At 43.5% G+C, this 57,671-nt stretch carries 53 protein-coding genes (2 of these 53 only partly in view); 1 reads left to right on the top strand and 52 read right to left on the bottom strand.

What is annotated here, in order from left to right; all coding sequences use genetic code 11:
• The 22 genes from rnr to FGL80_RS04580 all read right to left on the bottom strand — a co-directional run.
• A protein-coding gene (gene rnr / locus FGL80_RS04685) for a ribonuclease R (RefSeq protein ID WP_055308277.1) crosses the window boundary here: on the bottom strand, positions 1 to 687 show its 5' portion. 1,638 nt of this gene lie to the left of the window's left edge; the window shows 687 of its 2,325 coding nt (coding positions 1–687); it begins with the start codon at positions 685 to 687; its stop codon lies off the left edge, out of view.
• An 87-nt stretch (positions 688 to 774) separates the two neighbouring features.
• Complete coding sequence (gene secG / locus FGL80_RS04680) at positions 775 to 1,011, bottom strand: preprotein translocase subunit SecG (protein ID WP_278399340.1); 237 nt, start codon at positions 1,009 to 1,011, stop codon at positions 775 to 777.
• A gap of 100 nt (positions 1,012 to 1,111) precedes the next feature.
• The gene (locus tag FGL80_RS04675; RefSeq protein WP_010001170.1) at positions 1,112 to 1,885 is read right to left on the bottom strand and encodes a TrmH family RNA methyltransferase; all 774 of its coding nucleotides are present in this window, start codon (positions 1,883 to 1,885) and stop codon (positions 1,112 to 1,114) included.
• Between the two features lie 65 nt (positions 1,886 to 1,950).
• Entirely contained in the window at positions 1,951 to 2,865 is a 915-nt protein-coding gene (gene yidC / locus FGL80_RS04670) for a membrane protein insertase YidC (protein WP_010001172.1), read from the bottom strand.
• Between the two features lie 52 nt (positions 2,866 to 2,917).
• Positions 2,918 to 3,187 carry an acylphosphatase gene (locus FGL80_RS04665; protein ID WP_010001173.1) on the bottom strand — a complete coding sequence of 90 codons (270 nt, stop codon included), beginning with the start codon at positions 3,185 to 3,187 and terminating at the stop codon, positions 2,918 to 2,920.
• Positions 3,168 to 4,271, bottom strand: a complete 1,104-nt coding sequence (locus FGL80_RS04660; RefSeq protein WP_010001174.1) for a sensor histidine kinase — start codon at positions 4,269 to 4,271, stop codon at positions 3,168 to 3,170. Before FGL80_RS04660 ends, FGL80_RS04665 begins: the two co-directional genes overlap by 20 nt.
• An 8-nt stretch (positions 4,272 to 4,279) precedes the next feature.
• Entirely contained in the window at positions 4,280 to 4,969 is a 690-nt protein-coding gene (locus FGL80_RS04655) for a response regulator transcription factor (protein ID WP_055308279.1), read from the bottom strand.
• Positions 4,970 to 5,063: 94 nt separating this feature from the next.
• The gene (locus FGL80_RS04650; protein WP_055308280.1) at positions 5,064 to 5,609 is read right to left on the bottom strand and encodes a YceD family protein; all 546 of its coding nucleotides are present in this window, start codon (positions 5,607 to 5,609) and stop codon (positions 5,064 to 5,066) included.
• Positions 5,596 to 6,807, bottom strand: coding sequence for a nucleotidyltransferase (locus FGL80_RS04645; RefSeq protein WP_055308281.1), 1,212 nt, complete (start codon positions 6,805 to 6,807; stop codon positions 5,596 to 5,598). The genes FGL80_RS04650 and FGL80_RS04645 overlap by 14 nt, the downstream gene beginning before the upstream one ends.
• Positions 6,804 to 7,562: a class I SAM-dependent methyltransferase gene (locus tag FGL80_RS04640; protein WP_055308282.1), complete on the bottom strand. Its 759-nt coding sequence runs from the start codon at positions 7,560 to 7,562 to the stop codon at positions 6,804 to 6,806. Before FGL80_RS04640 ends, FGL80_RS04645 begins: the two co-directional genes overlap by 4 nt.
• 45 nt (positions 7,563 to 7,607) lie before the next feature.
• Positions 7,608 to 7,979: a ribosome silencing factor gene (gene rsfS, locus FGL80_RS04635; protein ID WP_010001179.1), complete on the bottom strand. Its 372-nt coding sequence runs from the start codon at positions 7,977 to 7,979 to the stop codon at positions 7,608 to 7,610.
• 34 nt (positions 7,980 to 8,013) lie between these two features.
• On the bottom strand, positions 8,014 to 8,595 hold the full coding sequence (gene yqeK, locus FGL80_RS04630; RefSeq protein WP_055308283.1) for a bis(5'-nucleosyl)-tetraphosphatase (symmetrical) YqeK: 582 nt from the start codon (positions 8,593 to 8,595) through the stop codon (positions 8,014 to 8,016).
• A complete protein-coding gene (locus tag FGL80_RS04625) occupies positions 8,588 to 9,226 on the bottom strand; it encodes a nicotinate-nucleotide adenylyltransferase (RefSeq protein WP_147001983.1) in 639 nt (212 codons plus the stop codon). The genes yqeK and FGL80_RS04625 overlap by 8 nt, the downstream gene beginning before the upstream one ends.
• Before the next feature lie 18 nt (positions 9,227 to 9,244).
• Entirely contained in the window at positions 9,245 to 9,559 is a 315-nt protein-coding gene (yhbY, locus tag FGL80_RS04620; protein WP_010001183.1) for a ribosome assembly RNA-binding protein YhbY, read from the bottom strand.
• Entirely contained in the window at positions 9,559 to 10,698 is a 1,140-nt protein-coding gene (gene yqeH, locus FGL80_RS04615; RefSeq protein ID WP_147001824.1) for a ribosome biogenesis GTPase YqeH, read from the bottom strand. Before yqeH ends, yhbY begins: the two co-directional genes overlap by 1 nt.
• On the bottom strand, positions 10,688 to 11,224 hold the full coding sequence (locus FGL80_RS04610) for a YqeG family HAD IIIA-type phosphatase (RefSeq protein WP_010002663.1): 537 nt from the start codon (positions 11,222 to 11,224) through the stop codon (positions 10,688 to 10,690). Before FGL80_RS04610 ends, yqeH begins: the two co-directional genes overlap by 11 nt.
• Before the next feature lie 158 nt (positions 11,225 to 11,382).
• Positions 11,383 to 12,003 carry an aggregation-promoting factor C-terminal-like domain-containing protein gene (locus tag FGL80_RS04605; RefSeq protein ID WP_186737172.1) on the bottom strand — a complete coding sequence of 207 codons (621 nt, stop codon included), beginning with the start codon at positions 12,001 to 12,003 and terminating at the stop codon, positions 11,383 to 11,385.
• A 336-nt stretch (positions 12,004 to 12,339) separates the two neighbouring features.
• Positions 12,340 to 13,578, bottom strand: coding sequence for a PTS sugar transporter subunit IIC (locus tag FGL80_RS04600; RefSeq protein WP_055308287.1), 1,239 nt, complete (start codon positions 13,576 to 13,578; stop codon positions 12,340 to 12,342).
• A gap of 132 nt (positions 13,579 to 13,710) precedes the next feature.
• Positions 13,711 to 14,709 (bottom strand): D-2-hydroxyacid dehydrogenase, encoded by a 999-nt coding sequence (locus FGL80_RS04595; RefSeq protein ID WP_055308288.1) that lies wholly within the window; start codon positions 14,707 to 14,709, stop codon positions 13,711 to 13,713.
• A gap of 210 nt (positions 14,710 to 14,919) precedes the next feature.
• Complete coding sequence (locus tag FGL80_RS04590; RefSeq protein ID WP_010001192.1) at positions 14,920 to 15,522, bottom strand: ATP-dependent Clp protease proteolytic subunit; 603 nt, start codon at positions 15,520 to 15,522, stop codon at positions 14,920 to 14,922.
• 147 nt (positions 15,523 to 15,669) lie between these two features.
• Complete coding sequence (gene whiA, locus FGL80_RS04585; RefSeq protein WP_055308289.1) at positions 15,670 to 16,614, bottom strand: DNA-binding protein WhiA; 945 nt, start codon at positions 16,612 to 16,614, stop codon at positions 15,670 to 15,672.
• 4 nt (positions 16,615 to 16,618) lie between these two features.
• Positions 16,619 to 17,587, bottom strand: a complete 969-nt coding sequence (locus FGL80_RS04580; RefSeq protein ID WP_010001195.1) for a gluconeogenesis factor YvcK family protein — start codon at positions 17,585 to 17,587, stop codon at positions 16,619 to 16,621.
• A 237-nt stretch (positions 17,588 to 17,824) separates the two neighbouring features.
• On the opposite strand from FGL80_RS04580, the gene FGL80_RS09040 reads away from it, so the two are divergent.
• Positions 17,825 to 17,947: a putative metal homeostasis protein gene (locus tag FGL80_RS09040; protein WP_010001196.1), complete on the top strand. Its 123-nt coding sequence runs from the start codon at positions 17,825 to 17,827 to the stop codon at positions 17,945 to 17,947.
• Between the two features lie 47 nt (positions 17,948 to 17,994).
• Here FGL80_RS09040 and uvrA read toward each other — a convergent pair whose 3' ends face one another.
• From uvrA to FGL80_RS04430, 30 genes are all read right to left on the bottom strand, one after another.
• Positions 17,995 to 20,862, bottom strand: coding sequence for an excinuclease ABC subunit UvrA (gene uvrA / locus FGL80_RS04575; protein ID WP_147001822.1), 2,868 nt, complete (start codon positions 20,860 to 20,862; stop codon positions 17,995 to 17,997).
• Positions 20,863 to 20,975: 113 nt separating this feature from the next.
• Positions 20,976 to 22,979 carry an excinuclease ABC subunit UvrB gene (uvrB, locus tag FGL80_RS04570; RefSeq protein ID WP_055308291.1) on the bottom strand — a complete coding sequence of 668 codons (2,004 nt, stop codon included), beginning with the start codon at positions 22,977 to 22,979 and terminating at the stop codon, positions 20,976 to 20,978.
• 70 nt (positions 22,980 to 23,049) lie between these two features.
• Positions 23,050 to 25,206, bottom strand: a complete 2,157-nt coding sequence (locus FGL80_RS04565; RefSeq protein ID WP_055308292.1) for an LTA synthase family protein — start codon at positions 25,204 to 25,206, stop codon at positions 23,050 to 23,052.
• 60 nt (positions 25,207 to 25,266) lie between these two features.
• Positions 25,267 to 25,533, bottom strand: coding sequence for a YkuJ family protein (locus tag FGL80_RS04560; protein ID WP_010001201.1), 267 nt, complete (start codon positions 25,531 to 25,533; stop codon positions 25,267 to 25,269).
• A complete protein-coding gene (locus FGL80_RS04555) occupies positions 25,530 to 26,567 on the bottom strand; it encodes a lysylphosphatidylglycerol synthase transmembrane domain-containing protein (RefSeq protein ID WP_055308293.1) in 1,038 nt (345 codons plus the stop codon). Before FGL80_RS04555 ends, FGL80_RS04560 begins: the two co-directional genes overlap by 4 nt.
• A gap of 20 nt (positions 26,568 to 26,587) precedes the next feature.
• A complete protein-coding gene (locus FGL80_RS04550) occupies positions 26,588 to 27,595 on the bottom strand; it encodes an LTA glycolipid anchor biosynthesis glycosyltransferase, IagA/BgsA family (protein WP_055308294.1) in 1,008 nt (335 codons plus the stop codon).
• Complete coding sequence (locus FGL80_RS04545) at positions 27,596 to 28,822, bottom strand: glycosyltransferase family 4 protein (protein WP_055308295.1); 1,227 nt, start codon at positions 28,820 to 28,822, stop codon at positions 27,596 to 27,598.
• 151 nt (positions 28,823 to 28,973) lie between these two features.
• Positions 28,974 to 30,755 carry an ABC transporter ATP-binding protein gene (locus tag FGL80_RS04540; RefSeq protein WP_055308296.1) on the bottom strand — a complete coding sequence of 594 codons (1,782 nt, stop codon included), beginning with the start codon at positions 30,753 to 30,755 and terminating at the stop codon, positions 28,974 to 28,976.
• 2 nt (positions 30,756 to 30,757) lie between these two features.
• Entirely contained in the window at positions 30,758 to 32,476 is a 1,719-nt protein-coding gene (locus FGL80_RS04535) for an ABC transporter ATP-binding protein (RefSeq protein WP_147001821.1), read from the bottom strand.
• Between the two features lie 104 nt (positions 32,477 to 32,580).
• Positions 32,581 to 34,563 carry an ABC transporter ATP-binding protein/permease gene (locus FGL80_RS04530; RefSeq protein WP_055308298.1) on the bottom strand — a complete coding sequence of 661 codons (1,983 nt, stop codon included), beginning with the start codon at positions 34,561 to 34,563 and terminating at the stop codon, positions 32,581 to 32,583.
• Between the two features lie 13 nt (positions 34,564 to 34,576).
• The gene (locus FGL80_RS04525) at positions 34,577 to 35,233 is read right to left on the bottom strand and encodes a YfbR-like 5'-deoxynucleotidase (RefSeq protein ID WP_055308299.1); all 657 of its coding nucleotides are present in this window, start codon (positions 35,231 to 35,233) and stop codon (positions 34,577 to 34,579) included.
• Between the two features lie 57 nt (positions 35,234 to 35,290).
• Positions 35,291 to 37,846, bottom strand: coding sequence for a bifunctional lysylphosphatidylglycerol flippase/synthetase MprF (gene mprF, locus FGL80_RS04520; protein ID WP_147001820.1), 2,556 nt, complete (start codon positions 37,844 to 37,846; stop codon positions 35,291 to 35,293).
• On the bottom strand, positions 37,833 to 38,570 hold the full coding sequence (locus FGL80_RS04515; protein WP_010001213.1) for an alpha/beta fold hydrolase: 738 nt from the start codon (positions 38,568 to 38,570) through the stop codon (positions 37,833 to 37,835). Before FGL80_RS04515 ends, mprF begins: the two co-directional genes overlap by 14 nt.
• A 54-nt stretch (positions 38,571 to 38,624) precedes the next feature.
• The gene (yajC, locus tag FGL80_RS04510) at positions 38,625 to 38,981 is read right to left on the bottom strand and encodes a preprotein translocase subunit YajC (RefSeq protein WP_010003891.1); all 357 of its coding nucleotides are present in this window, start codon (positions 38,979 to 38,981) and stop codon (positions 38,625 to 38,627) included.
• An 86-nt stretch (positions 38,982 to 39,067) separates the two neighbouring features.
• The gene (gene tgt / locus FGL80_RS04505) at positions 39,068 to 40,285 is read right to left on the bottom strand and encodes a tRNA guanosine(34) transglycosylase Tgt (RefSeq protein WP_029509896.1); all 1,218 of its coding nucleotides are present in this window, start codon (positions 40,283 to 40,285) and stop codon (positions 39,068 to 39,070) included.
• Positions 40,286 to 40,470: 185 nt separating this feature from the next.
• Positions 40,471 to 41,103, bottom strand: a complete 633-nt coding sequence (locus FGL80_RS04500) for a JAB domain-containing protein (protein ID WP_055308402.1) — start codon at positions 41,101 to 41,103, stop codon at positions 40,471 to 40,473.
• A 30-nt stretch (positions 41,104 to 41,133) separates the two neighbouring features.
• On the bottom strand, positions 41,134 to 42,540 hold the full coding sequence (locus FGL80_RS04495; RefSeq protein WP_055308301.1) for an MFS transporter: 1,407 nt from the start codon (positions 42,538 to 42,540) through the stop codon (positions 41,134 to 41,136).
• On the bottom strand, positions 42,537 to 43,718 hold the full coding sequence (locus FGL80_RS04490) for a bifunctional folylpolyglutamate synthase/dihydrofolate synthase (protein ID WP_147001819.1): 1,182 nt from the start codon (positions 43,716 to 43,718) through the stop codon (positions 42,537 to 42,539). The genes FGL80_RS04495 and FGL80_RS04490 overlap by 4 nt, the downstream gene beginning before the upstream one ends.
• Before the next feature lie 140 nt (positions 43,719 to 43,858).
• Positions 43,859 to 45,415, bottom strand: coding sequence for a degradosome RNA helicase CshA (gene cshA / locus FGL80_RS04485; RefSeq protein WP_010001220.1), 1,557 nt, complete (start codon positions 45,413 to 45,415; stop codon positions 43,859 to 43,861).
• 43 nt (positions 45,416 to 45,458) lie between these two features.
• The gene (locus FGL80_RS04480; RefSeq protein WP_055308303.1) at positions 45,459 to 46,619 is read right to left on the bottom strand and encodes a serine hydrolase domain-containing protein; all 1,161 of its coding nucleotides are present in this window, start codon (positions 46,617 to 46,619) and stop codon (positions 45,459 to 45,461) included.
• 26 nt (positions 46,620 to 46,645) lie between these two features.
• A complete protein-coding gene (locus tag FGL80_RS04475; protein WP_055308304.1) occupies positions 46,646 to 47,971 on the bottom strand; it encodes a UDP-N-acetylmuramoyl-tripeptide--D-alanyl-D-alanine ligase in 1,326 nt (441 codons plus the stop codon).
• Between the two features lie 54 nt (positions 47,972 to 48,025).
• A complete protein-coding gene (gene rlmD, locus FGL80_RS04470) occupies positions 48,026 to 49,402 on the bottom strand; it encodes a 23S rRNA (uracil(1939)-C(5))-methyltransferase RlmD (RefSeq protein WP_055308305.1) in 1,377 nt (458 codons plus the stop codon).
• A gap of 124 nt (positions 49,403 to 49,526) precedes the next feature.
• Positions 49,527 to 49,793, bottom strand: coding sequence for a type B 50S ribosomal protein L31 (locus tag FGL80_RS04465; protein ID WP_010001225.1), 267 nt, complete (start codon positions 49,791 to 49,793; stop codon positions 49,527 to 49,529).
• An 89-nt stretch (positions 49,794 to 49,882) separates the two neighbouring features.
• Positions 49,883 to 51,169, bottom strand: a complete 1,287-nt coding sequence (locus FGL80_RS04460) for a UDP-N-acetylglucosamine 1-carboxyvinyltransferase (RefSeq protein WP_055308306.1) — start codon at positions 51,167 to 51,169, stop codon at positions 49,883 to 49,885.
• Between the two features lie 81 nt (positions 51,170 to 51,250).
• Positions 51,251 to 53,707 (bottom strand): phenylalanine--tRNA ligase subunit beta, encoded by a 2,457-nt coding sequence (pheT, locus tag FGL80_RS04455; RefSeq protein WP_055308307.1) that lies wholly within the window; start codon positions 53,705 to 53,707, stop codon positions 51,251 to 51,253.
• Positions 53,708 to 53,709: 2 nt separating this feature from the next.
• Positions 53,710 to 54,759: a phenylalanine--tRNA ligase subunit alpha gene (gene pheS / locus FGL80_RS04450; RefSeq protein ID WP_055308308.1), complete on the bottom strand. Its 1,050-nt coding sequence runs from the start codon at positions 54,757 to 54,759 to the stop codon at positions 53,710 to 53,712.
• A gap of 362 nt (positions 54,760 to 55,121) precedes the next feature.
• A complete protein-coding gene (locus FGL80_RS04445) occupies positions 55,122 to 55,490 on the bottom strand; it encodes a winged helix-turn-helix transcriptional regulator (protein WP_010001231.1) in 369 nt (122 codons plus the stop codon).
• 84 nt (positions 55,491 to 55,574) lie between these two features.
• Positions 55,575 to 56,441 carry an ROK family protein gene (locus tag FGL80_RS04440; RefSeq protein WP_055308309.1) on the bottom strand — a complete coding sequence of 289 codons (867 nt, stop codon included), beginning with the start codon at positions 56,439 to 56,441 and terminating at the stop codon, positions 55,575 to 55,577.
• A gap of 455 nt (positions 56,442 to 56,896) precedes the next feature.
• Positions 56,897 to 57,280 (bottom strand): VOC family protein, encoded by a 384-nt coding sequence (locus tag FGL80_RS04435; protein WP_055308310.1) that lies wholly within the window; start codon positions 57,278 to 57,280, stop codon positions 56,897 to 56,899.
• A 56-nt stretch (positions 57,281 to 57,336) separates the two neighbouring features.
• Positions 57,337 to 57,671 carry the final stretch of a zinc-dependent alcohol dehydrogenase family protein gene (locus FGL80_RS04430; protein ID WP_055308311.1) on the bottom strand. Its footprint extends 682 nt past the window's final position, so the window shows 335 of its 1,017 coding nt (coding positions 683–1,017); the start codon falls outside the window, past its right edge — the gene reads right to left on this strand; its stop codon occupies positions 57,337 to 57,339.

The following is a 57,671-nucleotide window of genomic DNA, read 5'->3' as shown; positions in this document are numbered from 1 at the left end:
ACTTGGTACTTTCTTAGCATAGACAATTTGCAAAATGTCCATTCCAGGCTCGTCTTTGTAGCCTAATGTTTCCGTCACCGTTGCTACTAGTTCACGTGGGTGAACCTTATCAGGGAAACGGGTCACGTCAGCGACCACAACTTGCCCATCGTTTGGGGTAATGCCATCAGCACTCACCAAAACTTTATAACCCATAGCCTTTTTGTCACTGAGTTTGATTTCGCCAATCATCCCCTTTGCTTCTGAGCCAAGTGAAAAAGTCCCTACAACCCGTTCAAAGGCATGGCTGATAATTTCTTCTACTTTACCTTCTGGGCCACGGTCTGCAGATTCGGATGGTTTCACTGTTGAAACCCGAACCGTATCACCGTGCATGGCCTGTAACGTATTTTCAGGATTGATAAAAAAGTCAGGTAATTCACTGTCATATTTAACAAAGCCAAATCCTTTGTCATTGGCATGATATTCACCAATCACATAGCCGGCATTGACATTATATGAGAATTGGCCATCTTTTTCGATGGCTTCTCCGTCACGCACAAGCGCGTTCATCGCGTTGACCACATCTTGGTAGCCCGCAGCCGAATTCATGCGCAGACCGTCCGCCATATTTTGTGCGCTAAAGGATTGTTCACGGTTTGCTTTTAAAAAACCGCCAATTTGAGATTTTAATTGTTCTACTGCCATAGTCTCCTCTTTCTATATTTCTACAAAATAAAAATTGCCAAAATAAAAAGTCAGTCTACAAAAAGAGCAAACTGACCTTAATCATTCTTAATGCGCTGACAAGTACATTAAGGCAAAACCGATAATGAACCACAACCCGCCTAAAATAGCTGTTGCGCGTCGCATCACCGCTTCAAACCCGCGTGACTTTCGTTCAGCGAATAAATCGCCAGCGCCACCTGATAAAGCAGATAACGCATCTTGTTGTTTACTTGGTTGCATCATGACTGTCACAATGAGCAATAGACCCACAACAATCAGAGCAACGGTGAGTATTTTTGCCACAGTCATAACTCCTCATTAAATCATTAACACCTATTATAACAAAAAATAACGTCTTGTGCACAAAATTTTTACCACAAGACGTTAGCTATTATCGAACTGCTTAATTACCAGCAGCCAAACTAAACATTAAAATACCACCAGCAATGGCCACGTTCAAACTTTCAGCTTGACCTTGGATTGGAATGTACAGGTTAGCCGTCGTTTTCGCTGCCAATTCTTCTGACATACCTTGACCTTCGTTACCCACAATCAGTGCAAATTGCGTACTTGGTTCGATCTGACGGTAAGATTGCGCCGCTTCATCCAATTGTGATCCATAAACTGGCAACCCATTAGCAGTCAACGCATCAGTCCATTCATTCAAGTCACCGTTTAGAACTTCCAAATGGAATTGTGAGCCTTGCATCGCACGGACAACCTTTGGTGAATAAGCGTCAGCTGTTCCTTCGCCCAAGACCACGCCTTTGAAGCCAGCAGCATCGGCTGTACGAACCAATGTACCAACATTGCCTGGGTCTTGAATTTTGTCGAGCAACAACCACGCCCCATCATGCACATAACTTGGGTCAAACGTCTTGTCTGGCAATGAGATTTCGGCAAAAATGCCTTGTGGTGTATTCGTCCCAGCAATATGCTTAGCGACTTCTTCACTAATTTCAAAAGCTGGTACACCATGTGGCACATCTGGCAAGTGTTCAGCCATTTGGGCTTCAGTTGCCATGACTGCATGGAACTTCGCCTTCGCTTTGATAGCTTCTTCAACTAAATGCCAACCATCTAATAAATAAGTCTTGTTTTCAAGACGGCCTTTCTTAGTAGCGAGCTTTGCCCACGCTTTCACACGACTGTTTTGATTTGATAAAATACGATCCATAATAAATTCCTTCTGTTCTCTTCAGAACTGACAAAAGTACGCCAAATTTTTGGCGTACTTAAACATTAACGCTGCTGTTTACCAGCATTACGATTGCGCTTTGATTTTGGGGGTAATACTGATGTTTGTTCGGCTGCAGGCGCTGCTTGTGTGCCTGGTGTCGTTTGCGCACGGTCTGCTAACAAATCATCTGCTGTTTTCTTAATTTTAAATTCACGCGCCACACGCTTTTCCAAACCAGGACGTTGGAAGTGCAGAATCAAAGACTGCAAGAGGGCGAACAAACCACCCACGATAAAGTACAAGCCAATAGCGCCACTGGCAATCATGGCAAACACAAAAATCATGATTGGACTGATCAACATCATGGTTGCTGACGCCTTCTTTTGTTCTTCTGGCATTCGTAACACGGCAATCCAAGCTTGCACCAAGTAAACCACACCGGCTGCAATCGCAAAGATCAATTGGGGTTGCCCTAAGCTAAGTCCAAAGAAAGTTGCGCCTTTCAACGCAGGGGCGTGCAAAATAGCGGCGTACAAACCAGAAAAAACTGGTAATTGCATAGCTAAAGTTAAAAATGAAATACCACCAATGACACTGACATCATTTTCACGATACAGTGACATCATTGCCATGCTGGCTTGTTGTTGTTCAGCAGATGTCCCTGCCTTACGTGAGATAGCCTGTAACTTATCAATTTCAGGCTTTAATTTTTGCATTTTAATTTGGTTAATTGTTGTGTTGACTTGTTGATTCAAGAAGAACGGTAACAAAATCAAACGCAAAATCGCTGTAATAATGATAATCGCCCAACCGATACCATTGACACCACCAATAACGTGCGCAATATTGGCCATGATATCTGCTAATGGTTGCCCAATCCAGCGGTACATACGACTATGTTGGCTATAGCCACCGGTAATTAAGATAATGTCTAAAATCACAAAAGCTACTGTTAGAACGCGCTTTACTTGTTTCATGAGGTTATTTTTTTCTCCTGGTTATTACAGATAACCATTATACCAATAATTCCTACCTAATGGTAAAGTTTTTCCCTTCAAACGGCGCAATTGGTGTTTTAACGAGCTGTGTGACGTGGCTATAGGCCCCAGGGCCGGCAGCAATGATGGCTAAAAAGCGGTCAACAGCAACCGTTTCACCCTGAATCGCCATTTCGACCGAACCATCTGCTTTGTTCCGTACCCAGCCACTGATGTGATGCCGTTCTGCCGCCTGCTGGGTAAACCAACGAAAGCCAACGCCTTGGACGCGACCATAAACATTAATTTGATAACTGACCATGCTGTGCCTCCCGATAAAGTGGTAAGCGAATGGTAAAGATTGACCCAGATCCCAGGGCACTTTCAATGGCAATTTCACCACCGTAAGCGTTAACTAGGCGTTGGGCAATACTCAAACCAAGCCCATTTCCCCCTTTGGCACGGGAACGTGCTTTATCAACACGATAAAAACGGTCAAACACACGTCCAGCATCTTCCGTAGATAACCCTTCACCAAAGTCTTGAACGCCAATTTCAACACGATTAGCCGTCTGCGACAAGGCAAAATGAATTTCCTTACGATCTGTTGAATACTTTACCGCATTATCCGCTAAGATAATTAAAATTTGTTCCATGTGATCCTGACGGACTTTCACATTCGCTTCATGCGTTAAGTCATCATCCAATGTAAAAATAAAGTCAGGATGAATCAACTTAAAGTTGTCATAAACACGATGCACTAAACCACCAACTTCCGTGACTTCTTGGACATTTTCAATTGGAATTTGTTCCGCACGGGTCAGGTTTAACATTTCATTAATCAGCGTTTCCATCCGTTGCATCTCGGCAAGAGATGATTTAATCGAATCATCTAACACTTCCGGTTCATCTTTTCCCCAGCGATTAAGCAAATCCATATGCCCTTTCACAATGGTGACAGGGGTTCTCAGCTCATGTGAGACGTCAGAAACGAATTGTTGCTGTGCGGCAATCAAATTTTGTAACCGATCAATCATCCGATTTAACACACTGACCAAATCCGAAAATTCGTCATTGGGGCCGGTCTGTTTCGCCCGCACTTCAGTCATTGGATCATCACGTAACGCTTCAATGGTTGTCTCAATTGACTTGACGGGGCGTAGAATCAGACGCGTTAATAGAAAAGCAAAAATAAAAATCGCCACGCCGCCTAAAAAGACGGTCCCCCATAACCAGTGGTATAAATGGGCAGGTAAAGTGCCATAATATTGCTTAATTCGCGCGATGACAATCAGCGTAAAGAAAATGAAGACAACAAAAAAACCAGACGCCATCCCCAGTGACAGTTGCCAACCTAAAGAGAAACGACGTGCGGCTTTTTGAGTTGTATTTTTTTTGTCAACCATAGTATTTATTAGCTGCGCATCACATAGCCAGTACCACGAACAGTCTGGATATAAGATGCTTTACTTTCTGGATCGTCAATTTTGTTACGTAAGTAACGAATGTACACATCAACTACGTTGGTTTCAACTTCAGAGTCAAAGCCCCAAACTTCCTTCAACAATTGTTCACGTGATTGCACAACGTTAATGTTTTCAACCAACGTCAATAGCAAGTCATATTCACGCTTTGTCAAATTGATAATTTGGTCATCACGACGTGCGATACGATTTTCTTTTTCAATCCGCAAGTCTTTGAAGTTAATAATTGACCGGTGCTTATCACTTGATTCCGTTTCGATTGCAATACGACGAAGGAGTGACCGAATACGCGCCAACAATTCTTCAATGGCAAACGGCTTCACCAAGTAATCATCTGCACCGTAATCCAAACCTGAAACACGATCAATCACTGAATCACGTGCTGTCATCATAATGATTGGTGTCTTCTTTGTTTCACGTAAACGACGGGCAACTTCCAAGCCGTTTAATTCCGGCAACATCAAGTCAAGCAAAATAACATCATAGTTATTTTCCATTGCGGCGTCTAGTCCTGAACGACCATCTAAAACTGTTTCGACTTCATAGCCTTCATGCTTTAGTTCAAGGCCGACAAACTTTGCCAAGTTTTCTTCATCTTCAACAATCAATACTTTGCTCATTTTTTGTCCTCAATAGTTAAATCGGCAATGCCGAATCCAATTCTTTTACTTCCCTATATTTTAGAGTAGTTTCTAAAAATTTGCAAGTTTTTTCTCATTCTTTGAAAAAATCGTCTAATTTTGCTAGTCTTGGGTCTAACTGCTCGGTTTCTGCTGCTTTTTTCTCATTTTCATAAGTTGATTCACTGATAACATGCCAATCTTGTCCAGATGGTAACACATCATTTTCCAGCTCTTCCGCCGTCAAAATTTGCAACGGTAATTCAGCCACAATGTTGTCAAGGACGGCCTCGTCGACGTTAAGTGTATCATTTTCTAATACAAACACAGGATCTGTCTCTTCAAAGTCAGCCAACCGCTTCTCATCTTCAACATAGCGTTCTTCAATCATCAAATCCACTGGCCGTACAACTGGTGCTAATGATCGTGATGATGGCACCGTCACTTCACCTGTCACGTGGGCATTGAGTAGCAAATCATCTTGATCTGTATACTTAATGTCGCCTGTGATGTGGAGTGGTGACAAAGCTAGAATGGTGTCTGGAAAACGTGTCTTGGCAAATGTCTCAAGATTCAACTCTTCGTCGAAAGTTAAGGCATTTTGGCGAAATTTTTGTAGTTGATTTTTATGATATTTCATTTGTTTCTCCCCTGTCTGCTCGTTTTTGGCCGGTCACATGAATCGGCTGACGTGTCACGTCTTGTTGTTGGCCAGGCTCATTGGCTAATAACTGCCAGATTTTACCCGCTTTATAATCTAACCGCAAGTTCGCCTTGGCAAGATTCTGGTCAACTTTACTAATCAACGGTAACGTCACCGTTTTTTTAATCTGATTGAGGAAATGTTGTCCAGCATCAGTAAACCCAAGAATGCGTAAATACGGATCTTGCATCGCCGCCTGCATTTGATCAACCTTAATATTAAGTAACGTATACAACAACGTGCGCTGCATCCGCGCAAAAGTATAGCGCTTTGATTTCACCGACTTAATAAAGCTCTGATAGTTTTTGGGACCAGGTTCACCCAGCGCTACTGCCGCTAAGCGATGTTCTAAGCCTTCAGCCATCTGATAAACTTGCCCCAGCTGCCCAATTGTATCCGTCATTAAGCGGTATTGCAATAATTGCCAAAACGGCTTTTCAAAGGCAATTGTATGTGGTGCTTCCGCAATCGCCTTTAAAGTTGCTTCCGGCACAACGCCCTGGACTTTTTCAAGCTTCTCTTTATGCAAGGCCAAACGGATTGATGAGGCCGACGCAATAGTTTGATCATCAGCAAAACTCTGATCGTGATACCCAGCAGCCACCCGTTGAATAGGATGTAACGTCATGTCAACACCCAATTTAATGACCGCTTTGGCATAGCCAAATGCCAAAATGTCATTTGGATCTTCTAACACGAACCCCGTCTCTTCGGCCAATTGTGTCGCATAGGCATGCGCAAAAGTCTGATTTTTTTCTTGGAAAGCATGACCACTTTCGACACTCGGTGCTTGTTCGGCCAGCTTTAAGAAATCAACATCTGCGTGTTCGCTCCCAAAAACCATGTCTTTAATGCCCATTGCTGACAATAAGCGCACCGCGCCTTCCGCAAAAATATGACTGGGTTGCACCGCATAAAAAGTTGGCAACTCAATCACAAGGTCGACCCCGTTTTCCAGTGCTGTTTGCGCCCGTGTCCATTTATCAAATAAAGCGGGTTCCCCACGCTGGACAAAATTACCCGACATCACGGCCACAACAACATCTGCCCCAGTCACCGCTTTGGCTTGCTGTATGTGATAACGATGCCCATTATGGAACGGATTGTATTCAGTTACTAAACCAACAACTTTCATGCTTTCACCGCCTTAAAGAACCAGCGATCTGTGGCATCATCAATGGCACTTTCACCAAAGTCAGCCGACACCGCTATTTGCTCAAATCCTGCTAAACGTAATTCGCGTTGGTAGGTCGCCAAATCATACGTTTGTTCATGATGAATTTCACGTAAAATTTTAAACCCATCAATCTGCTCGTCATACACGAAAAACTTTAAATCATGATCAACACTATTTACCGCTTCCCCTGGATAACTTGTCCACATGAAGATATTGTCGGCATCATCATCGTTATTATAGTAATAGTCAGCATAACCAACATTAACCTGATGCGGTGTAATGACGTCAAATAAAAACTGACCGCCCTTTTCCAGATGGGCCACAACTTCACGAATGGTTGCCTGAAAATCAGCCAATGTCGGCAAATAGTTTAACGCATCTGCAAAACTCACAATCGTTGGATAGGTTTTCTGCCAATCCGACCAATCGCGCATATCAGCTTGTAACAAATTTACATCCACTGCAGCTGCGGCGGCGTGCTGTTGGGCCAATGTTAACATCTCGGCCGACATATCAAGCACATCAACTTGGTAACCGCGTTGCGCCAATAAAACAGCCAATCGCCCTGCACCACCACCAAGATCTAAGATGTCGCCTGGTTGCGTTTGATTGGTCACAAAGTCTGCCCAAGCATGATACATTTCTTGATCAAATAACTGATCGTATTTCGCCGCAAAGGTTGAATAATTATTTTGTAAGTTTTCGTTTGTCATAAGTTCTATTTTAACAGAAAAAAGACGAGCTGCCGCTCATCTCAATTAATCAGTTACCAATAATTCTGTGATATCAACATATGGCGCATCATGCCAGAGGCGTTCCAAGTTGTAGAAATCACGTTGTTCTGTTGAAAAGACATGGACGATAACGTCGCCTAAGTCAATTAATACCCAATCAGCTGCTTGGAAGCCTTCAATTAACTTGACTTCGCCACCAGCTTCTTGAATTTTGTCTTTTACTTCCGTCACAATTGCCTGTACTTGCCGGTTTGAAGCGGCATCGGCAATGACAAAGTAATCAGCCATCAAGCTAACTTGTTGCATATCAAGGGCCACAATATTGTTGGCCTTTTTGTCATCTACAGCCTTAATAGCTGTTTCTAATACTGTTTTTACATCTAATGCTGTTGTCAAAATATTTGCCTTTACTTTCGTTTATACGTTGCCCTTAAGCGCGGGGCAACCAATAATTATAGGTTGTAATACTCTTTGGATAAATCGGTGTTTCTTTTTCGACCAAACGCAAAACGGTGTGGACAATTTGGTATTTTATACCGGCAGCCAGTGATTGATCCGTCAAGGTACGTGCTGTTTCAACCCCTGGGAAAGTCCGCCCTAGCTCCAAGTAATCTGCCATAAAAATAATCTGTGATAACAAGGACATATCCGTCCCTGATCCCGTTGTATGTTGCCGAACCGCTGTTAAGATGTCTGGGTCATCAATCCCCAACTCATCACGAATCATTTCTGCCCCAACGACACCATGCCAAATGTAATTACCCCAATTCACTAAATCAGGATCCAAATCCTTGGCCTGAATCACAGCGAGAAAATCTTCATCAGCGCGTTCTTTTGCATAGTCATGCACGAGTGCGGCAATTTCAGCCTTTTCTGGTGACACACCATACTGTTTAGCTAATTTAAGCGCGTAATCTCTGACACGTAAGACATGTTGGAAACGATAGTCCGACAGTTGTGCGGCAACGCGCGTTTCGAGTTCTGCAATACTGCCATCAAAATACTTAGTCATATAGCCCCCGATATAAATGATATTCTTCAATAAAATAACTCACCCGTTCTGGTACCAGATAACGAATACTTTGGTTTAACCGTAGTTTTGTCCGAATGTCTGAAGCAGAAATTTGAATTTTGGGTACGTCACACCAAATAATGGGATAGTCCGATTGGCCTGCCTGTTGCGTCGTTTTACCGGCTGCTAGTTGTACCAACTGTACCAGGTCATCAATATGTGCCCAAGTTGGCAGTTTTTCAACGAGATCACCACCCATGATGAAGGTGTAAGCATTTTCCGGATGTGCTTGCGTCAGAGCCAACATCGTTTGGTAGGTCAAAGATGGCCCACCCTGATAGATTTCAATCAATTCAAGGTCAAAGAAAGGATTGCCCATAATCGCTTGGCGAACCATTTGAACACGATCCGCGGGCGCAATCGCACTGGCATGACGTCCGTCTACTGGTTGCGCATTTGGCATCCAGTAAACCTTTTCCAAACCCAATTGCCGGCCGATACTTTCCGCTAACACCAGCTGCCCAATATGTGGTGGATCAAAAGTGCCACCAAAAATACCGACACGATGTTGCGGTTGCACGGGGGCTTCCTGCAATTGCCTTTGTGTGATCGTTGTTGCTATCCCTTGCATTGACATGACTACCTTTGATTAAATCTTTGCTAATGCCACAGAAATTTTCTTATATTTATCTTCTTGCGCTGGCAAGTACAACACCAGCGTCCGGCCGATCACTTGTGCGACCGTAATATCTGAGTGTGATTGAATAAAATCAGCCACAGCTTGTGCTGAATCATCCGCACTTTGTTGGATGCTAATTTTAATTAATTCACGCTTGGCAATTGCCAAGACAATTTCATCAACCCAAGCTTGGGTCAACCCGTTTTTACCAACAGAAAAAATAGGTGAGAGTGTATTTGCTTGTGCGCGTAAGAAACGCTTTTGCTTTCCAGTGAGTTGTAACATTAAATCATTGCCTTTCGAATAAGGACAGAAACGCCCTGTGGTGCCCAACCGCTGACTTGTACGCCAGCTGGCACAGAAATCCAACCCAAACCTGCAAACACAATATCACTCTTTTCAGTGGTTTTAAATGTGTGCTTCACAAGTGGGGTTGCTGTTTTTGGTGCCGGTGTCAATAACGTCCCAACATGCTTCTCATAAAAAGCATCCGCACCGGCCAGCTTTGTCCGGTGTAAATTGAGATTATTTTCAAAATATGCTGTGAAGGATGCACGTTCCCCTGATTCAAAATCAAAGCGGGCAAGTCCACCAATAAATAGGGTTTGTTCCGGATTCAATTGGTAAGTGCGTGGCTTAATTTCATTTTTAGGCAACGCATACTTCAAATCTTTGTCCGACAACACGTGCGCAATTTGATCGCGCTTAATAATCCCTGGTGTGTCAATCAAATGCTTCCCATCAGATAGTGGGATTTCGATTCGATCTAACGTTGTCCCTGGGAAACGTGAGGTGGTAATTAAATCCTTCACCCCAGTGCTTGTCTTAATAATTTGGTTAATCAACGTTGACTTCCCAACATTGGTTACCCCAACAACAAAGACATCACGGCCAGCACGTAATTCATCAATTTCAGCCAACAACGCATCAAGATTTTGTGGGTGCGTCGCTGACGTCAAGAGAATATCGACTGGCTTAATGCCTTGCGCCTTCAATTCGGCCTGCAACCAATTTTTCAACCGGTTCTTGTTCAACAACTTTGGCAATAAGTCTACCTTGTTGGCCACTACCAAAATTGGGTTGTCTTGTCCCACGAAGCGTGGCAAGCCAGAAATTTCTGACCCCGTCACATCAAAGACATCAATCACGTAAACGATCAAAGCGCGTGTGTCTGAAATTTGGTGTAACAAGCTTGCAAAATCATCATCAGTCAATTCTACAGGTTGAATTTCATTATAATGCCGCAAACGGAAGCACCGTTGGCAAAGTAATTCATCCCGATCAATCGCCTTCTTTAAGGCACTCATTGGCAGATAACCCGACTTATTTGGATCATCAACCTGGATTAAAGCGCCACAGCCAATGCAGCGCAAACCATCATTTAATTCTTCTCGGACATATGCGTCCGTTACTTCAGTTGTCACGAAGTGATTTCTCCCATTTTAAGTTTGGATGTGCACGAAAAACAATTTTTTTCACTTGCTTTTCGATACTACGATTAAGCCACGTTTGCCACATGTCCGAGTCAATTAAACGTTTAACAAGGACACTACGTACGCCGGCTGCATGTGCTGCCCAAATGTCTGTCAACATTTGATCCCCCACCATAATAACTGATTGCCGATCAAGATGATGTGTTCGCAAGACATGCAAAATACCTCTTGGTAATGGTTTAAGCGACCAGGAAACGAATTGTACCCCTAACGGTTCAACGGCCTTCGCTACCCGTTTGGTGGTATTGTTTGAAACCACAATCAATTCAATCCCACCCTCACGTAAATCAGCTAACCACTGACGCAATTCGGGTGTACCATTTGGATTGTTCCAAGCGAGTAAAGTATTATCCAAGTCAGCTAGGACCGTTTTGACGCCATGAGCTTTCAGGTCGTCAACTGTCAAATCATATATTCTTTCAACCATATAGGTTGGCGTAAATTGTTCTAAGCGCATGCAAATCATCATCCAGTTTATTTATTCTATTCTATTATACACTAATCTGCCGCTAAATTTGACACCACTCTTGTCGTAGACAAATTAGGACCAAAATAGAAAAAGTACACCGGAGTGTACTTTTACATTTAAACCGTATGATTCACACCAAACGAAGCTTAATACCAGTTGTTAGCTTGCCAATGTGCAATGGCTTGCGCAACTGTACCATAACGATCAGCAATATATTTTTGCATGGCTTCAAGTTGCACCGCGTAGTTGCCGCGATAGTTTTGGCCTGGGACGTATTTGGCATAATAATTTTCGCTTAATTGGCCAATCCCATAGTAAGGCCCGTTTTGTGCGTTAACGTTACCGCTACTTTCACGTGCAATCAACCATTGCAAGTCACCAGAAGCCGGTGCTGGTGTTGCTGCAGCTGGCTTGGCTGGTGTTGCAACTGGTGTCACAACAGCAGGCGCGGCTGCCGGCGCTGTTGGTGCCGGTGTCGCAACTGGTTCTGCAACGGCAACAGCTGGTGCTGCTGCAGCCGGCGCAGTTGCCGCTGGTGTTGTGTCTTGTTCAGCAGTGGCGTGTGCTGCCACCGCTTGACTGACTGACAATTGGACTGACTTCACGTCAGCTAATGAAGCAACAGCTCGGTCTACCGCTTTTACACTAACTTGTTCGTTTAATGAAGCGGCATCCGTTGGATGACTTTCAGCTTTAAGTTGCGCGCCGAGAACCCCCAACGTCATACCAGTTACTGTTGCACTTGTGATTAAAATTTTCTTTAACATCATGTGACTTATTTTGACGTATCAATATTACATATATGTAACATAGCCAATCAAAAAACGGTACAAAAACCTTTTAATATACAAATAACCAATAATATATATATTTAAAAAGTCGTATATGACCTAAAACCCGGCTGAACACGCAGTATCATCGCGCTTTCAAAATCAATCAAAAAACGTTAATTAACGAAAAATACCCCATAAGTCCGGAAAAAGGCATACTTCATTTAATACTTTTGTAACATTGATGCGAAATTTTGTTACATTGCTCAACGATTTTGTCAAACAAAAAGCGCCACCTCATTAATTCGAGGTGACGCTCATACGTACTACATTTTATAGTTCTTGTTCAAAATCAGCTGGTGTGTACAACTTCAACCAGTTACTGAAGATGAATTGTGCAATAAATCCGGCAATGATTGGAATAATAATCCAAGCAAGCAAAGCTGTAAATGGATTAATGAAGTGGTTCATCACATTTGCTGGAATTGATGGATCTTTCACCATTGATTGGATTGGTGATACTAATCCAATGTAACCGAATCCAGCAGTTGTTGGTGTTCCTTGAATGTTGAACAAAGCAACCGGAATAGCAGAAATTGCCGCTGCCAGCATGAATGGTAGCATGGTTACCGGCTTAGCAAAGACAGATGGCATCATACCCTTCATGGCACCCAATGCAATCGCTACTGTCACACCTGGCTTGTTAACACGCCATGAGTTAATCAACAAAACAATTGTTGTGGCTACAACACCCATTGCGGCAGCACCAGAACCGATACCTGACAATGAAATAGCCAAGGCAATACCAACTGTTGAAACAGGTGTAATGATAATAATTGAGAACGCCATGGCAATCAACATAACCATTGGAATTGGTGCCAAACGTGTAAACGTTTCAATCATGTTACCAATCCAAGTTGTGACAGCCCCAACGTAAGGCGCAATCACCTTACCAAACAAACCAACACCGCCACCAATGATAATTGGGCTCAAAATGATAGCAACAGAACCGAAGCCCTTCAAGTAACGTGCAACTAACCATGTCACAAAGACCGCCACAGCAGCCACAATCATGGCATTAATCACATCACCAGCGCCACTAGCAATGTAGATATTACTTGGGGCAATTGTCTTAGCCCCTGTAATTGGGTTCACAAAGCCAGTTGGTACTTGTGCCCACTTGATTGAACCAGATGCTGCAGCTGTTGCAATTGCCACAACACCAACATCCAAGCTCTTCATCTTAAATTGCAAGGCAACCGCCAAACCAATCAAAACGGGGATGAATGATGTGAACAACGTCAAAATCGCGCTTAGATGTCCACCAAATGTAGTTGTCCCCAAACCAGAATATTGAATGATGTACTTCATTACCGCAGATGGTAACACACCAATCAAAATACCTTGCGCTGAACCAGACAAAACTTTAAAGAAGAAATCCTTCAACTTAAGTTCTGTATCACCACTAAATGTTACTGGGGCATTTTCCACAGCCTTACGCGCGTATTCTTCATTACGTAAGGCTTGTGAATCTTTTGAAGCCCACTTTTGGCCTTCTGCTTTAATCGTCATAATTTCCCTCACCTAAAATTACAGCAATCCCTAACTGTATTGCTAAGTTTTTTCCATCAAAATTTTACTACGTGCCATACCGTGACACAAAATGACATAAGAACACCCGCGCTACTGCGGGTGTTCCTGTGTTTAGTACTTCACAGCATTTGCAGGTGTTTCACCCTTGGCAAATGCTACGGCAGCATCAAATGATTGATATACCATTTCTCGCACAGCGTGCGTTGTGTAGAATGCTGTATGTGGTGTCACATAAACATTTTCACGTGAAATCAAATCGTCCAAACGCTTGTCTTCCAAACCGTTTTCTGACCAGTCCTTGTTGAAGACACCAACTTCACCTTCATAAGTATCCATTACGAAGCCAAACAACTTCTTTGAATCCAATGCGGCAACAACGGCATCTGTATCAACCAACAAACCACGAGAAACGTTAACCAAGACTGCGTCATCCTTCATCTTAGCAATTGTTTCTGCATTGATCATTTGATCATTAACACCTGGAATGTGTGGCACGTGCAATGAAACGACGTCTGATTGTTCAAGCAATTCATCCAAAGTATCAACATAAACACCAGTTGCTTCAAGTTCTGGGTTGCGGTAAACATCATAAGCGATAACCTTTGCCCCGAAACCTTGCATGATTTCCAAGAAGACACGACCGATGTGACCTGTACCAACAACACCAACAACTTGGTCGCGAACTTCACGACGGATTGTTGGTTCCCAACGCAAATCGCGCTTTTGTACTTTGTTTTCCATCACCTTTGCTTGTGACAACAAAGCAGCAACTTGAATAGCTGCATGTTCAGCAATCGCATTTGGTGAGTAAACTGGGACGTTTGAAATGTTGAAGTCCAAAGCCTTTGCTGTTTCAAAGTCAATGTTATCTGTTCCAACATTACGCAAAGACATGTTTGTCACACCAGCTTCTGCCAATGCCTTCAATGTTTCAGGCGTGTAGTCTAATTGTTGATAAACAACCACTGAATCTGACCCCTTAGCCAAAGCGGCTGTTTCGGGTGTCAAAAGTTCTTGGGTATAATCAACTTCAACTTCTGGATGAGCTGATTTCCAATCTTCTAAAGCTGGCTTTTCGTCATTACGAATACCGTAAGCAAAAATCTTCATAATATCCTCCAAAAATTTTATTACTATCTTATTCTACCCTATATTGTGCATATTTGCACGTGAAAGTATTAATTTAATGAGATTATTATATTGCACGTATTACCGTGAAATCCTGATGATACCGCATCTCATTTTACCCGATCAGGTTCATTTATAGCTAATAAAAAAGCTAACCGTAACTCACAAAGTTATCGATCAGTTTTCTCATCATCACTTGACAACTGGCTTTTCTCCAGACTTCGTCAAAATACCGTCAATAAAGCCGTACTCCAACGTTTCTTCAGCGCTCATCCAATAATCACGTTCTGTATCATGTGCAATTGTTTCCAAGTCTTTGCCAGACGCATCGGCCAAAATACGGTTCAACTTTGCCCGTGTTTTTGTCAATTGTTCAGCAATAATGGCCATATCTGTTTGCTGCGTACCACCAGCAGCACCGCCCATTGGTTGGTGAATCAAGTATTCAGCATTAGGCAACATGAAACGGTGCCCTTTTTCACCAGAACTGGCAATAATTGTTCCCATTGAGGCTGCCAAGCCCATCACAATAGTCGTCACTGGCGCCTTAATAAAGTTCATGGTATCGGTAATCGATAGCCCAGCAGTTACTGAGCCACCAGGTGAATTGATATACATTGAAATTTCTTTCGTTGGATCTTGGGCTTCCAAAAATAACAATTGGGCAACAATTGAAGTTGCCATGCTATCTTCGATTTCGCCTTGTACCAAAACAATACGATCTTTTAACAAACGTGAAGGCAAGTCATAGCTTTCACGGCCGTTTGCTGTTTGTTCAATAACTCCTGGCCACATAGTTGTTAAGCTCCTTTTCATGGTCCCAGTTTATCATACCCACCAACAGGTGGCATGACAAACTAGTCAATTATGTGTCACTCGATGTCAGTATCGAGTCACTAAGACTATTTTAGCACAAACACAGTTAGAGTGCTAAAATTTATTTTACAACTTTGCTAGGTCAAATGGCACCTCATCTTTAATCATTTGTTCCAGCTCTTTTAACTTCCGCATGCGATGATTCGCCCCAGATTTACTAATTTCTAGATAGTCTCCCAGTTCAGCTAACGAGGCATCTGGATGCTCTAAACGGGCTTTAGCGATATCGCGTAACTTTTTAGGTAGCAAATCTAAATCCCCAATGGCATTGGCAATAAATAGAATCTGCTGCACTTGTTTGTTGGCCGCATCCGCTGTTTTTTGCATATTTGCCATTTCGGCATTCATCATGCGATTGACCGAATTGCGCATATCACGCATCATACGGATATCTTCAAATCGCAACATGGTCTGAGAAGCCCCAATCAGCGACAAAAAATCCACAATTTTTTCCGCCCGCTTAAGATAAACAATAAAACCGCCCGCACGATCAGTAATTTTAGCAGGCAAGTTAAATTCTTGCATCATTTGCAACATTTTTTCAGCGAGTTCTTCATGGGTGGTAAAAATTTCTAAATGATAATTGGCTTTTTCTGGTGAGTTCACTGAACCAGCTGCCAAAAAGGCTCCCCGTAAAAAGGAGCGTCGCTTATCCTTTTGATTTAACAGACGGGCTGGGATTTCTGGATGTAGCCCAAAGGGATCAACCCCTAAATCAGCTAACACTTCCTCAACCTGTGTCTTCAGCAACACAGCATAAGACTTATGCTGTGATAAATAACTGTGATCAGCCATCGTCACTTCAACCACCACGCCAGCATAATTTTGCGTTAACAACGTGTAAATGCGTCGCGCAATCGCGGCGTTTTCGGTTTTGACAGACACGGTTTGGTCAAAACCAAGCGTACTGACACCATTCATACGCATCAGTGCGGATAATTCTGCTTTAGCGTTACCATCATGAACCAGTAACCCTGTTAATTCTTTTTTGACATCAGCCGCGTAGGACATATTTTCACTCCAAAATTTGCATCAGTTCCGCCATGATTTTATCGCCATCATGGAAAGCCCCGGCATCTCGCAACTGTAGGAAATCCCCAGCAATTTCTTGCGCGCCCTGCACAGCAACTGCAGCAGGATCTAATTTCACTTGATTGGAAATTTCATGCCATTTTTGAAAATCAACGAAATCATCAGGGACAATCGCATTATTGGCAATCACGTAATCAATCACCGGTGCCCCAATATGCGCATTTAAGGCTAACAAATGCTGCGCATCTGTGTAAGCGTCTGTTTCACCTTTTTGCGTCATAATATTTGAGATATAAACCTGCTTGGCAGTCGTTAATCGCAATGCTGTCCGCACTTCTGGTACCACCACATTGGGTAAGATTGAGGTAAACAAACTCCCTGGCCCATACACAATCATATCCGCGTCCAAAATGGCCTCTACCACTTCCGGTGCCGCTCTAGGGATATCTTGCGAGGCATCACGTGTGACCCAGACATGGTCAATTGTTTTGTGCGCTTTTGTAATTTCAGACTCGCCGGCCAAAATTTCCCCATCTTTAAATTCTGCGTGCAAAACTAATGGCTCATTGGAAACGGGATAAATACGACCACGAACTTTCATAAAGTTTGCCAGATGCTGCACGGCGTCAAAAATGCTATCATGCATTTCAGTCATCGCTGCGATAATCAAATTACCCACAGCATGTTGGGCAAAAAAATCATCTTTGGCATCAAAGCGATATTGCATGACTTGTTTGATTGCCGGATCAACGTCTGACATCGCCACTAAGATGTTGCGAATATCGCCAGGGGGCACAATATTAATATAATTACGTAGCAAACCACTTGACCCACCATCATCCGCAACCGTGACAATGGCTGTTAAATCGATACGTTCCTTCACAAGTGGCTTAATAATGACGGGCAATCCTGAACCACCGCCAATGATTACTATTTTTGGTTTATTTGGCATATTTCCAATTGTTCAAACTACCTAATACCATCTGTGGCCAGTAATATAGTCTCAGCCACAAACGAGTAGTCAACGTCTTCACCTTCCTTGATTTACTTTTCATTATCTCATATTTTAGCAAGATAGTTGCAATTTTTCAGATTTTTGGTATACTTATTATATGTAAGTAAGATTGCTAGTATGCTTATCAGCATACCGTCCCTATTTGCAAATACACACAAATTGGAGATCTATCACATGACAGAAAAATTAGATATTGCTTCAGCAGCACGGAAGTTAAAGAGCCCAAATATCAAAACACGTAAGCGTGCTTTGAAGGCCATTCACGACTTAGCTAAGCAAAAGAAAGCATCACGCTAATCGTCATTAAAAGCCCACTGTTCTGAGAACAGTGGGCTTTTGTTATGCTATTGATTTGCTGCCCGCGCCAGGTCACGCGTGATAATTTCTTTGAGGTATTTACCAGTGTAAGATGTGGCATGCGCCATCACCTTTTCAGGCGTCCCGGTGACTAAGACGTTCCCGCCGCCTTCACCACCTTCTGGTCCCATATCAATGACCCAATCGGCTGATTTGATCACATCTAGATTGTGCTCAATCACCACCACGGTATTTCCCGCCTCAACAAGCCGTTCCAAAACGACAAGCAAACGGGCAATATCATCGACATGGAGGCCAGTTGTTGGCTCGTCTAAGATATACATTGTTTTGCCGTTGGTGCGTCGGTGCAATTCCGAGGCAAGTTTCATCCGTTGTGCTTCACCACCCGATAGGGTTGTCGCCGATTGGCCCAACTTGATATAGCCAAGACCAACGTCCACAATCGTTTGTAACTTACGGGCAATCTTTGGAATTGGGGCAAAAAAGGCCAGCGCCTCTGTCGTTGACATATCCAAGATTTGTGAAATGTTATGCCCTTTGTAAGTCACTTCCAACGTTTCAGTGTTATAACGAGTACCGCCACAGACTTCACAGGTTACGTAAACATCAGGTAAGAAATTCATTTCAATTTTAATCACACCATCACCACGGCAATTTTCACAACGCCCACCCTTGGTGTTAAATGAGAATCGGCCTTTATTGTAACCCCGCATCTTAGCTTCGTTCGTCTGCGCAAACAACTCACGAATGTCATCAAATACACCGGTATAGGTTGCCGGATTAGAACGTGGTGTCCGCCCAATTGGTGATTGATTGATGTCGACAACTTGTTCAATGTTGTCGACGCCTTCAATCGTGCGATACTTCCCAGGCTTTTCTGAATTATGATTTAATTTCTGCTTTAATGCGCGTTTTAAAATTTGGTTTACCAGTGTTGATTTACCGGAACCAGACACCCCTGTCACGGCCACAAATTTGCTCAAGGGGAACTTAACCGTGACATTTTTGAGGTTGTTTTCTTGGGCGCCTTTGATCGTAATGGCCTGGCCATTACCCTCGCGACGCTGAGTTGGCACTGGAATAAACTTTTTCCCAGAAAGATACTGCCCCGTGAGCGAGTTTGGATTAGCAGCTACTTCCGCTGGCGTCCCAGTCGCAACAATTTCACCACCCAAGGTGCCCGCACCAGGGCCGACATCAATCAAGTGATCAGCAGCCAACATCGTATCTTCATCGTGTTCCACGACGACCAACGTGTTCCCCAAGTCACGCATGTTTTGCATCGATTTGAGTAACATGTCGTTGTCACGTTGATGTAAACCAATTGACGGTTCATCTAACACATACAACACGCCTGACAAATTAGAGCCAATTTGCGTGGCTAGGCGAATCCGTTGCGATTCACCACCTGACAGTGTGCGAGCAGCACGCGACAATGTCAGATACTGCAAGCCCACGCTCGCCAAAAAGCCCAATCGGTCTTTAATTTCCTTAATAATTGGTGCTGCAATCGTCGTATCTTGTTCACCCAGTTTAATGTCATTAAAGAATGCCAATTCTTGGTCAACTGGCAACTCCGACACTTCACCAATATGGCGACCATTAATTTTAACCGAACGGGCCGCTTCGTTTAACCGGTAGCCCTGACAAGCTTGACAGGTCAACTCCGTCATGTAATTGGCCATCTGGTCGCGCGTAAACTCGGAATTAGTTTCGTGGAAACGTCGCGAAATATTATTGATCACGCCTTCAAAAGGAATATCCACATCACGAACGCCACCAAAATCATTTTCATAATGGAAATGAAAATCCTTAGTCCCTGACCCCTGCAAAATTAACCGTTGTTGTTTTTTAGGCAATTCTTTGAATGGGGTATCCATATCAATACCTGATTGTTCAGCAAATTGCCGTAACATTTCAGGATAATAATTCGATGAAATCGGATTCCAAGGCGCAATCGCCCCCTCACGTAAAGTTTTACTATCGTCTGGTACCACCAGATCAATATCGACTTCACGTGTGACACCCAGTCCTTGACAAACTTCACAAGCACCTAGTGGTGCATTAAAACTAAACAGACGTGGTTCCAAACGCCCAACGCGAAAATCTTTTAGCTGACCCAGATAGTGATCAGAGAATTTCAATGGGGCAACTGCTGGTTCGCCCTCACGCGTCACCACATCCAACTGTACTAAGCCATCCGTTAAACGCACGGCGGCTTCGATGGCATCAAATAGACGTGAACGTGAATCATCACGTAACACAATACGGTCAATCATCACGTCAATATCATGGGCCGTTTCTTTATCTAGCGTTGGTGTTTGGGCATCCAATTCATAGATTTCACCGTCAACCCGCGCACGAATGTAGCCTTGCTTGCGCATGTTGTCAAACGTCGTCTCATGTGACCCACGTTTGCCGACAATAATGGGCGCAAATACCTGCAACCGGCTGCCAATGGCCAACTGTTGATAAACATATTCAACCATTTGGTCAATGGACATCATCACTTTAGTGCCATCGGCTGGTTCATCTGGTCGTCCAACGCGCGCATATAACAAACGGAAATAGTCATTGATTTCTGTCACCGTTCCGACAGTCGAACGCGGATTATTAGATGTTGTTTTTTGGTCAATTGAAATTGCCGGCGACAAGCCATCAATTGAATCAACATCGGGCTTATCCATTTGCCCTAAAAATTGACGGGCGTAGGATGATAAACTCTCGACATACCGTCGTTGTCCTTCCGCATAGAGCGTATCGAATGCCAAGGATGATTTCCCAGAACCCGATAACCCTGTGATAACCGTTAACTTATCTTTGGGAATATCCACATCGATATTTTTTAAATTTTGGGCGCGAGCGCCACGAATTTCAATATTAGTTTTCGCCATAGATTTTAAACGTTACGCTGCTGACTACCAGCCTAACGCCTTTCCTTATCCTAAATTTCATTGCTCATTTCATTATAACAAGCACTGCCAGTGACACTGTTATTTTGCTTATACTACAACAAAGCCTTCAGAGACATCACGCTATCTCGCAATTGCGCAGCTTCTTCGAAATCTAGTGCTTTGGCCGCAGCTTTCATTTGGTTTTCCAAATTTGCAATAATATTTTTTTGCTCGTCCTTTGGCAAATCTTTAAAGGCCACTTGCGTCAAATCAATTTTTTCACCAGTCGTTGTCTCTGTCCGGACAGAAATCAAATCTCGGATTGGCTTCTTAATCGTCATGGGTGTAATCCCATGCGTGGCATTATATTGCAGTTGAATTTCACGACGACGTGCAGTTTCATCGATGGCTTCTTGCATCGATCGCGTCATCTTGTCAGCATACATAATCACATGACCATCGGCATTACGCGCCGCACGACCAATGGTTTGAATCAATGACCGTGGATTACGCAAAAAGCCTTCTTTATCTGCATCAAGAATCGCTACCAAAGAGACTTCTGGCACATCAATTCCCTCACGCAATAAGTTGATCCCTATCAACACATCGTATTTACCCAATCGGAGGTCACGAATAATTTCTGTTCGTTCCAGTGTTTTAATATCTGCATGCAAATAGGCCACTTTTAGCCCAACATTCTTTAAATAGTCGGTTAAATCTTCCGCCATCCGCTTGGTCAAGGTCGTAATAAAGACTCGTTCGTTTTTCTCAACACGCTGATTAATTTCACCAACCAAATCATCAATTTGTCCCATTACCGGCCGGACTTCAACTTCGGGATCCAGTAGACCAGTTGGCCGAATAATCTGTTCTGCCACATGATCTGGTGTCACCCGCTCTAGTTCATAATCACCAGGCGTTGCCGACATATAAATGATTTGATTCACCCGTTGTTCAAACTCTGGCAGTTTAAGGGGCCGATTATCTAAAGCCGATGGCAAACGGAAACCATAATTGACTAACGTTTCTTTCCGTGCCTTATCGCCATTGAACATCCCACGAATTTGTGGCATCGTCACATGGCTTTCATCCGCCACAATCAAAAAGTCATCAGGGAAGAAATCCAGTAAGGTAAATGGTGGTTCACCTGGTTGACGCCCATCCATCCAACGTGAATAGTTTTCAATCCCGCCAACAAAACCCATTTCTTCTAGCATCGCCAGATCATATTCTGTCCGTTGCTTAATACGTTGCGCTTCAATTAACTTACCTTCTGCCTCAAACTTAGCCACTTGTGCGGTCATTTCATCATTGATACCGGCTAACGCATAGCGCATTTGATCATCATTGGTCATAAAATGTTTCGCCGGATAAATGGCCACAAAATCACGTTCCGCAACCGTTTCACCCGTCAACGAATTAATTTCTCGAATACGATCAATCTCATCCCCAAAGAATTCCACGCGTAACGCCATCTCGTCTTCTGATGCAGGGAAAATTTCCATAATGTCACCGCGAACACGGAATGTCCCCCGGTGAAAATCGATGTCATTTCTAGTAAATTGCACATCGATTAAATCACGCATCAATTGTTCACGGCCATACTCATTCCCCACCCGTAAATTAATGACGTGCTCTTGATACTGGTGCGGATCACCCAAACCAAAAATAGAACTGACCGAAGCAACCACAATGACATCGTTACGTGATAACAGTGAACTAGTAGCCGAGTTACGTAGTTGGTCAATTTCATCATTGACCGCGGAATCTTTTTCAATAAAGGTATCTGAACTCGGTACATAAGCTTCAGGCTGGTAGTAATCATAGTAAGAAACAAAATATTCTACCGCATTATTGGGGAAAAACTCTTTTAATTCGCCATAAATCTGCCCGGCCAAAGTCTTATTGTGACTTAACACCAAGGTTGGCTTTTTGACACGTTGAATCACATTGGAAATAGTAAAAGTTTTCCCTGTCCCCGTCGCGCCCAACAAGATTTGTTCTTTCACCCCAGCATTGATGCCACGCACTAATTGGTCAATCGCTTTGGGCTGATCACCAGTTGGTTCGTATTTTGACACCACTTCAAATTCATGCTTGGCAACATTTTCACGCATAGTTTTCTTCCTTAGTCGACTTTATTTCATTATACAATAAAACGAACAAACGTTCTATTGTTTGCTCGTTTTATTTTGCGGATGAACTCGCATCCTGCCCATTATTATCAGCTGGTTTCAACTCTGGTGCATCAGTTTGATAATCACCAAGCGTTGATTTGCCTTTATTTTTAGCGAGTACACTTGATGGATTTGTTTGTTGCGCAGCCTTTAGCGACGCAAGACCAGCAGTCTTTTTGTAGTCTAATGCTTTTTTGTTAACCGCATGAAAATCTGGTCGTGCTGTATCAAAGCGCAACAAGTCACCCGTAATAACCGCATCTGAATTTTCCAAAACTTGGTCAACATACTTTTGCGTTGGTCCCGCCATCTTTTTCAGACTTGGGTCACTGGCAAGGGTGACTTGTTCACCCGTTACGGTATTAAAGTACTGGTTGTTGTACTTCATGTAGGTCGGTGTAATCCAATCCCCATCACGGAATGGCACAATGCCCTCATACTTTGGTGACAACATATCCTGCCCAAACATGATCATATTATTATCTGGGATACCCAGCAGATCAAGCAGCGTTGGCATCATATCAATTTCACCACCATACGTGTGATCTACTCCGCCCTTAAGACCGGTCGCATGAATCATAAACGGTACCTTTTGGAACTGAGCTAAATCATAGTTGGTGACTTTATCTTTACCTAATAGCTGTGCGATGGCTGGTTGATGATTCTCAGAAATACCATAATGATCACCGTACAAAACAAAGACTGAGTTATCATACAAGCCAGCTTTTTTCAAATAAGTCATAAATTCGCCAAAGGCCTGATCCAGATAATGTGCGGTTTGTACGTAACCATCGACCGTATTATCCCCCGTTGTGGTTGCTGGAAAATCAATATTGGCCTTATCCAAATCATAAGGATAATGATTCGTCACCGTAATTAATTTCGCATAGAACGGTTGTGGCAATTGTTCCAGGTACTTCGCACTATCTTGCAAGAAGATTTTATCTTTTAAACCATAACCAATGTTGAAGTTGGGCTTATCCGCATTTGGGTAATACGACTTAGAAAAGAAATAATTATAACCAAACGACTTATACGTGTTATCACGATTCCAGAAGCTCGCCACGTCGCCGTGGAAAGCCGCCGTTGTATAACCACGCTGGCTCAGTACAGCTGGTAATGATTCAAACGTATTGCTTGTCCCATACTTCACCATGGCTGAACCAGTAGAAAGCCCAAACAATGAGTTTTCTTGCATCATTTCAGCATCAGAAGTCTTACCTTGACCAACCTGATTATAGAAGTTATCAAAGCTTAACGTATTTTGGTCATGATAGAACTGGTTCAAATTTGGCGTTACTTCACGATCGTCAACTTTATAATCAATTAAGAACTGTTGGAATGACTCCAAATGAATCATGAAGACATTCTTACCCTTTTGCGTCCCATAATATTCCAGATTATCTGGTAATTGCTGGCTCGCAACAAATTGCTTAACCTTGTTTAAATCAGCTGGTTTCGCACGCTTCCGGCTTTCCGTTTGGTTATAGGTTTGGACAGCGTTGAAGACGGCATACTCGTTAAGCCCAAGATATTTCACAATATAGTTATTATCAAATGATCGCGTGAGCAGTCCTGAACGATCAGCTGAAGCAATGCCGTAATCCACAAACATTAGGGCCACACCAAGCAACGTTGTCAAAACAGCAAAACGGCGTTGTACCCCTTTGCGGTCAATTGTCAATTGCTTAAAGAGAACCAAGCCGATTAAAATCACAATATCTAGAAATACCATGTAATCTGACCAGTGAATAATAGCAGCAATCGACTTCCCTAAGTTATTCCCTGTTGAACTACCAGAACCCAAAATCCCCATTGAGAGGAAATCAGAAAATTCACGGTAATACAAGATATTAGCAAACAACCACAAGGATTGAATGAAATTAAACAAAATTGCGATCCAGTAACTTAGGACGCCTCTAAAATAAAGCGCAATACTTAAGAGGATAATCGCTGTTGGCCATGGATTCAAGAATAACAAAAACTGCTGTGTTGGCCCATCAGCACCAAGATTGAAATTCATATGGTAGTTCACAAACGTTTTGAACCAAACGAGCACAACGTTCAACACAAAGAACCACACAAGCGGTGCTGAGGTATCCATTGTCTGCTTAATCTTGAGCCAAATGGCTTTCGGTTTGGGCACTTTATTGAGCAAATTTCGCATATTTTTTTCCTTCACATACGTCGTAACATCACCGGATAAGCTATCGGTCAGCCTGCGTATTTAAAATATTAATTTAAAATCATGGAGGACATCATAAACTTCAATCGCGACCAAGTCAATATCATCAAATTGAAATTGACGCACTTCGCGATGTTCATGGACCGTCCAAATTTGTGTGAGTTGATCATAGTCAACTTGCACGGCTTCGATACCAAAAGCATCAAAACGGCGCGTTTGATACGGCGTATCCGTCGCATCAACCATTGCCCGTAACCGTGCTAAAATTTGCTTTAAGTCACTCACCGGATATGTTTTTTCAACTGTCATGGTCGCTCCTCTCTACTAACTGATCGCGCAGGTACCATATAGGCAATAATACCAGCAAACAGACCAAAATAGTACGTAATGAGACGCCAAATTAAGATCACCAAAATTAACGTTGCTGGATTTTTAACAAATGGTGAAAATAGCAATTGGAAACTCAATTCCGCGCCCCCAACCCCACCAGGGATTGGGAATAGGGAAATGACCATCACAATCATGATGTTCATCGTGATAATTAACCAAGGATTCACCTGGGCATAACCAAACGCGCGAATGACAAAATACGGAATAAGATAAAAAACCATCAATTGCAACACGGTAAACACGGTGGCACCGACCAATGATTCCCAGCTGCTAATCACACGCCGTGACTCACGGTGAAAATTGGCAACTTTCTGAGTGATCGTGGCCAATAACTTATCATAACGCTCACGCGATAACATTTTTTGGAATATCGGTGATACCATATCCACTAATTTGAGGGTCAATGCTGGCCAGAACATGACTAACAGAATCCCGATAATCACGACGGCATGAATCGCAATGGCAAATGGAATAAAATTAGCAAATGTGGGATCAACCTGTCCGTAAATAAAATGTTCCGCCGAAAAGTAACCGATGATAAAGAATATCACGACGACAACCTGGTAAACTAAAAACTTCATGAGAATGACGGACATGGCGCGTCCGGCTTCAACACCAGCACGCGTCATCCCAAACAACTGCGCTGGTTGGCCACCAGTTGCAAACGGTGTTAAGCCTGTCCCAAGTAAATTAAGCAATGGCACACGTAACAAAGCTATGACAGATGTCTTGTGACGATCTGATTTGTTGAGCATGACATAAGTGGCAATCGCCTCAAGCAAAATAGACAAAAGCATCATAATCAGTCCCCCGACTAACCACCGCCAGTCAAGGTGCTTTAACGCCAAATTAAGTTGATAGCCTTTACCACGTAATTCTGTTGTCAAAAAATAAACAACAACACCAGTCAATATCACGACAACAATAGCAGAAACTTTATCTGTTTTAGACATATTCTCCTCCTTGCCCGTGACTACCCTTCTAAGACTGCCTCATAAACTTGTTGTAACTGCTGGCCAATTGCCGGTAAATTCCGGGCAACAGCCAATTCATAGCCAGCCGCACTCAGATCTGGTAGTTCGCCGTTTAATATTTTGACCATTTTAGCATCAAAATCTTCAAGGTCCTTGGCCTGGTAGCTATTCACCCCATCTTGTAACCAAGGCTTATAGACGGGAATATCACGCACCAGCACCTTTTGTTTGGATGCCAAGGCTTCTAACACAACAATGCCTTCTGTTTCTTCAAAGGACGGATATAAAAATAAATCTGCGCCTTGATAGGCCCCTTGGATCACTTCTCCAGTAATATAACCTGGGAAAATCAGATTACGTGGATGGTCGCCTTTAATTAAACGACTAATCTTAGCGGGCACCAAGCGCAAATCCGTATATCCAAACCAAATAAAGACGTATTCGGGATGACGTTGCGCTAAGGCAACAAAGTCTAAAATCCCTTTACGCTCAAAAAATAACCCCACGCTCATCACCACTTTTTGATCTGGTGACAAATCAAAATACGTTCTAAATTTGGCAACTTTGTCAGCGTCTGGCGCATATTTATCAAGCGGAATGCCATTAGAAATTGGCGTGATAGGTTGTGATAACCGATAGCCGCGCAACAACTGCTTAGAATATGGGGTTGGCGTAATTAACGCATCCGCCTTTTGATATAGCGACACCAAATAACGCTTAAATAATGGTGCAATCAGATTTGAACCGGTAAATGAATTTCTAAAATCTTCGTAAGTGGAGTGCCCATGATAGACAACCTTTTTGCCCATCTTATGGGCCGCATTGACCATGTGATGGCTCTTGACGCCGTAGGTATTAATGTGTAAGACATCATAATCCTGCGACTTAGGATCCGTTGTGACGGTCACATCCGTATAGCTCAAAGCAGCTTGTTGTAACTTTAAAGCACGCCCGATGCCAGATTTTGCAATCCACTTTTGGTTTTCAAAATACAGTAAAACTTTCACCTAATTTCTCCTAAATGGATTTCGCAAGATCCGCTTCATGTAGCCAACTTCATCATCCGTTGGATATTCATCTTCTGCATCAACAGAATGATAATTGTCCAAAACGTCCTGGTAAAAAGCCAACATCCGTGTTGCAAAAGTATCGGCGTCAACATCTTGCATTTTATTTTGACGCAATGCGTGATCAGCTGGCGTCATTGGGCGCGTGAGGTATTTTTCAATCCCTGCCAACAATTCGTCATAATCTGACACTAATGTCCCGATGGCTTCATCATCCACCAAATTATCAAGATAAGGGGAGTGCATCGCCACAAACGGCCGATCAGACGCAATTGCTTCAATGAACGTGAGGCCTTGTGTTTCTGTGTCAGATGAGCTCACAAAAACATTGCACATCTGATAATAGTCGGTCACATCATCGTGATCAACCATACCAACAAATAACACTTCCTGAGTTAAGTTCAATTCGGCTACTTGCTCTTCGAGCGCCTTACGTGCTGGGCCATCACCAGCAATGACTAAACGGGCATCTGGTTGTGTTTGTAACAATTCTGAAAAAGCAGAGATTGTTAACGACACGTTCTTTTCAAATGCTAAACGACCCAGTGACAAAATCACGGGTTGCTCGGGGGTAAACCCAAACTTTTCTCGTAGATTAACCCGTGAACCACCACGTCTTGGCATTTCAACACCAGTTGGAATAATACGCATCGGTGCCTTAACGCCATAACGAATCAAGGTTTCTTGTACCAGTTGTGATGGGGCAACGACCCCAGACATCCCCAACATATAGGCCTTCATCAATGTGCCAACACCTTTAGGCCCAATTAATAACCCTTTTGCCACGTAATGCGTGTAATCTTCGTACATGGTATGGTACGTGTGAATAGCTGGTATTTTAAGTTGACGAGCCACAAATTTCCCCATCAAACCAAGCGAGAACTCTGTTTGCGTATGCACAATATCTAATTCAACAGATTTTGCAATTTCAACGGCCTGAATTAACCCACGAAACGCTAAGCGACGATCTTTAAACCCAACATAAGGTACACTCGAAAAACGATAGATATGGGGTTCAAATTTATTTTTAGACACTTTCGGATCAGTTGAAGTGAAAATATAGACTTGGTGGCCCTGCGCTTCAAGTGCATCTTTTAATGTTTTGATCGAAGTCGCCACACCACTGACTTGTGGAAAATACGTATCCGTAAAGAGACCAATATTCATTGTGTCCTCCAAAGTTTATATAGACATTAAATTTTCGATAAATAGCAATACTACAATTATAGCATAAAATATTTTGACAACTAAACAACGACTGACAGCCGTTTCGCCTTAAATCCAAACAAAAAAAGTCACGACTAACCGTGACTTTTTATTAGTCAAAAACCATTTGATTATGATAAAGTTCCGCGTAAAAACCGTTTTCTGCTACCAGTTCGTCATGCGTGCCTTCTTCAATCACTTTACCGTCTTTTAAGACCACAATTTTATCCGCACCCAAAATTGTCTTCAAACGATGGGCAATCACAAAGCTTGTCCGACCAGCAATCACATTATCCATCGCTGCTTGGATGCGCGCTTCCGTCACCGTATCAACGTTTGACGTCGCTTCATCTAGTATTAAGAAATCAGGATTAGTTAAAATTGTGCGTGCAATCGACAATAATTGTTTTTGTCCCGTTGAGAAAACAGAACTTTCGTCATTTACCTTGGTTTGATAACCGTCCGGTAAACTCATGATAAAGTCATGAATATTAGCTTGCTTGGCCGCATCAATCATGTCGTCATCATGCGCTTCCGGCCGACCAAATTTGATGTTATCGGCCACTGTTCCGGTAAACAAGACTGAATCTTGTAGGACAATCCCGACATGATCACGCAATGATTTCAAATCTAATTGCCGAACGTCAACCCCATCAAAGGTAACCGAACCACCCGTCACATCATAAAAGCGGTTTAACAGATTCATAATAGTCGTTTTACCAGATCCAGTTGGCCCGACTAACGCCACCATCTGGCCTTTTTTCACATCAATCGACACACCGTGTAGAATTTCTTTATCTGGTTGATAACCAAAATGGACGTCGTTTAACGCGACTTCACGCTTCAAATTGGTGAGTTGTTGGCCATCTTTGGGCGACACTTCTTCTGGTTGATCATGCACATCAGACAACCGTTGTGCCCCCGTCATGGCCAGTTGCAACATGTTATAAATCGACGTGATTTGCGTAATGGGTTGGTAATATTCTTGTGAATAGTTAACAAACACGACAATCAATCCCAGACCGACCGCCTTATCCATCCCATCATGCACTACTAACCAAGAGCCAAAGAAAATCACAATCGCCAAGTTCAGTAAAGATAGCCCCTGCATCAACGGGAAGAGCAAACCAGAATAAACCTGTCCCTTAAACGTGGCTTGTTTCACTTTTTCATTATAAGGCAAGAACCCAGCAACCGACGATTGTTGCAAACCTTGCGTGATAATCACTTTTTCACCATTGATTTGCTCGTTGATGTAGCCGTTCATTTCACCCATGGCTTCTTGTTGCTTGTTAATGTTTTTGCGGGCTTGCATAATAACAAACCCCGCAACCAAAATGGCCAATGGTGTCGAGGCCATCGTAACCCAAGCTAGTTTGACATTTTGGCCAAACATCATCCAAATGACCCCAATATAGAGGATCGCTTGCGAGAGCAATTCAAAGATTGCTTGGTTCATCGCATTGAAAATGTTATCCAAATCAGACGTAAACAAGGACAAAATTTTACCATCTTGATGAGTATCAAAATACTTGATGGTCATCCGTTGTAGCTTACCGAATAAGCCAATACGCATTTGCCCAGATGTTTTAGCTGAAATTCTTGACGACAAAAAGCTAGAGATAAACATTGTCCCCGCTGATAACGTAAAGCAAATCATCATGGCAATCAATGCATTGTAAAATAGCGTCTTGCTGGCAATCGCATGGGTTGCCGGATTCATCACGTCACTAAGATAACGGGAAAGTTCTGTAATCGCCTGCCCCATGTAAACGGGTGCTTTGACTTGGAAATAAGTCGACAAAATTGTCACAACCACCACAAAACCGAGACTCAGCCAGTAGCGTTTCAAGTAACGATAAAAATAGCGCATTGCGCGTTGAAAATCATGCATGCTTACTCACCACCTTTTGCCTTTTGCGTCTCATAAATTTCCCGATAAATGGCTGAAGATGCCAACAATTCCGCATGCGACCCACTGCCAACTAAACGACCGTCATCTAGTACCAAGATGCGATCGGCATGCAAGACGGAGCTGATTTTTTCAGCAATCACAATCGTTGTCGTGCCCGCTAATTCTTTATCAAGTGCTTCTTGCACAAGTTTTTCCGAACGCGCATCCAAAGCCGAGGTTGAATCATCTAAAATCAAAATTTTAGGGGACCCGACAACCCCACGAGCAATCGACAAGCGCTGTTTCTGACCACCAGAAAAGTTCGCTGATCGTTCTTCAACCAGATGTTCAAACCCATCTTCATAACGATTCACGAATTCGGCTGCTTGCGCAATTTCGGCTGCACGTTGGAATTCAGCTGAGGTGGCATCTGATTTACCTTGCCGGAGGTTATCCGAAATTTTGCCACTAAATAAAATGGCCCGTTGCAGAACAAATGACACCGCTGAACGCAATGATTTTTCATTGACGTCCTTCAAATTCACGCCACCCACTAAGACCTCACCTGTGGTTGGGTCATAGAGCCGTGGAATCAACTGGGCTAACGTCGTTTTCCCTGAACCAGTTGCACCAACAATCCCGATCATTTCACCCGCTTTAATCTTAAATGAAATATCGGTCAAAGCAGGTTGTGTATCACCTGGATACGTAAAGGAGACATTTTCAAACGCCACATCGCCGGTTAAATTAATCGCTGGCGCATTCGGATTGAATGTCAAATCAGGCTTGGTATCAAAGATTTCCTTAATTCGACCTAATGACACAAAACCACGTGACGCAAAGGTCGACATCATCCCTCCAATCAAAATGGCAAAAAAGATTTGCATTAAGTAGGCGATAAATGATGTAATCGCGGCCAAATCTTCCGGATGCGCAACCACACTTTGCCCCACAAACCAGACTGAAGCACCGATAGCAATGTATGAAATCAGCATAAACATCGGAATCATGGTTGAGAACAGATAACCAATCATCATATTCACACGTGTCAATTCATCGGAATTATCCGTAAAACGCGCCGTTTCATTCGCTTCTTGATTGAATGATTTGACGACACGAACCCCTTGTAAATCTTCCTTGGCTAACGTATTGGTACGATCAATTAAGTGTTGAATTTTAGCAAAATACTTCCCCATTTGCTTGAAGACAACTTGTGAGGAGAGCACAATCAAGATCACCATTAAGATCACAATCCACCATAACCGTGGTAGCGTCATTAATGCCAGAATAAAGGCACCCAAAAAGAGAATGGGAATCCGCGTCAAGGTCTGGAGAAACATCATGACAAGTTGTTGTACCTGATTGACATCATTAGTCATCCGCACAACCAAATTACCCGCCGAAAAGGCTTCAATGTTGCCAAATGAAAAAGATTGAATTTTACGATACTCATCAGCACGTATATCGGCAGCGATCCCCTGAGAGACCTTGGCGGCAAAAATAGTATTGATGACACCAGCCAGTAAACCAATCACGGCCAAGCTAATCAACGCAATGCCGTTTGACCACACGGCTTGTTGATTGTCCGCAATAATGGCATTCATCACTTGTTGCAATAAGCGTGGTTGCCATAAAGAGGCACCCGCCATAATCACCACCGCAAGTATTGACATGGCAATCTCGCGGCGGTAAGGTTTGGCGTGTTTTTTTAAAATCTGCATTCTCTACTCCTTTGAATCTGATGCGTTATCACGTCATCATTTAATAGCCGATCGGATCGCATAAAAAAGTGCAGTTGCCTGCACCTTTTATGTCTCACCATCGCTTAATCTGCTGCTAACGCATCAATTGTATTGAGTTTTGCTGCCCGTCGTGACGGTACAAAGCTGGCCACCAGCGCGATGAACAACGCAATCACAACAGCAAAGATGACGTTGCCAATCGACACTTGCACGATATCAAAATGAATGAGGCCTTTCAGGGCGCTATTCATGAGCATTTGGACAACATATGCCATCGCAATGCCCAAAGCAGCTGCAATCAAGCCAATTAACAGCGCTTCATTAGTGAATAACCCACGAATATCCTTCGCCCGTGCGCCAAGTGCACGTAAGACCCCAATTTCTCGAGTACGTTCAGACACGGACATGTAAGTCGTGACAATAATCATAATGGCTGATACTAACAATGAGATGCCGGCAATAGCTGCCAACACATAAGATGCCAAACTCGTAATCGTGTTGACCGTGCTGAGAATCTCATCTACTGAGACGCCCACAAAGACGTGTTGGCCGTTAGTTTTGACTGCGTCAATACGTGCCATGGTTGCTTTCACGCGCGCTGTATCTTTGATTTCAACGGCAGCAAAATTCGCATCCGCTACGGCATGATTTGCCGTTAAGTCACGTTGAATCGTTTGCCAATTTTGGATAAATAAGGCCCCTGATTGTCCCCCACTCGTGATGCCACCAATTTTGGCAGTTGTTTTAATCATCACAGGTTGGTTATTGGCATCATATGCCATATAACTAAAGGCAATATCTTGACCAATAAGCTGACGATAATTTGACTGAATTTTCTTGGCAAAATCACGATCAATCAAAACTTCACCATTTTTTGGTTGATGACCGGCCTTAATAATTTTATTGGAATACTGTGGCGTCCAAGATACCAGTTGTACGGGTTCAGAACGCACTTGGCCAGCGGTGAAAATCGCATTGTTGTATTGGCCACCAGGGTAAACAGCATCAACACCTGATACCGCACGCAATTGTTTTAATAACTGGTCATCCAATGTTGTGGCTGTATAATCGGTCGCTCTCGCCTGCATCGTTGCACGCATACGTTCCGTTGCAGGTGCTTTTTTATCAGCTGTTGTATTGCGTAAAACGCTTTGATAATTTGGGTTGACCAACGCATTGACTTGATCCCCAATGTAGCTTTTGACGCCATTTCCCAAGCCAAGAAAGAAAATAACTGAGAAAACGCCAATGGCAGAACCAAACACAATCAAAAAGTTTTGTAACTTTTTGTATTTTAGATGATCAAACGCCATGTTCCAGACGGCCCGACGGCGCAATGTCCGTGAGTGTAAGCGATGCGTTTCTGTTGGCACCGGAAACTTTGGCTTTAAGATTTGTTCACGATCAATAATGCCATCCGCCATGTGCACAATGCGCGTGCCATAATCAGCAACGGCTTGTGAATGGGTCACCACAATCACTAATTTACCTTCTTGGGCAATTTGCTCAAGTAAGGCCAATACTTCAGCCGTGTTAACTGCGTCTAGTGCACCCGTTGGTTCATCGGCAATCATAATATCTGGATCAGCGGCCAATGCTCGCGCAATGGCAACACGTTGCTTTTGACCACCAGATAGTTGTGAGGGATACTTGTGAATATGATCGGCCAAGCCAACCTTCGTCAGCAATTCAGTGGCACGTTGTCGGCGTTCACGCGCTGATAACGTCGTCATATTCAAACTCGTTTCGACGTTTTCCAGGTTTGTTTGATAATTAATCAGGTTGAAGCTTTGGAAAATGTAGCCAATCGTTTCACGGCGGTAAACGTCTAACTTTTTAGCTTGCGTGTGGTCCAAAGTTTCTCCATTGACGACCACCTGACCCTCAAAGTTACGATCCAAGCCACCAATAATATTCATCAGCGTGGATTTACCGCCACCTGATTCCCCTAAAATCGACACAAATTCGCCTTTTTCAAAGTTTAAATTAATCCCCTTTAAGACCGGAAATGCTGTTTTACCGATGTAATACGATTTTCTAATATCATGTAGTTCTAAAAATGCCATTGTTGCCTCACTTTCAATCTGCTGTGGTCACTGCTGCAAAGTCAGGCAATAACTGCTTGGCTAAGTCATATAATTGTTGCTTACTAATAAAGTCTTCGGCAAAAACATCCGGTAGAATGTCGGTGGCAATATATTTAACACTCGCCATCGTTTTAAATTCAGCCAGGGATTGGAGACTGCTTTCAAAAATATTCACAAAAACGGGTTCTGGATTAAACTTGACGAGCTCACCGTATGCTTCGTACAACAAATCAACCTTATCGGCGATCGATAAAATTTTACCTTCAATGGTGTTATCTTTACCTTCACCTAAACGACGGGTATACACTGCTTGAAACTCTTTTGGAATTTCAGTTTTAATGAAATTTTCCGTCATGGTTTCTTCCACGTCAGCAAGCATCGCTCGCAGATCCGCCGTAGCATATTTAACCGGCGTTTTAATATCACCGATAAAACGTTCAGTATAATCGTGATTTAATGCCTTCTCATAGATTGATTGCCAATTAATCGTTGCCCCATTTTGTTCTTCCACATCCGCTAAAAACTGCGCAATTTGGGCAACTTTCCAAGAATGCGCCGCCACGTTGTGCGGTTGATACTTAAAAAAGCCCGGTGCACGGTTAATCAGTTCTAATTGATTTAATCCCATAAAATATTCGTGCATTGGCATGATAATTCTTGTGTGTGCCACATCTCAACAGTCCCCCGCCATGACACACATTCCTCCTTATTGTTCAAAATCGTTATCTTCATCATACACGACTTTGATTTCTGGTGCACGTGCCACACCTTTGTTATCAATTTTCAAAAGACCAATCATGACCATGATAATCCACGACTTTCTTGAGTACGCAATGTACATGGGTACCCAATTTTTCGTAAATTTACGCTTGTAGTGATGGAGACCTTCAAATGAATAAACTTTTGATCCAAATTGATACACTAAATTGGCCAAACGTTCCCGACCAAAACTTTGTCGATGTTGCCCAACATTGGCTAACGGTGACATCCCCAAATTTAACGTCGCCAACCCTTTTTCCTTAGCATAGGCAATCGTGTTCACAAACAACACATCCATCACGCCATTTGGTGCCTGTTTGGTAAAACGCATCAAGTCAACAGCCAATTGTTGTTCGGTATGTGAGGTTACCAGTGTGGCAAAGGCTTCGATTTGCCCATCTTTTTCTAAGACAGCAATGGGATAGCGTTGGAGATAATTCTCGTCAAAGAAGCCTAATGAATACCCTTTTTCTTCACGGCCCGCTAACCATTCATCACTAATTGCTCGTAATTGCGCCATCACTTCGGCACTAAATGGTGGCTGCAACACTTTAAAGTCAAAACCAGCACGGTTGGCTTGATTAATCACGGAACGCACATTTTGCATCTTCTTACCGGCAGTTGAGAATTCAGTGACGATGACATGCGCTTCTTCACCTAACTTAAAGAAATCATAGCCAAATTCATGCGCCAACATGGCAATCCGTTCACTGACTTCATAAAATACCGGCACATAACTTAAAACATCCGCCTCATCCACGAATTGTTGCATGGCGTCAGCGAAATACGTGGCGTCCCCAAATGGATCACCCATCACCATTGCCTGATTGTTAATCACGCGGAATTGTAGGCCGACGCGATCTTGTCCGTCAACCTGATAGAAGTAAAAACGTTTATCACCCAAAAATGCCAAGTTGGTATAATGCGTGTCCCCAATTGCTAATAACCGTTGCAAACGCGCTTCATCAAACGGTACCCCGAGTTGTTGCTTATGAGCACGGAGGTAGCGTGATAATAACAAACTAAAGACTGTCACCACCAAAATAATGGCGGTTCCCATGAGCCACCAGTGCACTGACGGTAATAAACCAAGATGCGTTAAGCGCTGGAAATGATTTTTAACAATCGGTGCATCAATCATACCAAGCAGCAAATAACTGATAATGAGGGCGCCCCAAATGGTGCCATCAATCACCTGCTGTTGCCAAGAGTGGATAAATTGTTTGCGATACAACGTTTTCTTGCTAAACATAAAGCCAATCAAGAGCAACCCAAAGATGATAACTGGCAAAATTTGTCGATAAGACATATACGCATAAATGACCACTAAGACGAGTAAAACAATCGTCGAATAATAAGCGCGTTTAACCCGATTGGCCACGCCACGCGCACTAATAAGTAGGAGAAAACCTAATAAAATATTTGGGAGCTGGTTGGCAAGGGCAAAAGTAATTGGCCAAGGCCGTAGATGATGTAAGATGGTCACCCGTTGCATGATGCCAGGCATTGTACCAGACAAGACTAACAAAATACCTGACAAATATAACGCAATAGTCGTCAACCGATGGGTCACGGACAAGGCAACATAGTGCGGTACCCCACGATATTCACGATTGATTTTGCGAGATAACCGGTAGCAAAACAACACAATGGCACTAAACAATGGCAACATGTTGTAAACCAGGCGATACAAAATCAGCCAAACCACCACTTTTTCAATATCCACTGATAAGCCTGATAGCATCAATAGCAACGACACATCAAGTGAGCCCCAAGTTCCTGGAGTCATCGTCACCAGCGCAATGGTGTTGGCAATGGTGAACAATAACATCATCATAGCAATGCGAACATCCACGCCAATCGTAAGCCCAATCGTCACAAATAACGCCATTTGGATGGCAAAGGTTAAGACCGCATTACTCGTGAGTAGGACAAAGGCACGTTGTGTCATCCCCGACCAGAAGTTAAAACGCGGGATAAGTGAAATAATGCCAACCACTACCGCAACAGCGAGCAAAACCATCAACCAAATCAGATTATCGTCAAAGTCGGGGATGACATTCAACCAAATGGCTACAAGTGCCATCACACTGGCGATAAACAAGCCACCCAAACTCAACACATACATCTGAATATAGGGCTTTAGACGGCCACCATTTTTTTGATCAGCAAACCAAATACGGCGCAACAAGACCCCGACTGTCCCAACGAACCCAGCATTAATATTAAACACATTAATCAGCCATGACCGTTGCAACAATTCAGGCATCTCAATTTGATAGTGCTGCCATTTGGCTAAGATCACGTCGTTTAACACGGTTGGCAATACCGCAATGAAGCCTAAAATCATCAATAAAATCGCTTGCCACCAATAAATATCATTAATGGTTGAAAAAATCATATCCCAGGTGATTTCTCGGGTCATATAAATCGTTTGCCCAATCAAAATCAGGGTCACAGCTGGTACAATCAGCCGTGATAAGAGTTGTTTAAACTTTTTCATACTCTTCTCCTCGTTGTAAAAACGGTAAAACTAACGCACTAAACTTTTTTGGATTGGTGTACGTCACAAAATGGCCACCGCGTGGAATAATCAAGACTTCCGCATGGGGTAAAATCGCCGCAATGCGTTCAATATGCCGCTTTTTCACTAAATCAAACCGACCGATGACCAACAATGTTGGGGCCGAAATGCGCTCTAAGTCACGTCGACTAATATTGAGCGGTTCACTCATCACATGCAGCTGTTTATAACGCCGTTTAGCATAATGATTAATCGGTGCTAATAATCGCATTAAAAACTGCGCCGTGCGATCAAACCACCAAAGGACTTGATAGACCCCTTTTTTGGATAAGTTGGGCGCATTAAGGACGAGACGAGTCACACGCTTAGGATAAAGCGTGGCATACTTAATTCCAATATTGGCGCCATCACTATAGCCCAATATATACAGCGTCTCAATCTGCTCGGTTTGGCGAATGGCCTCGATGTCAGCTACCATATCATCAAAAGTAATCCGGCGCTGCGTATTGGACGAACGCCCATGTCCTCTGGTATCGATTGCAATCACATGAAAGTATTGGGCATATTGCGTAATTTGCGGCCGAAAATAACGGGCCGAACCACCATTCCCATGCAGCAGAAACAAGGTTTGGTGTTGGCGATCCCCAAATTCATCATAGACAATTTTTGTGCCATCTGGTCGTTGAATTGTTTTTGTTTTCATGATTATTTGCCACCATTCAAAAAAGAGAGCAATATGCTCTCTTTATTATAACGTTTACTTGTCGGCTGGTTCGTTTGTGTTCACAATCTTATCTTCAGCAGGTGTTTCTGCTGGCTTAAGATCATCCACAACAACCTTTTCGCCAGCTGCAGGTGCTTTTGGCTTGATTGTGCGAATAGCAGCCAAGTCAAACGTCAAAATAACGCCTTCGGCGTCCAAATCAACAGTCTTAGCGACCTTATCCACGCTATCAACAACGGCGTGCAAACCACCGATTGTCACAACTTCAGACCCTTTTTCAAGGCTGTTTTGACGTTCTTCTTGCGCAGCACGTTGCTTCTTTTGCTGGCGGTTCATAAACCAAAACATACCAACAATCAGAATAAGTGGGAGGATTAAGTTTGCATTCATGGTAATTTGTCCTACTTTCTAGAATAGGTCTGCCATTTTCTGGTCAGACACTCTGTTTCCATTATATCAAAAATTCACGCTGTTTTTTAGAATAAGCGCGCATTCGGCTTATTATAGCCGTATTCTTCCATTACTGTTTCCCGGAAGGCCAATAATTCATCATTTTCAATCGCTGTGCGCATATCTTCCATAAACTGCAACAAGAAGCGCAAGTTATGTTGCGAAGCGAGTTGAGCCCCAAGAATTTCGTTCGCGTTAAACAAGTGATGCAAATACGAACGCGTCAAATTCTGGAATGGGTTATACGTTGGATCATCAAATTGCGCTTTATTGCCAAATTGTTCACGACGAATTGGATTAGGTGAATAGTAGCTTAAATCTGGATCCAAAGGGGTAAAGTCATGCTTATACTTTGAATTCTTAATGACCACACGACCATAGCGCGTCATCAAGGTACCCTTACGGGCAATTCGTGTTGGGAGCACAGAATCAAACATATCAATTCCGCGAATAACCCCATCAATCAAGGAATCAGGTGCCGCCACGCCCATCAAATAACGCGGTTTGTCTTCAGGCAACAATGGCATCGTAAAGTCCAAGACACGATTCATTTCAGCTTTAGACTCACCAACCGACAAGCCACCAACAGCATATCCTGGCAAATCCAAGCTCACAAGGCCATTAGCAGATTCCGTCCGTAAGGCTTTAAAGCCGGCACCCTGCACAATCCCAAACAAGGCTTGGGTGTCTGGATTTTTATGCGCAATTTGCGCCCGTTCAGCCCAACGCAATGACCGTTGCATCGATTCTTTGATATAGTCATAACTTTCAAAATAAGGAATGGCTTCATCCAGTTGCATCATCACATCAGAACCCAAATTGTTCTGAATGCGCATCGCCACTTCAGGTGACAAGAACATTTTGTCCCCGTTCACATGGTTTTGGAAGGTCACCCCTTCTTCTTGCAACTTTCGGGCGTCAGAAAGTGAAAAGACTTGAAAGCCGCCAGAATCAGTTAAGATGGCTTGATCCCACCCCATGTATTTGTGGAGTCCACCGGCTTCAGCAATTAATTCATCCCCTGGCCGAACCCACAAATGATAGGTATTACTCAAAATAAATTGCGCACCGATATCTTTGAGTTCCCGTGTCCCAACGCCTTTAACAGCGCCTTGAGTCCCTACCGGCATAAACATCGGCGTTTCAAACGTCCCGTGTGGGGTATGAATCCGGCCACGACGTGCGCCCGTATATTTTTCAGTATGCAGATGTTCGTACCATACTGCTGGTTTTTCTGTTGTCATATTGTTATGGGCTGTTGTCCTGACTGGCTAGCGGTCAGGGCAACAGCTTATCCTTTTCTATTCATTATGAAATCAATCTATTTCATTCTACCAGTTTTTAAGAGACAAAAAAAGACGCATCGCAGGAAACACCCCAGGCGCGGGCCTGATGGTCTTGCGATCCGTCTGTTCATCACGCGCACTGATCACTCAGAAGTCGTTCCTTGTGTCCAATGTTTGGTGAGCTGCTGATTTTCTGACATACTCCAATAGCTATCACCTGTGACAATAAAAGAATCAAACATGGGCATCCCAAGTTGTGTGCCCAAATTTTGTAATTGTTGACTAAACTGTAAATCACTATCTGATGGCGTCAAATTACCACTAGGATGATTGTGAATCATCATAAAACCTAGGGCATTGGCCTTGAGAACACGCTGAAAAATTTCCCGTGGGGATGCTTGAACATGCGTTAAACTCCCGACAAAAATGGTTTCCCAGCCAATCACGTTCAGTTGCGCATCTAATAACGCCACACATAATTGTTCTTGGGGTAAGTGACCCAGTTGTTTTTGCGCATAGTGGCCAATTTCTTCTGAAAATTTCGCACTTAACATTTTCGGCCGGGTCACACTAGCAACCTGACGACCAATCGCCATCCCAATAAGCAACGCGCGGTTAATCGTGGGATTTTGGGCAATAAAATCTTCTTGATTATCCTGCGTCATTTCATTGAGATCATAGTCATTTGGAAAAAAACGGCGCAGCATATGTAGTTGCTGCGCCGCATCTTGTCCCAACGTTGCATAGTATTTTTTGATTTGGTCATTTAATGTCACTGTCATCTCACCCCACTGTGAGATGATACGTTACAATGCGCGTTGCTTCACAACACGTAATGCCCAAAGGGACAAACTCCCAGCAATCACAATCAACAAAATATCTAATCTAAACATCCAAACAGTCCCGGCGCGTGTTGCCGCAACAAAGGCTGCTTTTGAATCCACTGCCTGATTTTGGAAAATCGCTAATACACCAGCGGCTAAGGCAATACCCACGGCTGCTGAATAGTTATTCGTGGCTGAGAAAATAGAGTTCCCAGCATTTTGATGCGCCACCGCCACATGGCTGACCGCATGGGTCATGTTATTACCAAACCAGAAGCCAGCGCCGAGTTGCACAATCATAAAGCTCAATGTCATATTGGCAACACTCAACGGTAAGATAGCCATACACAACGTCCCGACCATCATCAAGCTTAACCCAATCATAATCGGTAATTTGGCCCCGTAACGATCATAAAGTCGGCCGGACACAATCGCCATGAAGGCATAACCCAAGGCACCTGGTAGTAACGCCAACCCGGCCACCTGCGCATTTTGGAAAAGCACAATTTGCAACGCCATTGGAATGGCATAGTTAAAGGTCAAGTTCACGGTTTGCGTCACAAATGATGCGGCAATACTAAATGAAAATGTCTTAAACTTAAAAATTTGAGGATCAAGCAGTGGTGAAGGTTCGCGTTTGGCATACCACAGATAAGCCAAAATACTCCCCACCATGATGACAAAAAGGCCGATACTATAGCCATTGGTGAAGCCATGCGTACTCATCCGTTCGATCATGAAAATCCCGGTGACAAAGAACGTGCTCAAGAGCAACCAACCAATCCAATCCAGCTTTTCTTTGACCACCACTGAAACTTGCTTAATTGTAAACCACCCCAGAATCAACGACCCAATTTGCACGGGTAAGACAACCCAGAATACCGTTCGCCAGCCATAATTTTGTGTTAAATAACCACCAAAGGCTGGTCCAATGGCAGGCGCAAAGGAAATGATTAATGACCCAAGGCCCACCATTGTGCCGCGTCTATTTTCTGGTACTTGTTCAAAAATCACGTTGTACATCAGCGGCATCCCCACACCGCCACCGATACCTTGGAGTAAACGGCCAAATAAAGTAAAGCTAAAATCATGACTCACCGCATCAATCAACACACCGGCGATTGAAATCAGGGTTGCCACAATAAATTGACTACGATTCGTGAACCGCTTTTTCAGCCAGGGTGACAAGATGACCACCATACTAGTGAGCAAGATGACACCGGAGGTTAACCACTGGACCGTACTTGAGGTGACATTAAACGTGGTCATCAAAATGGGGAAACTCACGTTTAAAGCGGTTTCCAACATAATATCGGTGAAGCCTAGTAAGCCAATGGCTAACACACTTAAAATTAAGCGTGCTGATAATTTTGTTTCAACTTGTTTCATATCTTTCCTCTCACCTCACTCACAAAATATAGCGACCCAGTAAATACAATCAAATCTGATGTACTAGCTTGATAAGCCGCTTGCCAACTGTCAGCAGTAGCTAACCCATATTGTTCGGCCACTGCATCAATGTCTAAACTATGACGCCCATTCGGCCCAACAAATGGGACTAATACGATTTGAAGACGCTGATCTTTTAAGAGCTCATCAAAAGCTAGGGCCACGTTTTTATCCATGAGACTGCCAATAATTAACGTGATTGTTTCCGGTTGCTCATCTAAGTCTTGCAAGGCCTGATGCAGCTGTCTTAACCCATCAACATTATGGGCTCCATCAAGTAATACATTTGGCTTGAGACGTTCAAAACGACCAGAAAACTGACTCTCAGCTAATCCTTGCTGGATTTGTGCTGGGGTGATTCGGTCATCAAAGGCAGTAATAGCAGCCACTGCCGTGGCTGTATTTTGAATTTGATAAGTACCTGGTAGGCCTTGTGCATACGCATTCAGCTGACCTTGTATGAGCGGTCTTTTGGCAATTGCTGCAATTGCTGCTTGCGCCTCATCTGGTAAATCACCAATCACAACCGCCATGTCGTCATGAATAATCCCTGCTTTTTGATTGGCAATTGCCGTAATCGTAGGACCAAGTAAGGCTTGATGATCCAAGCCAACACTGGTAATTACTGCGACCCGTGCATTGGGCATCACGTTGGTTGAATCCAATTGCCCGCCAATGCCAACTTCAATCACTAAAGCGTCTAAATTTTGCTGCGCAAAATAAGTCAGCATGATGGCCGTTAAGACCTCAAATTCAGTTGGTATATCTGGCGCTAAAGTGGCATCAACCGTCACCAACACATCAGCAACGTGTTGCGTGACCGCTAATAAGTCATCTGCTGGTATTAAGTGATTATTAATCTGAATACGTTCACGAAAATCAGTGATAAAGGGTGAGATAAACAGACCGGTACGATACCCAGCGACACGTAAAATATTGCTGGTCATCGTAGCAACTGAGCCTTTGCCGTTGGTACCCGTAATGTGAATAGCCGGTGGCAACATGTTTTGTGGTTGACCCAATGCCGCTAACAACGTGTGCATGCGTACCAATGACTCTTTTTGTCCACCTTTAGGTCGATTATGGATATAAGCAATCGCTTCAGCAACTGTTTGCATCGTCTGTCTCCTTCACCCTTAACTAATGAAAAACCATCCAACACTTGTTTGGACGGTTTCATCGTATAACTTTATAAAACATTGTTGCGTGGTTTATCCGCACACAACGTCGTATTTAAGACGCCTCGTCGGCGTAAAAATTAATCTTTTTCGCGGACCGTAAATTCACGACTCTTACGTGCGCCACCCGTACGGCGTTCTGTTGAACGACCATCACGGCGCTTGTAATCACCAAAACGACGATCGCCATTACCTTCACGACGTGGACCACCATTACCGCGACGTTCACGGCTACCGCCACGACGATCACCATTGCCACGACGATCGCTGCTACCGCTGCGACGTGATGATGACCCACCGTTACCGCCACGACGACGTGGTAATGGGCGTTCACGTGTGATTTCAACAGGTGTGTTTTGCTTTTCCAAATCAGCAACAGATGACAACAAAGCCGCTGCCAATTGTTCTGAGCTGTATTGTGCTGTCAACTTTTCAACTTCTGATTGAATATCATCAGCATCAACTGTGTTAACCAACTTGGCTACTTCACCAGCAGCGTTCTTGATCTTACCAATACGCGCTTCTTGTAATGTTGCAGGTTCTAATGGTGTCATGCGCTTCTTGGTTAAGTCTTCAATAGCGCGCAAGTAATCCATTTCATTTGGAGCAACAAAAGTCACTGACACCCCTTCGGCCCCCGCACGACCCGTACGGCCAATACGGTGAACGTATGATTCTGGGTCTTGTGGAATATCGAAGTTATAGACGTGTGATACATCCTTAACGTCCAAACCACGAGCCGCCACATCAGTCGCAACCAAAATGTTAATTTCGTGTGACTTGAATTGTGACAATACGCGCGAACGCATTTGTTGTGTCAAATCACCATGCAAACCAGCTGCATGGTAACCGCGGGCTTCCAAACCACGCGCCAATTCTTCAACGCGACGCTTTGTACGACCAAACACAATCGCCAATGTTGGTGCTTGCACATCCAAGATACGTGTCATTGTGTCAAACTTTTCGTTGTCACGTGCGCGAACAAAGTATTGATCAACCAAGTCAGTTGTCAATTCCTTGGCTTCAATTTGGATGTGTTCAGGGTTAGTCATGAACTTAACACCAATACGCTTGATTGCTGGTGGCATTGTTGCAGAGAACAATAATGTTTGACGATCTGCCGGTGTGTTCTTAATGATAGCTTCAATGTCATCCAAGAAGCCCATGTTCAACATTTCATCGGCTTCATCCAAAACCAATGTCTTCACTTGATCAATTTTAACCGTCTTACGGTTAATGTGATCCAACAAACGCCCTGGTGTTCCCACCAAAATTTGTGGGTGTGACTTCAAGTTTTGAATTTGACGGCGAATATCTGCACCACCAAAGACAACTTGCACGTCAACGTGCTTATCATGACCCAACTTTTTCAATTCATCTGCTGTTTGAATCGCTAATTCACGTGTTGGTGACACGATCAATGCTTGAATATTCTTGTTATCTAAATCAATGTTTTCTAAAATTGGTAAACCAAAGGCAGCTGTCTTACCAGTTCCTGTTTGCGCTTGACCAATAACATCTTTACCCGCTAATGTTAGCGGAATTGTCTTTTCTTGGATTGGTGTTGCTTCCACATAACCATGTGTTGTAATTGCATCCAAAATATCTTGTGATAAACCTAATTCACTAAACTTCAAAATTTCTCTCCTCTGCGCGCTTTGGCGCGTGTACGATAAGCCGTTATGACGTTTTTATCGCTGTAATTTGTGTGAAGAGGGTTTTAGCTAGCGGTTGCCAGCTCTTACCCTTTTCAAATACGTTGCTCAATAAGATGACAGCATCTTGGCCATCCGGCGTGAACAGCACAGTTGGTTCGTATCCTGTGATAACGCCGTGTCCATCATGATACTGCGCATGATGATACAAACCAGCACTATACGATTCTCCAGGTTCCGGTGTCCACATTGCCTGCAAGCACTGACGATCAACGATGCGATGCTGCATCAGTAACCGATAATAAGCATATAGCTTGCCGACTGTCATGGCCATATTGCCAGTGCCTGTTTCTCTGGCAAATAATCCTGGGTTATCAAAAGTGAGTTCACTGTAGCCCAGTTTTTGGTAACCAGTTGTGCGATGCGCTTGCGTCACAAAATGGCGATAATCAACAATATTGAGCTGCCACTGTTGATTAAAGACCTGATCAAATAATTGATCGTACGATTGCCCAGTAATTTTCATCAAAATCCCGGCTAACAAACGATAATTTACCGCCTGATAAGCCCAAGCTTTTGACCCTAGCCGTCGCACATGCGCTGCATCAAAGGCGACGTTTTCTTGTTCAGTCGTCACCTGATGCCCCAGAATATACTCACCCAAGCCACTCGTCATCGTCATCAATTGGCGAATCGTCACTTGATTGGCATCTGGAACATCCGGGTAATACGTTGCTAACGTCGTATCCAAGCTGAGCTTTCCAGCCTGCACTTGTTGCATAATCAACGTTGCGGTAAAGCTTTTTTGCAAAGAGGCAATTTGAAACAATGATTGCGCATTGTTTAATTGCTGCTTGGCTTGGTTGGCATAACCATAACCTTGTTGCAAAATCACTTGCCCATGCGACACAACTAATGCTGAACCGACATAACCTGCAGCTTTTAACTGCCAATCTATCTGCACTGCCTGCTGATTATGGGTTAGAAAAACTGTTTGATCACGCATTGCAGTTCTTAGACCATTGTCGGCCTTTGCCCGTTTGATCAGTACTTGAGAAACCTTCGCATCAGCAGTTGTTCTCAAAGCAATCAAACTCGATAGGCCAACAACACCTAGCAGTAACATAACCAAAATACCAGTATGCCATAAATGGCGTCGCCTGGTATTGTGTTGCGTGCGTTTCAACTTTGCATCCCCCAAAAATACAACAACTATTGTACTAATGCATTAACAACGTTTTCTAGATGAATGCCATGACTTGCTTTTAATAAGATCACATCCCCTGCATCCCCTAACGTCTTAAGGTCTGCAATAAGTGCATCAAGTTGATGTGTGTCATATAAATGCAAGTGCTCTGAATCAAAGTGTGGCGCTAAAATTGGGGCTGTATTTGCCGTAAACAATTGCCCAACAAGGTAAACACCAGTCACGTTTGCTGCCAAAATTTCTTTGGCCAAATTGGCATGTAATGTGGCTGCTTGTTCGCCTAATTCTAACATATCTCCCAGCACAACATACTTGTGTGGTGCCGGTATTGCTTTTAATGTCGCCAGAACTGCTGCTACGGCCGTCGGATTTGAATTATAAACATCACTAATCAAATTCACGCCGCGTGCTGTCACGAGTCGCTCTGTGCGATTTTTAGTCAAATCAAATGTTTGTAGCGCCTCAACGGCGTCGTCTAAATCAATATGTAGTAAGATACCCGCTGAAACTGCTGCGAGCGCATTCATAATATTATAACCGCCAATTAACGGAATTGCAAATCGAATTTCTTGATACGTAAATGTTGTTGTCGTCGCATCGCCCTGAACTGCCGAGACACCGTCGCCAAACACCACCACTTGTTGGGCAACATCCGCTTGCGTTAACAGCGGCTCATCAAACGGAATACACAACACGCCATCTGGTTTCAGACCGGCCACAATTTCCAATTTAGCTTGGGCAATCTTAGCGCGTGTCTGGAAAAATTCGATATGCGCTTCGCCAATCATCGTAATGATTGCCACATCAGGCACAACCAGCTTGGAAAGTGCCGTTAATTGACCTGGCCGATCCATCCCCAGTTCAACAACTAACACTTCTGTATCAGCCGGCATGGTCAACAACGTCATCGGTACACCAATCTCGTTATTGAAATTTTCTGGTGTTTTAAAGGTTTTATAACGTTTTGCCATCACCGCAGCCGTCATATCCTTTGTGGTTGTTTTCCCATTAGAGCCCGTAATGGCAATCACTTTAGGGTTCAACTCCTGGCGACGAAAAGCCCCCAGTTGTTGCAGCGCAATCAGCGTATCTGGCACAATCACGGCTGGCACATCGTTTGGAATGTCGTGTTGATCATCAACCAAAACTGCTGCTGCACCACGTTGTAAGGCATCTTGAATGTACTGATGCCCATCGTTATCAGCGACTAAGGCCACAAATAAATCCCCTGGCACCACTTGGCGTGAGTTAAAGCTCACGCCTGTGACTTGGCCACTACCTTGTATGTCGGCGTTTAAAATGTCGCCAATTTTTGCTATTGAATAATCCATGTGTTCTCCAAAAATATCCCCAGCGATAGCATCTATCGCACACGCGTGACTTGATTAGAAATTTTTCTTAAAGACCGTAATACTTTCCACATGGGAAGTCTGTGGAAATTGATCAACTGGTTGTACTGGGCCTTCAATTTGATAGCCTTTTTGCACAATTTCAGCGGCATCCCGCGCCAAAGTGACTGGGTTGCAGCTAATATAAACTAAGCGTTCTGGCCCCATATCGACGGTTGCTTGAATTAATTCACTTGTTAACCCACGCCGAGGCGGATCAACAAAGACCACTTCTGGCTGTAGTTGTGCCGCTTCCCAGATTTTAAATTGTTCTGGCGCATCAGCTAACAAATATGTGGCATTTTGAATCCCATTAAGCCGCATATTATGTTGTGCATCCGCCACTGCGCCTGGCACAACTTCAACACCTAAGACTTGCTTAACACGGTTGGCTACCGTAATCCCAATCGTGCCAATGCCTGAATAGGCATCAATGACCGTATCAGTCGGCTGCAACTGGGCTTTTTGTGCTGCCAGATCATAGAGGACTTCCGTTGTTTGCGGATTCACTTGATAAAATGAATTTGGTCCGATGACAAATTGATACCCGAGCAACGTATCATGAATTGCATCATCACCCCATAATGTCCGATTGTTGGGGCTTAACAAAACAAAGTCTTTTTTGGGGCTAAAGTTAAAAATCAAACTCTTTAATTCTGGTAGTTCAGCGCGCAATGCCGCAATCACATCTGCCTCATGCGGAATGGTGGCGTCGTTTGAGACGAGCACAACCATTAACTCATGTGAATAATAGCCACGTCGAATCATAATATAGCGGATCGCACCTGTTTGTCGATCCGGATCAAACGCACTAATTTGGTACTTTTCTAAGATATCGCGTACCACAACAATGGCTTGATCAATTTTAGCATCATTGACAAAATAGTCCGTCATGGGGACTAAATCATGCGTCCCACGACGATAAAACCCGCTCGTTAAATGGCCATTCTGCCACTTAACTGGCACAATTGTTTTATTGCGATAATACGTCGGATCCGCCATCCCAATGGTTGGCGCGACCGTCACGTCAAGCCCACGTTGGGCAAACAACCGTTGAACTTGCGCTTGTTTCAAATCAAGTTGTGCTTGGTACTTAAGATTCACAAGTGGTGCTGTACCCGCATCGATTAGATACTGGCGATCACTATTTTGACGTTGATCTGACGCCACCAAGCGTTGCAATACCTTGGCATAGCCTGAGAATTTGTCAACTTGCGTCACTTCAATGGTGATTTTTTCACCTGGGAGCGCATCCGCGACATAAAGCGGATAAGTGGGGGTAATATTGACGATGCCCATCCCATCAATTCGGATATCATCGACAGTCACCGTCAGTTGTTCATGCAGTTTTACTGGCAAAATTGTTCGTGGCATCGTCTCCACCTTGCAAGTAGCCCATCGCCCGCTTTAATCAGTCATGATGGCACTACTAACCTTTCTCTTTTTATGCTTTAAAAAATAAAAGCGTTCACCAAAGTGAACGCTTTTATCAGAACAATTACTTGTCTTCGTTGTTCTTGAAACCAAATCCAGCAAACTTCTTGTTGAACTTGTCGACCGCACCATCGGCTTGTGTAAACTTTTGCTTACCTGTGTAGAATGGGTGTGAGTCTGATGTGATATCCAAACGGATAACTGGGTATTCTTTACCTTCAAATTCAGTCGTGTCGTTTGATGTTGCAGTAGAAGCTGACAAGAACTTCTTACCTGTTGTTGCATCAAGGAAAACCACTGGACGGTATTCTGGGTGAATGTCTGCTCGCATAATCATTTCTCCTTAGCGCCCTGAGACTTTTGTCACAGAGTCAGTTTATAACTAATACAGTTTATCATGTGCCGTATGAAATTACAAGACTATGGCATCAAATTAATTAAATCAATGCCTTCAATCGTAATATCAGCCCCTAGACCAGCAAGCTTTTCTTGAATACGATCATAGCCACGTAAAATATGATCAGCATCGTTAATCACAGTATCGCCATCGGCCATCACCGCAGCAATCACTAAGGCTGCACCCGCGCGAATTTCGGCAGCAGCAACATCTGTACCGACAAGGCGTGGTGAATGATTAACCCGAATTTCACCAGGCTTTTCAGAATCAATATCACCACCCATACGACGCAACTCTGCAATATGCTTCACGCGCTTTGGATAGATTGTATCTTGAATGACACTTTCACCTTCAGCCATCAGTAATAGTGGCGTGATTGGCTGTTGCAAATCAGTAGCAAAGCCTGGATAAGGCATTGTTTTAATATTAACCGGTTGTAAAGCGTCTGATGGGTAGACGTGAATCTCATCTTCACCGATATCCAAATTCACACCCATTTCAATTAACTTTGATGTATAAGATTCCAAATGTTCTGGAATGACATTTTTAATCGTTACCCCATCACCAAAAGCTGCCGCCATACTCATATAAGTACCAGCTTCAATACGATCAGGAATGACCGTATGGGTGTTTGTCGCCTTTAATGTTGGCACACCTGAAATACGAATGGTATCCGTTCCAACACCACGGATGTTGGCACCCATGTTATTCAAAAATGTTGCAATATCAATAATTTCTGGTTCGCGCGCCGCGTTTTCAATGATCGTTTGACCCTTAGCACGCACTGCAGCCAAAATAATATTGATTGTCGCACCAACCGAAACCGTATCTAAAGCGATACGTGCGCCGACTAGCCCGTTTTCTGTGGCATCAATATGGATAATATCGTTGCTTTCCGTTACCTTGGCACCAAGGGCTTCAAAACCTTTAATGTGTTGATCAATTGGACGTCGGCCCAAGTTATCCCCACCAGGGAAAGTCACCGTTGCGCGGTTAAAGCGACCAAGTAAGGCCCCCATGAAATAGTAAGATGCGCGAAGTGACTTGATTGCGCCACTTGGCAAATCACTTTCCACAATTTGTGTCGGATCAATGGCCAAATTGCCATTTTCAAATTTTGACTGAACATTCATTGCATCCAAGATAAGTTGCAAATTTTTCACGTCGAGAATTTGAGGTACAGTATCAAAAGTCACTGGTGTATCCGCCAAAATAGCAGCTGGAATGAGTGCAACTGTTGAGTTTTTTGCGCCACCAATTGTGACTTCACCATGGAGGCGCTTGCCGCCGTGTACAATTATTTTAGCCATGAGGTTTCCTTGTAATCGTTATAGTCCATTGTCAATTATACCGTGCCAACAGACTTAACTCAAATTTAATTAGAAAAGATTTTAACGCACTTCCACATGAAGTTGCGCGATTAATGCATTGGTTACTCGTTCAAAGTCAGCGTTAACCTCTGCTTCAACTAGTGTCTCATCATTGTCTTGATACGTCAATGTATAGGCTAATGAGCGCTTACCGGCAGGCAAATTATCCCCTGTATAAACATCAAATAATTGCACGTCCACAAGTTTGTCACCAGCTGTTTCACGAATAAGGGCGACAATGTCAGCATGTTGAATGTGTTCATCAACCAACAACGCTGCATCGCGTCGCATTTGTGGGAAACGTGAGATTGGGGCATAGGCAACGTCCCCTGTTACTTGTGACATTACTGCAAACAAGTTCAGTTCAAACCCAAATACCGGTGCTAACTTATGAGCTTGTGTCACCTTAGGATGAATTTGACCCACAAAGCCAAGATAAACATCGCCACTGTAAATATCAGCCGTTTGCCCAGGATGCATGTTTTGGTGGCGCTTTGTCGCTTCATAACGCACATTTTCAACGCCGATTTGGGCCAAATATTCAGCGACAATTCCCTTCATATCATAGAAGTCAACTGGCTTTTGCGTTTTATCCTGTTGCCAACTTGAAGTAGCACGTGTGCCCGTCAAAACACCAGCCAAATGTTCCATTTCAGTTGGCAGCGTACTGTCGTCAGTTCCAATAAAAATACGGCCTTGTTCATAAAGTGCCACGTCGGCCACGCCATGATTGACATTATAAACAACATCTTCTAATAGACCCGCCAATAGATTTTGACGCACTGTCGTCCGATCTGAACTCATTGGGTAATCCAAGGCGACAACTTTTTCACCAGGATTTTCGGCAAATTGTTGCGCCTTTTCAGGTGTTGTTAAGACGTAGGAAATTGCTTGGTTCAAGCCCAAACTTTCCATGATACGACGACTTGCACGAATTTGACGCTGACGTAATGTTAAGTGACCAGGTGTCGTTGGCCCGTAAGGCAAAGTCACAGGCAAATTGTCATAACCATAAAGGCGCGCAATTTCTTCAATCAAATCTGCTTCGATTCGCAAATCTGGCCGGCGTGCTGGCAAAGTTACTTGAATGGTGTCCGCCTCAATTTGATAATCTAGGGCTAATTGATCAAAAATGGCAGCAATATCTGCTAGCGTCAATGCTGTGCCAAGAATTTGATTCACCCGTGCCGCCGTCAATGGCATCACAATTTCTTCGTAAGGCGTATCAGCTGCAACCACTCGGCCACGGGCCACTTGGCCACCGGCTAATTCATCAACCAATTGTGCAGCATGATCCAAAGCCGTAAAGGTTGCATCCCAGTTCACGCCACGTTCAAAGCGGGCCGAAGCTTCTGAATGCAAATTATGACGACGTGCCGTCGCGCGCACCAAACTCGGATTAAACACAGCACCTTCCAAAACGATGTGTCGTGTCGTATGATCAACTTCTGAACTGGCACCACCCATGACACCAGCAAGCATCAATGGTTCATCAGCAGTGGTAATCACGATGTCTTCACCCGCACGTAAATCACGCGTTTGCTCATCCAACGTCACCAATTGTTCCGCTGTTTTAGCACGACGCACATGCACGGTTTTATCCGATAACTTATCCAAATCAAACGCATGTAAAGGTTGCCCATACATCAACATCATGTAATTCGTAATATCAACAATATTGTTAATTGGTCGCATACCCGCATTCCAAAGTGCTTTTTGCAGCCAGAGTGGTGAATCCCCAACCGTCACGTTGTTCACCACGCGCAAAGTATACTTTGGTGCCAAAGTGTCATCTTCAATCACGACATCAACTTGATCACGTGCTAACGTCTCATATTCGACTAAATCAAATGCTGGCTCAGTTACTGGTTGCTTTAACATCGCCCCAAATTCATACGCTGTTCCAATCATTGAAAGCATATCCGCACGATTAGGCGTTAAATCAGTATCCAACACGGGATCTGTCATTCCCAGCGCCACTAAGGCATCATCACCAGGTTGCACACCATCATTGGGTCCAAAGACATAAATACCAGCTTCAAAGTCTTTCGGCGCAATTTTATTGTCAAAACCAATTTCTTGTAAGGCCACCAACATCCCATAAGACATTTCACCACGTAACTTAGCGGCTGTTAACGTCATTAATTCGCCTGATTCACGATTAATAATGTGTGCCCCAACTTTAGCAAGGACAACCAATTGACCCACGGCCACGTTAGGTGCCCCTGTCACAACTTGTACCAATTCAGGTTCACCAATATTGACTTGCGTGATAACCATGTGATCAGAATCAGGGTGTGGTACCACACTGACGACTTCGGCGACAACAAGACCATCTTGTTGTTGTGCCAGTGTTGTCACGCTATCAACTTCAACACTCGTGCGGGCGACTTGTTCAGCTAAATCCGCCACCGCTTGTTGATCTAACGCAATGGTTTGGTCTAAATAATCATTTAACCATGTTAAATTCGTTTTCATGTTTAGTTCCCCTTTCGGTTAAATTGTGACAAGAAACGGACATCGTTCAAATAGAATTGACGAATATCGTCGACACCGTATTTCAACATCGCAAAACGATCTGGGCCCAAGCCAAAGGCAAACGCCGAATACTTCTCTGGGTCAATCCCGTCCATGCGCAAAACATTTGGATGCGTCATCCCAGCACCCAACACTTCAATCCACTCAATATCTTCTGGCTTGGTATCTGGTGTGACTTCATTCCAAGATACGTCGACTTCAACCGAAGGTTCAGTAAATGGGAAATATGATGGGCGCATCCGGATTTGATGCTTTTCGCCAAACAAGGCTTGCATGATTGAGAGCAAAGTGCCCTTCAAATCAGCCATCGTGATGTTTTCGCCCACAACCATCCCTTCAACTTGATGGAATTGGTGTGAATGCGTCGCATCATCCGTATCACGACGATAAACCTTTCCAGGCGCAATCATCTTAAGTGGTCCCTTTGAAAAGTCGTGCTTTTCTAATGAACGGGATTGTACAGGTGACGTTTGCGTCCGTAATAGGATTTCAGGCGTAATATAGAACGTATCTTGCATATCTCTGGCCGGATGGTCCTTTGGCAAGTTTTCCCGTTCAAAGTTATATTCATCAGTTTCAACTTCCGGTGAATCAACGGTATCATCAATCACTTCAAAGCCTAAACCTAAGAAATGTTGTTCAATTTCATCAATAATTTGTTGCAAAACATGGGGTTGTCCGACAACATGTGCACTACCTGGCAACGTCACATCAATCGTTTCAGCTGCCAATTGCGCTTCAAGCTTTGCTGCTTCAGCGGCCGCCTTTTTTTCCGCCAACAAAGCTGTAATAGTTTGGCGTACATCGTTTCCAATTTCGCCGACTGCTTTCCGGTCTTCTGGCGCAACGTCCTTCATCCCCTTCAGTAAAGCAGTTAATTCGCCTTTTTTACCCAGCAAACTGACGCGCAACGCTTCAATATCTGCATCTGCGGCGTTAATTCGTTCTACGGCTGAAGCCTTTAATGCTGTTAGTTCTTCAGTTAAACTCATCATCATTTCCTTTCAATACGACGCCTGATGTTTTAATCACGTGAATAAAAAACGTCCCATGTTATCATGAGATAACATGGGACGTCTGATCGTGGTACCACCCAATTTTCTGACTAACGTCAGCTCTAAATGACAATAACGCTGTCAAAACGTTGGTGATTAAACCAATCACTCCTGACTGAAATTCATCATAGACGCAAATACAATACTTTCACCAATCTGTATTGCTCGCTAAATTTGTTCTATCATTACTAGGTCATTCATCGTGTTTAAAACATATTTTACTGTTTTAGCATCTATTTTAGTGACTATTTGCCATAGCGGCACAGCACTAAAACGCGCTAGATTACAACTCTAGTATATCATGCTAAAGCGTCTGTGTCGTCATGTTTTGTCTTGGCCACGTTATTATATTGATCAGACCACTCATGAATTGCTGCCATCAGTGGACGCATTGCTTCACCAGACTCGGTAAGCTTATATTCAATGAGACTAGAATTTTCATAAGTCACACGGTTAACCAATTGTACCGCTTCAAGTTCTTTCAGACGTTCAACCAACACACGGTCAGAACAGCCAGAAATCGCCCGTGACAATTCCAAGAAACGTTTTGGTCCACTAATAAGCAACGTCTCAATAATTAGGCCATTCCATTTACGACCTAAAATCTGAAATGTATTGGTGAAATTCTCGCAGAGTAAATCCTCTGTATGTTCTGCTAATTTTGCCATCATTTTCCCTCTGAGTTATTGATGTGTTCATAGTAACACAAAGCGCGCAACTTGACAAAAAGTAAGTAGTTAAACAGGTAACGGTTATCGCAATGTTTTCGCCAAATAGAAACAACCGAGGATACCGGCATTGTCCCCGTTGGCCACAGGTACAATATAGTCATCCAATGGTGGCACTGCCAAATAATCGCTCATTTGTTCCGCAAAGCTTTCCCGAATTAAGGGGAAAAGAATCTCACGGTGTGGCACGCCACCACCGAGCACAACCTTTTCTGGGCGCAAGATCATCGTATAATCCAATATCGCTTGTGCCAAGTAGAAGGCTTCCATGCGCCATGCCAAATGATCATCAGGAATTTCCTTGGCACTCATGCCCCAGCGTTCTTCGATAGCTGGTCCAGCTGCCAAGCCTTCCAAACAGTTAGCACCGTGGAATGGGCAGTGCCCTGCATACGTGTCTTCTGGATGCTTTTGTAAGAAGATGTGACCGGCTTCTGGGTGGCCATAACCACTGACAAGTTGTCCGCCAGAAACAATACCGGCACCAACACCCGTACCAACTGTCAAATACACCATATTGTCAACGTCTTTGGCAGCCCCTGTGGTAAACTCAGCCCAACCAGCACCATTAACATCCGTTGTCCAGTAATAAGGGATATCACGCCAAGCCTTCATACGACCTAAGAAATCATACCCTGACCAGCCGTGTTTTGGCGTGTCGAGAACATAACCGTAAGTCTTTGATTCAGGCACAATATCAATTGGCCCAAAGGCGGCAATCCCAATGGCATCGATGTTATCATATTGATCAAAGAACGCAACAACCTGATCTAACGTCTTTTCGCCATCTAATGTTGGGAATGCTGTCCGATCGACAATGTTAAAGTCTTCATCCGCAACAGCCACCACAAACTTCGTTCCACCTGCTTCAATTGCACCTAATAGTCCCATGTTTTTTCTCTTTTCTTATCTCTGTTTTAGTCATTTGCTGTCATAATGATCACCCTTTAAACACGTATACACAACAAAGGTGATCATTGTGACTGTAGCCTCCCAATCAAAAGCCGCAGGCTGGTGACGCCAAGTCCACAGTTGCGACAAAACAAGGCGCACCCGTTGCCAGACAGACTGACAATCACGCCACAACTTGACTAAAATGTGTGGTTAACATTTACAGTACGTCGTGACGTTAAATTGTCCTATCATTGCTTTATTTTATCGTTTTGTTAAGCGCTTACATTATTAGTTTAATCGATTTAAATCACCAGTGTCAAGCGTTCGTCAGGATTAATTTTAGAAAATAATTCATCGTATTTTTGTACCTTTCAGAAACAAATGTGAAAACACGATAGCACCACCACAATCCTACGCAATAAAAAAAGTTGGCGCCGTTACGCCAACTTTTTTTATTTTACAATTTCACAAAATTCTACAATGACAGCATCTGGGCCTTGGATATTAAAGAACTTAATCCCTTTGTCCCAAAATGCTAATTGTTGCACTTCTGAATCAATCAGGTCAAAACCTTCAGCCTTTGCGGCCGCAAAAGCTGCCTCAGCATCTGTCGTGTCCAATGAGATATGGTTAATTGCGCCTGGTTGATTGGCAACCACTTCTTGGTACCACGTTTCAATCACAAGATTATCACGTTGCATAAAGATGACTTGTCCAACTGGAAAATCACCAGTTTTCGTAAATCCTAATTTTGTCCAAAAAGCTTCCGCAGCTGCCAAATCATGTGTTGGTATACCGATGTGTTGTAAACCTGAATAATAATCTGAAAATGCCATATTTGCCCCCCCTCGATCAACGCGTTGATGACTTTGTCGCGTGATCTGTCTTCCGGTTACGCTTCTTCGCCGCCAACCTTCACAACAGCCTTTGACACTACGCCAAGCTTGCCGTTCAAGAAGTCTTCAACAGTGGCATAGTCCAATTCATGTGAAATCAAAGGTTCAACATCTACCTTGCCTGATGATAGCAAAGCCAATGAATCTTCAAAGGCATTTGGATTGATGAATGAGCCTTGAATTGTCAATTGCTTTTGGAAAACTTCATAAGTGTTCATTTCAAATGTGTCGTCTGGACCACCGACACCAAACATCAAAACTTGACCACCACGCGCAGCAGCTTCAATGGCTGCTTCTTGTGTCTTTGGTGAACCGACAGCTTCAATGACAA

The organism is Leuconostoc lactis (assembly GCF_007954625.1).
In the GTDB taxonomy this organism is placed as follows: Bacteria; Bacillota; Bacilli; order Lactobacillales; family Lactobacillaceae; genus Leuconostoc; species Leuconostoc lactis_A.
Note: the sequence above shows the minus strand (reverse complement) of the source record. Positions and strands in the feature narration are given on the sequence as shown.

Bases quoted from the DNA above. Each gene is read 5' to 3' on its own strand.
- FGL80_RS04675 (WP_010001170.1), bottom strand. From the start codon at position 1,885: ATGGATCGTATTTTATCAAATCAAAACAGTCGTGTGAAAGCGTGGGCA.
- yidC (WP_010001172.1), bottom strand. From the start codon at position 2,865: ATGAAACAAGTAAAGCGCGTTCTAACAGTAGCTTTTGTGATTTTAGAC.
- FGL80_RS04665 (WP_010001173.1), bottom strand. From the start codon at position 3,187: ATGGTCAGTTATCAAATTAATGTTTATGGTCGCGTCCAAGGCGTTGGC.
- FGL80_RS04660 (WP_010001174.1), bottom strand. From the start codon at position 4,271: ATGGTTGACAAAAAAAATACAACTCAAAAAGCCGCACGTCGTTTCTCT.
- FGL80_RS04655 (WP_055308279.1), bottom strand. From the start codon at position 4,969: ATGAGCAAAGTATTGATTGTTGAAGATGAAGAAAACTTGGCAAAGTTT.
- FGL80_RS04650 (WP_055308280.1), bottom strand. From the start codon at position 5,609: ATGAAATATCATAAAAATCAACTACAAAAATTTCGCCAAAATGCCTTA.
- FGL80_RS04645 (WP_055308281.1), bottom strand. From the start codon at position 6,807: ATGAAAGTTGTTGGTTTAGTAACTGAATACAATCCGTTCCATAATGGG.
- FGL80_RS04640 (WP_055308282.1), bottom strand. From the start codon at position 7,562: ATGACAAACGAAAACTTACAAAATAATTATTCAACCTTTGCGGCGAAA.
- yqeK (WP_055308283.1), bottom strand. From the start codon at position 8,595: ATGACTAAGTATTTTGATGGCAGTATTGCAGAACTCGAAACGCGCGTT.
- FGL80_RS04625 (WP_147001983.1), bottom strand. From the start codon at position 9,226: ATGCAAGGGATAGCAACAACGATCACACAAAGGCAATTGCAGGAAGCC.
- yhbY (WP_010001183.1), bottom strand. From the start codon at position 9,559: ATGTTACAACTCACTGGAAAGCAAAAGCGTTTCTTACGCGCACAAGCA.
- FGL80_RS04610 (WP_010002663.1), bottom strand. From the start codon at position 11,224: ATGCGCTTAGAACAATTTACGCCAACCTATATGGTTGAAAGAATATAT.
- FGL80_RS04605 (WP_186737172.1), bottom strand. From the start codon at position 12,003: ATGTTAAAGAAAATTTTAATCACAAGTGCAACAGTAACTGGTATGACG.
- FGL80_RS04600 (WP_055308287.1), bottom strand. From the start codon at position 13,578: ATGACGATTAAAGCAGAAGGCCAAAAGTGGGCTTCAAAAGATTCACAA.
- FGL80_RS04595 (WP_055308288.1), bottom strand. From the start codon at position 14,709: ATGAAGATTTTTGCTTACGGTATTCGTAATGACGAAAAGCCAGCTTTA.
- FGL80_RS04590 (WP_010001192.1), bottom strand. From the start codon at position 15,522: ATGTGGCCAGGAGTTATTGAACAAACAGCAAACGGCCGTGAAAGCTAT.
- whiA (WP_055308289.1), bottom strand. From the start codon at position 16,614: ATGTCCTACGCGGCTGATGTCAAAAAAGAATTAACAGGGTTACTGGTT.
- FGL80_RS04580 (WP_010001195.1), bottom strand. From the start codon at position 17,587: ATGCCAAATAAACCAAAAATAGTAATCATTGGCGGTGGTTCAGGATTG.
- FGL80_RS09040 (WP_010001196.1), top strand. From the start codon at position 17,825: ATGACAGAAAAATTAGATATTGCTTCAGCAGCACGGAAGTTAAAGAGC.
- uvrA (WP_147001822.1), bottom strand. From the start codon at position 20,862: ATGGCGAAAACTAATATTGAAATTCGTGGCGCTCGCGCCCAAAATTTA.
- uvrB (WP_055308291.1), bottom strand. From the start codon at position 22,979: ATGCGTGAAAATGTTGCCAAGCATGAATTTGAAGTGGTGTCAAAATAC.
- FGL80_RS04565 (WP_055308292.1), bottom strand. From the start codon at position 25,206: ATGCGAAATTTGCTCAATAAAGTGCCCAAACCGAAAGCCATTTGGCTC.
- FGL80_RS04560 (WP_010001201.1), bottom strand. From the start codon at position 25,533: ATGACAGTTGAAAAAACATATCCGGTGAGTGACTTAAAGCAAATTTTA.
- FGL80_RS04555 (WP_055308293.1), bottom strand. From the start codon at position 26,567: ATGTCTAAAACAGATAAAGTTTCTGCTATTGTTGTCGTGATATTGACT.
- FGL80_RS04545 (WP_055308295.1), bottom strand. From the start codon at position 28,822: ATGAATATTGGTCTCTTTACGGATACGTATTTTCCACAAGTCAGTGGT.
- FGL80_RS04540 (WP_055308296.1), bottom strand. From the start codon at position 30,755: ATGCATGATTTTCAACGCGCAATGCGCTATTTTTATCGTTACTTGAAA.
- FGL80_RS04535 (WP_147001821.1), bottom strand. From the start codon at position 32,476: ATGCAGATTTTAAAAAAACACGCCAAACCTTACCGCCGCGAGATTGCC.
- FGL80_RS04530 (WP_055308298.1), bottom strand. From the start codon at position 34,563: ATGGCATTTTTAGAACTACATGATATTAGAAAATCGTATTACATCGGT.
- FGL80_RS04525 (WP_055308299.1), bottom strand. From the start codon at position 35,233: ATGCCAATGCACGAATATTTTATGGGATTAAATCAATTAGAACTGATT.
- mprF (WP_147001820.1), bottom strand. From the start codon at position 37,846: ATGAAAAAGTTTAAACAACTCTTATCACGGCTGATTGTACCAGCTGTG.
- FGL80_RS04515 (WP_010001213.1), bottom strand. From the start codon at position 38,570: ATGAAAACAAAAACAATTCAACGACCAGATGGCACAAAAATTGTCTAT.
- yajC (WP_010003891.1), bottom strand. From the start codon at position 38,981: ATGAATGCAAACTTAATCCTCCCACTTATTCTGATTGTTGGTATGTTT.
- tgt (WP_029509896.1), bottom strand. From the start codon at position 40,285: ATGACAACAGAAAAACCAGCAGTATGGTACGAACATCTGCATACTGAA.
- FGL80_RS04495 (WP_055308301.1), bottom strand. From the start codon at position 42,540: ATGAAACAAGTTGAAACAAAATTATCAGCACGCTTAATTTTAAGTGTG.
- FGL80_RS04490 (WP_147001819.1), bottom strand. From the start codon at position 43,718: ATGCAAACAGTTGCTGAAGCGATTGCTTATATCCATAATCGACCTAAA.
- FGL80_RS04475 (WP_055308304.1), bottom strand. From the start codon at position 47,971: ATGGATTATTCAATAGCAAAAATTGGCGACATTTTAAACGCCGACATA.
- rlmD (WP_055308305.1), bottom strand. From the start codon at position 49,402: ATGCCACGAACAATTTTGCCAGTAAAACTGCATGAACAACTGACGGTG.
- FGL80_RS04465 (WP_010001225.1), bottom strand. From the start codon at position 49,793: ATGCGAGCAGACATTCACCCAGAATACCGTCCAGTGGTTTTCCTTGAT.
- FGL80_RS04460 (WP_055308306.1), bottom strand. From the start codon at position 51,169: ATGGCTAAAATAATTGTACACGGCGGCAAGCGCCTCCATGGTGAAGTC.
- pheT (WP_055308307.1), bottom strand. From the start codon at position 53,707: ATGAAAACGAATTTAACATGGTTAAATGATTATTTAGACCAAACCATT.
- pheS (WP_055308308.1), bottom strand. From the start codon at position 54,759: ATGAGTTTAACTGAAGAACTAACAGCATTAAAGGCTTCAGCCGTAGAA.
- FGL80_RS04445 (WP_010001231.1), bottom strand. From the start codon at position 55,490: ATGGCAAAATTAGCAGAACATACAGAGGATTTACTCTGCGAGAATTTC.
- FGL80_RS04440 (WP_055308309.1), bottom strand. From the start codon at position 56,441: ATGGGACTATTAGGTGCAATTGAAGCAGGTGGAACGAAGTTTGTGGTG.
- FGL80_RS04435 (WP_055308310.1), bottom strand. From the start codon at position 57,280: ATGGCATTTTCAGATTATTATTCAGGTTTACAACACATCGGTATACCA.